Here is a 44,441-nt window from a genome sequence, read left to right as displayed (position 1 = left end):
CAATAAAACTGACAAAGTCCTGATCGGGGGATAAGTCTGAAATCTTTGCTACCGCAAATGGTTTACTTTGTCAGTTTTGGTTGTTATTAAAATTACAAAATTTTCAATGAACAAATCTAAAGGCTCCGCAAGTCTTCTTATCAGCAACGCTTCGCAAATGCCTCTCGACTTTGCGACATATAAATTTAATAAAAAAGCAACTAAAATCCAGTGCTATTATAATTTAAAAACGTATTAAAAAAATTCTGCAAAGTCTGGAGACGATTGCGAAGCTTTTAAAAAACATTTTTCATGAACTATTTATATGCCCGGTTGCTTCTTTAAAAAATAGAAAAGCCGTTGGAATTTTTGATTTCAACGGCTTTTTTATTGTTTATATTTTGTCTATGCTTCCTTCTCCATATTAATCATGTGTGCCATATTCTTAATCACATTGTCATGCTTTTTAACAAACGGATTGGTCTCGTCCCAGACATATCCGGCCAAAACTGCACAGATTTTTCTTTTTACATCCGGGTTTTCTGGCTGATGGAAAAATAAAGTTTGCAGATTTCCGGTATACCATTCTTTTACATAGGTGGTAAACACGCCAATTCCACTTTTCATATAACCGGTAAATTCAGTTTCCCAATCCACGTTTTCGCCTTTCAATTCTTTGTGAATTAATTTGGCAGCCAGAATTCCTGATTCGGTTGCAAAAGCAACACCGGAGGAAAAAACAGGATCTAAAAATTCTGAACTGTTACCGGTTAGTGCAAATCCATCGCCGTACATTTTCTTTACCGAACGGGAATAGTTTTCCAATTTTACAGGTTCAAAAAGAAAATCAACATCACCAAAACGTTTGATGTAATAATCAGACAATTGAATGGCATTACGCAATGCATCCGCATTACTTTTATCGGATAGGGAATTGATAAAAGTGGTAGGGCCAACTACACCAAGGCTAGTATTCCCGTTTGAAAAAGGAATCACCCACAACCACACTTCTGTTTCTAAAATATCAAAAGAAATCAAGGTGCCTTCTTCGCCTTCCGGACGATTCACATCTTTCACATGAGTGAAAATAGACGAATGAGGATCTAATTTTGACGGAGTATCCAAGTCCAACAAACGAGGTAAAACCCTTCCGTAACCACTGGAATCAATAATGAATTTTGCCTTGATTTCTTTTAAATTGCCCTCTTTATCTTTGATAACGGTAGTTGAATTTTTTCCTTCAAAAGTAACAGAGATTACTTCGCTTTCAAACTCTAAATCAACCCCTTTTTTAATGACTTCTTGAGCCAATGTGTTATCGAAATCCGCTCTGGGGACTTGCCAAGTCCAATCCCAACCTTCAGTATATTTTTCACTAAAATCGAAAACACAAATTTCTTCTCCGCGTATAAATCGAGCTCCTAATTTCTTTTCAAAATTCATGGCATCGAGTGCGGGAAACAATCCAACTTCAGCAAAATGGTCCATCACTCTGGGAATCAAACTCTCTCCAACAACGAGTCGAGGAAATTTTGTCTTTTCAACAACTTTTACCGAGACACCGTTGTTAAATAAATAAGATGCGGAAACACATCCCGAAGGTCCGGCCCCAATGACCAATACATCTACTGATTCTGTTGTCATTATTTCTTTTTTTTGTATTTTATAATATAGTATCTTTGCCGTTCAAATGTAATTACATTCCCATTAAATTAAAAATAAATTCTTATAAAATTTATAAATTAAAGTAACTATAATGAGCGTTATTGGAGAATATTTAGACTTGGAACAATTTGTGTCCATCGTTTTTAAAAATGATAAAGCGGAGATAAGTGATAAAGTTTTAGAAAGAGTAAAAGAGAGTTATAGTTTTTTAAAAGAGTTTGCCCAAAATAAGGTGATTTACGGCGTAAACACCGGATTTGGACCAATGGCTCAATACCGAATTAAAAAAGAAGATCAAATTCAGTTACAATACAATTTGATTAGAAGTCATTCATCAGGTACTGGTAAACCTTTAAATCCATATTTTGTAAAGTCGGCTATTTTAGCAAGATTAAATACGCTTTCATTAGGTAATTCAGGGGTTCATCCTTCAGTTATTCATTTAATGAAGGAGTTCATCAATCGTGATATTACACCTTTAATTTTTGAACATGGTGGCGTAGGAGCAAGTGGCGATTTGGTTCAATTAGCTCATTTAGCGTTAGTTTTGATCGGTGAAGGTGAAGTGTTTTACAAAGGCGAAAGAAAGGCCACGCAAGAAGTATTTAAAATTGAAAATCTTCAGCCTATACAAGTTGAAATCCGTGAAGGATTAGCTTTAATGAACGGGACTTCTGTGATGACAGGAATTGGTGTTGTAAATGTTTTTAACGCTCAAAAATTAATCGACTGGGTCGTAAAATGTTCTTGTGCTATTAATGAAATTGTTTCAGCATATGATGATCATTTGTCTGCCGAATTAAATGAAACAAAACTGCATTTTGGACAACAGGAAATCGCCCAAAAAATGCGAACAAATTTAAAAGACAGTCAACTCATTCGAAAAAGAGAAGATCATCTGTATTCCGGCGAAAATACGGAAGATGTTTTCAAAGAAAAAGTACAAGAATATTATTCGTTGCGTTGCGTACCACAAATATTGGGACCGGTTTTAGACACAGTGAAATCGGTTGCTTCTGTGTTGGAAAAAGAAATAAATTCAGCCAATGACAACCCGATTGTTGATGTAAAAAACAAACATGTTTATCATGGTGGTAATTTCCATGGCGATTATATTTCACTTGAAATGGACAAGTTAAAACTCGTAATCACAAAATTAACAATGCTGTCTGAAAGACAATTAAATTATCTTTTGAATTCAAAATTGAACGAAATCTTGCCTCCTTTTGTTAATTTAGGTACTTTAGGGTTTAATTTTGGTATGCAAGGTGTTCAATTTACGGCCACATCAACAACAGCTGAAAACCAGATGTTGTCTAATCCAATGTATGTGCACAGTATTCCCAACAATAATGATAATCAAGATATTGTGAGCATGGGAACCAATGCGGCGGTAATTACGGGTAAAGTAATTGAAAATGCTTTTGAAGTAGTAGCCATAGAAGCTATAACGATAGTTCAGGCGATTGATGCATTGGGATATGATGCAAAAGTGTCATCGGTTACCAAAAAGTTATACGATGATGTACGTTCAATCGTTCCAAAATTTAAGGAAGATCAAGTGATGTATCCTTTTGTTCAAAAGGTAAAAGAACATTTGATGTCAATATAAATTAGTACTAACCATAACATTTATAAACATGAAAAAGCTTACACTTTTAATGGTTTTGTTTGTTCAGTTCATTTCTGCACAAGAACTTGCACTTGTAAAACAAGGGGATAAATTTGGCTATATTACTAAAGCCGGAGAATATGCAATTTTGCCAAAATTTAAAGACGCCAAAAATTTTTCAGAAGGCATGGCGGCCGCTTTAGATAATGGTAACTGGGGGTTTATTAATGCAAAAGGAGATTGGGCTATTCCGGCTACATTCACTAAAGTGAAATATTTTAACAGTGGTATTTGTTTGGTTGAAAAAGAAAAAAGATGGTTTTATATCGACAAAACAGGGAAAGAACTTCAAATGCCTCCTTCCGAAAAATTATACGATTTTGAAAATGGAGTAGCTTTCATTCGTCAAGGTGACAAAATTGGTTTGATTAATCCAAAAGGCGAAGTGGTTTTACAACCAAAATACCAAGTTATTAAAGGATTTGAAGGTAATTATGCCCGGGTAAAAAACAACGATAAATGGGGGATTATTGATAAGTCCGGAAAAGAGGTTGTCAATACTGAATATGATGAAATTGGAAATTATTACAAAAATACAACATGGGGTAGAAAAGGCGAAGCGTTTGGAATCATAAAAGAAAATGCTTTTAAACAAGTAGATGGGGCAGATAAAATATGGGATTTTTACGCTGAAGACATTACTTACGCCAGAAAAAATAAAAAAATTGGTTTTATCGATATAAATGGAAATTGGGTTATTGAACCAAAGTTTGATAAAGTAAGGGCTTTTTCAAAGTCATTGGCTCCGGCTTTTGATGGAAAAAAATGGGGTTTTATCAACACAAAAGGTGAGTTTGTTGTTCAACCCATGTACGATGATGTGGAAGTTTTTTCTGCAGATGGATTGGCTCCGGTTAAATCTAAAGATTGGGGTTTTATCGATGTAAACGGGAAATTAGTCATTCCTACAAATTATCAAATCACCGCCGTTGGATTCGGTGTTTTTAGAGACGAAGACAAAGGATTTGTTAATGGTTTAGCCAGAGTAAAAGCAAACAAAAAATGGTGTTTTCTAAAAACCGATGGTACAATCTTAGGAAATCAATATTTTGATAACGCTGAACTTTTTCAAAAATAAAATAAGAATAAAATTTATAACATTAGTATGAAGTGTGCATTAGTAACCGGTGGTTCAAGAGGAATTGGAAGTGCTATTTGTCAAAAATTAGCGGAAGAAAGTAATTACCACATCCTTATTAATTACCAAAGTAATAAAGAAGCTGCCGAAAAAACGCTTCAAGAAGTTGTAAACAAAGGAGCAACAGGTGAAATTATTCAATTTAATGTTTCCAATGCAGAGGAAGTAACAACTGCCTTATCTAATTGGCAGGAAAAAAATCCGGAAGCCATTGTCGAAGTTATCGTTAATAATGCAGGTATCACAAAAGACGGCCTTTTTATGTGGATGACACAGGACGATTGGAGTAATGTAGTCAACACCAGTTTGAATGGGTTTTTTAATGTCACCAATTTTTTCATTCAAAAAATGCTTCGCAATAAATATGGTCGAATAGTCAATATGGCCTCGGTTTCCGGTGTAAAAGGAACTGCAGGTCAAACCAATTATTCAGCGGCTAAAGGTGCTATTGTGGCTGCTACCAAAGCCTTGGCTCAAGAAGTTGCCAAGCGTAATATTACGGTGAATGCTGTAGCTCCCGGATTTATTCGCACAGATATGACCGGTTCGCTTGATGAAAACGAATTAATTAAATTAGTACCTGTAAACCGATTTGGTGAAGCCGAAGAGGTGGCGGATTTAGTAAGTTTTTTAGTTTCAAAAAAGGCTGGATATATTACCGGAGAAGTGATTAATATTAATGGAGGAATATATTCTTAAAATACAGGAATACGCATGGATAAAAGAGTAGTTATTACCGGAATGGGAATTTATTCCTGCATTGGAACTTCGTTAGACGAAGTGAAACAATCACTCTACGAAGGCAAATCAGGAATAATTTATGACCAGGAAAGGAAAGATTTTGGATTTCGTTCTGCCTTAACAGGAAAAGTGCCAAGACCCGATTTAAAAGCGTTACTCAGTCGCAGACAGCGAATCAGTATTGGCGAAGAAACGGAATATGCCTATATGGCTACCATCGAAGCCTTACGAAATGCTAACATTGATGATAGCTTTTTTGACACAAATGAAGTTGGAATTCTCTATGGAAACGATAGTGTTTCTATGGCAATTATAGAAGCTACCGATATTATTCGTGAAAAGAAAGACACTACTTTAATTGGTTCAGGTGCTATTTTTAAATCGATGAATTCTACCGTAACGATGAATTTATCTACAATTTTCAGATTGAGAGGGATTAATTTAACGGTTAGTGCTGCCTGTGCAAGTGGTTCACATTCCATTGGGTTAGGGTATCATCTGATAAAAAGTGGTTTGCAAGACACAATCATTTGTGGTGGAGCTCAAGAAATCAACAAATATGCCATGTCTAGTTTTGACGGATTAGGCGTTTTTTCTTTAGATGAAGCAAATCCAAGCAAAGCTTCACGACCATTTGATGCTAAACGAGACGGTTTAGTTCCAAGTGGAGGTGGTGCAACGTTAATATTGGAAAGTTATGAATCTGCTGTCAAACGAGGAGCACCAATTATTGCCGAAGTAATTGGTTATGGATTTTCATCCAACGGCGGTCATATTTCAACTCCAAACGTAGATGGTCCTTCTACAGCTATGAAACGAGCGATGGCTCAGGCAAATGTTACACCGGATCAAATTGATTACATTAATGCACACGCTACTTCAACCCCAGTTGGTGATGGAAATGAAGCAAAAGCAATTTTTGAAATTTTTGGAGAAAACAACACGCCTGTAAGCTCTACTAAATCAATGACCGGGCACGAATGCTGGATGGCTGGAGCCAGTGAAGTGATTTATTCTATCCTGATGATGCAACATTCTTTTATTGCTCCAAATATCAATTTTGAAAATCCGGATGAAGATTCTGCTAAATTAAATATTGTTAAAAGTACGATAAATACAAAAATTAATATATTTTTGTCGAATTCCTTTGGTTTCGGAGGAACAAATTCAGCACTTGTAGTTAAAAAAGTATAATTTTAAAAAATGAATAAAGCAGATATTATTGAAACTATTAATGGTTTCTTAGTTGAGGAGTTTGAGGTAGATAGAGATACAATTTCTCCCGAAGCTAATTTAAAAGACACACTTGGATTAGATAGTTTGGATTATGTTGATTTGGTTGTAACAATAGAAGCTAATTTTGGTGTAAAACTAGGAGAGGCAGATTTTGTTGGAATTGCCACTTTTCAAAACTTTTATGATTTAATTGAAAATAAGATTAAAGTAAAAGAAAACGCTTAACCACCATGAGCAAGTGGGACGGAAAATCGAGAGGAACACTACTGGGTTATAAGATTTTTGTTTTTTGTATAAAGAAGTTAGGAATTAAAGCATCCTATTTTGTGCTTTACTTCGTAGCTTCTTATTATTTTTTATTTCTAAAGAAAAGCAACCAAGCCATTGGCTATTACTTTAAAAACAGATTAGGTTATTCAAATCTTAAAACTAGAGTAGCTGTTTTTAGAAGTTATTTTACCTTCGGGCAAACCATTATTGATAAAACAGCCATTTCTTTCGGTCTTAGAAATCGATTTACGTATGAATTTGACGGTATCGATATACTTAAGAATCTTTTAGCCAAAAAAAATGGGGGTGTACTTATTAGTGCTCACATTGGAAATTTTGAAATTGCAGAACATTTTTTGGCGGATATCGACTTAGATTGTCAAATTAGCTTAGTAACAACTGATTTAGAGCATACCGTTATCAAAGATTATTTGGAGAGTATAGCCCAAAAATCATCAATAAAATTTATTTTGGTTAAAGAGGATATGTCCCATATCTTTGATATTAATAATGCATTGGCAAACAATGAATTAATTTGTTTTACCGGTGATCGCTATTTTCAAGGAACAAAATGTTTGACCGAACAAATTCTAGGGAAAGAGGCAAATTTTCCGGCAGGACCATTTTTAATTGCTTCCAGATTGAAAGTTCCGGTAGTTTTTGTGTATGTCATGAAAGAAAAAAACCTGCATTATCATCTTTATGCCAGAGAAGCAAACACTAAATACCGCGATGAAAAAGGGCTGTTAAAGGCCTATATAGAAAGTGTAGAATCAATGCTGAAAAAATACCCGTTGCAATGGTTCAATTATTTTGATTTTTGGGACGATATAAAAAACTAACTAAATAATGATAGCTAATCAAATTCTAGTTAGCTGACCAACTAAATAAACTATGGAAGAATTTGACTCAATCATTATAGGTTCAGGGGCAGGAGGGTTAACCACAGCTCTTTGTTTAGCAAGAGCCGGACAAAAAGTTTTGGTGTTAGAACAACACGATGTTCCGGGTGGATGGTGCCATAGTTTTACCTTAAACGGGCAGCGTTTTAGCCCCGGAGTACATTACATCGGATTACTGGCAGAAGGTCAATCTACTAATCAACTCTATAAAAGTTTGGGAATTGCCAATGACCTGATTTTTTTCAGGATGAATAAAAATGGATATGACCATTGTCATGTAGGTGATTATCAATTTGATTATCCGGCCGGAATTGAAAATCTAAAAAACAAACTGGCTGCCGAATTTCCACAAGAAGCAAAAAACATCAGAGAATATCTTTCTTTAATTGAAAAAGTAAATTACGAACTTCAACTAATTCCAAAATTAAAAGGACTTTGGCAAAAAGTCACAGTTCCTTTTCGCACGAAACATTTTGGAAAGTTTGCATTATTTTCATTAAAGCGAGTAATTGGATGGCATGTTAAAGATCCTCTTGTGAAAGCAATATTAAATGCTCAGTGTGGAGATCACGGTCTTCCACCCAATCGAGCAAGTTTCCCGGTTCATTGTTCAGTTATGAATCATTACTTTGAAGGGGGCTATTACCCAATGGGTGGAGGCGGTGGAATAGTTAAAGCGATGACCACCAAAATTAAAAGTTATGGAGGTGTGGTCAGAACTAAGCAAAAGGTGAGTAAAATTTTGCTGTCAGATAAAAAAGCAATTGGAGTGCAAATGCTTGACGGGAAACAACTATTTGCCAAAAACATCATTTCAAATGCAGACCCATCTACCACTTTTCTTAAGCTAATTGGTGGAGAGAATTGCAGTAAAAAACTGCTCAAAAGACTTGATAAAACAAGGTATTCCGTAACTTCTTTAATTTTATTTTTGACAGTTGATTTGGATGTAACACAATTTGGAATTGATTCCGGAAATATTTGGAAATTTAAAGATGATAATATTGACGGTCATTTTGATGAACTTACAAAAGGAAATATTACAGAAGGTAAAGAGTTTCCGGCTCTGTTTATGAGTTGCACCACACTTAAAGATCCGGTAAGTTTTAATGGAAGGTACCACAATTTTGAAATTGTAACCTATGTAGATTTTGATAGTTTCAAACAGTTTAATCAAGAAAAATATCACACACCGGAATACGAATTATTTAAGAATAAAATCATAGATAAATTCTTAAATACGGTTGAGAAATTAATTCCAACAGTCAGAGAGCATATTGTGCAAGCCGAATTGGGAACCCCTAAAACAAACCAATTTTATATCAACAGTACCAGAGGGAATGTATACGGAACCGAAAAAACATTGCGACAAATAGGTCCTTTTGCCTATAAAAATCAAACCGAATTTGAAAATCTTTATCTCTGCGGAGCAAGTACACTTTCACATGGTGTTACAGGTGCAAGCTATTCCGGTTTGGAAGCGGCTGCCAAAATATTAAATTTCAAATCAACCGATTTTTTGATAGAAGATGAATCACAAAAAATAACCATTTTCGATGCAGAGGATTCTTCTACATGGAATGAGTATGTTTTGGCTAAACGCGAAGATAAAATCAGAACTTTTAAAGAAGTAAAAATTTAATTTACTTAATATATTTTTTATATCTTTAAAAACAAACGAAAGGAACAATGAAGCAATGAAAAATGTTATTGTAATCTATTACACGCAATCCGGTCAATTAGAAAAAATTGCTCAAAATATTGCCAAACCACTTTTGAATGACCAAGAAATTTCGGTTACTTTTTACAACATAGAGATGGAAAAGCCTTTTCCTTTTCCCTGGCCAAAAGCTGACTTTTTTGATGCTTTTCCTGAGTCTTTTTTGCAAATTCCGGCACCAATTCATAGCCCTTCACAAGATCTTTTAAATAAAAAGTATGATTTGGTTATTTTGGCCTACCAAGTTTGGTATTTAACGCCGTCTATTCCAATTAATTCATTTTTAAAAAGTGACTTTGGTCAGCAAATTATCAAAGATACACCTGTTGTAACCGTGATTGGTGCAAGGAACATGTGGATAATGGCTCAGGAAAAAATGAAAAAATCATTAATAGAAGCCAATGCCAAATTGGTTGGAAATATTGCGTTAGTCGACAGACACATCAATCATATCAGTGTAATTACAATTGTGCATTGGATGTTTACTGGAAAACAAACCAACTATTTAGGAATTTTTCCTAAGCCTGGAGTTGCCGATGAAGAAATTTCAAATTCATCCAAATTTGGAGAAATTATCTTAAAATATTTAAAATCAAATCACTTTGAATCACTTCAAAATGAGCTTGTGGCTAATGATGCAGTTGAAATTAGACCATTTTTAATTGAAATGGATAAAAAGGCCAATAAAATGTTTACTAAATGGGCAAATTTGATTGTGAAAAAAAACAGCTCAAGACAAACATGGTTAAAATTCTTTAACATATATTTGTTCGTGGCAATATGGATAATTTCACCAATTGTCTATATATTGCACCTTTTTTCGATTCCTTTTAAAACTAACCAAATTAAGAAAGAAAAAACTTACTATAAACAGGTTTGATCTGACAACTGAATACATATGTTTGACGTTTACATAACAAAATCCGGAAAATTTTTGCCAAACAAAGCTGTTTCTAATGACGAAATGGAATCTTTTTTGGGTTTAATCAATAATTCCGCATCAAAAGCAAGAAAAATTATTCTTCGTAAAAACGGAATTGTTTCCAGATATTATGCCTTAGATGAAAATAGTGTTCCAACACACACCAATGCAGAATTAACGAATTTGGCTATAGAAACCTTGTATGATGAATCATTTAGATCAACCGATGTAGAAGTGCTTTCTTGCGGAACATCAACTCCGGATAATCTGCTCCCATCGCATGCTGCGATGGTTCATGGATTGATGAAAAATAAATCGGTAGAATTAAATTCGTCTTCGGGAGTATGTAATGCCGGTATGAATTCATTAAAGTTTGGTTACCTTTCGGTGAAGTCAGGAAATTCAAAAAATGCGGTTTGTACCGGTTCTGAAAGAGTTTCAACTTGGTTACTTGCCGATAAATATGAAGCAGAGATTGTTCATGAACAAAGCATTGAAGAACATCCTATATTAGCTTTCAAAAAAGATTTTCTTCGATGGATGCTTTCTGATGGAGCAGCTGCTTTTTTATTAGAAAATAAACCCAAAGGTAAAACCCCATTAAAAATTGAATGGATGGAAGCATTCTCCTATGCTCACGAATTGGAAGCATGTATGTATGCCGGCGGAGATAAAATGGAAAATGGTGAAATCAAACCCTGGAGTGATTTTCATTCCAATGAATGGTTAGAACAATCGATTTTTGCTATCAAACAAGATGTGAAATTGTTAGACAAATATATTTTGGAAAAAGGAGCAGAGAGTATGAAAGCTGCTCTGGATAAAAACAATATTAGTCCAAATGAAATTAATTATTTTCTACCCCATGTTTCTTCGTATTATTTTGTTGATAAATTAGCAAAGTCACTTGCCGAAAAAGGAATTGAAATTCCAATGGAAAAATGGTTCATGAATTTAAAAAATGTAGGAAATGTAGGCTCAGCATCTATTTTTTTAATGGTTGAGGAAATTATGAACTCAGGAAAATTAAAAAAAGGTGATAAATTATTACTTTCAGTTCCTGAGAGTGGTCGTTTTTCGTATGCTTACGCTTATTTAACTGTTTGCTAAATGGAAAAGGTTACTTTGCCTATTTTAAATAAAAACTTTGTAGAAAATTTAATTCCGCAAAAATTTCCATTTGTAATGGTGGACAAGTTAATTGATTTCAAGGAAAATGAAATTGTAGTTGGTTTAACTGTTCCAGAAAATAATATTTTTGTAAAAGACGCTGTTTTTCAAGAATCAGGTTTAATTGAACACATGGCTCAATCAGTAGCTTTGTATACCGGCTACCAGTTTTATTTGAAACAACAACCTGCTCCGGTGGGATATATCGGTTCTATAAAAAGTATCGAAATCAGTCAATTACCAAAAATAAAAGATGAAATAGTAACATTCGTAACAGTTCTTCATGAATTTATGGGAGTAACTTTAGTGGATATTTCATCAAAAGTAAACGGTGTCGAAATTGCCAAAGGTCAAATGAAAACTGTTTTAGCAAATTAAATTATGCAACCTCTGGAAAATTTAATCGAAATACAAAATTATCTGCCCCATCGTGCACCCATGTTGATGGTTGATTATATTGTTGAGTTTAATGAAAATGAGGTAGTTACAATTTTTGAAATTAAAAATAATAATCTTTTTGTTGACAATTCTGTTTTTACAGAAATTGGATTAATTGAAAATGCGGCACAAACTTGCTCGTCTATTGTTGCGAAATCCTATTTTATTGATGATAATCACAATGAAAAGAAAGATGTTAGTGTCGTGGGATTTATCAGCGGAATCAAAAAATTACAAGTTCATTCTTTACCAATAGTCGGAAATACAATTCAGACCAAAGCGGTTTTAATTTCCAGATTTGATGCCGATGAATACAAAATTTGTAGTATGAAATGCACTACGTATTTTGAAACCCTATTACTTTTTGAAGCCGAGTTGAATCTCTTTATCCAGAAAACGAATTAATGAAAAAGGAAGAAGTACCTCAGGATAAGGGCAATTTGTCCAAAAATAACATCAAAGAGTTGTGTTATGCAATCGATGAAAATGGAAACTATACCACAGCTTTAAGCACAGGCTGGGAACCAAAAACCATCGCTTTGCAAAATTCTATTCAAGATATTAATGAACGTATCGAAAATGCAAGAGTAGATGTTAAAAACGGTAAAATAAGTCCAATTGTATATTTTATGGAGCTACATAAAATGGATTGGGTTGTGTTGTCTTCTTATGTTGGAATGTGGATTTGGAGAGTAAAAAGACACCGAAAACCAGCTGTTTTTAAACGATTAAGCAATAAAGTCTTATCTAAATATGCTGAAGCTTTTGAGATTTCAATCGAGGAGCTAAAAAATTTTAAGGGAGAATAATGGAAACAAATTTTATTCATCATCAATCCGCTCACTGCGAAAATGGTGTTGCTTCCAATCTCTTGAAGCATCGTGGAATTAACATTAGCGAACCAATGGTTTTTGGAATTGGTTCCGGAATATTGTTTTTCTACCTTCCTCTTTTAAAAGTAAATCATGCTCCGGCAATCAGTTACCGACCAATGCCGGGTTTTATTTTCAACAGAGCCGCCAAAAGACTTGGAATAAAAGTAAAACGCGTTAAATTTTCAAACGAAAAAAGTGCTCAAATTGCTTTAGAAGAAAATTTAAAAAACAATATTCCAACCGGCTTGCAAGTGGGGGTTTACCATCTAACCTATTTTCCTGATGAGTATCGTTTTCACTTTAATGCTCACAATTTAGTGGTTTATGGTAAAAAAGATAATCATTTTTTAATTAGTGATCCGGTAATGGAAACTGTAACTACTTTAACAGAAGCGGAACTCGAAAAGGTGCGTTTTGCTAAAGGTGCATTAGCTCCAAAAGGTCAAATGTATTATCCAATTCATATTCCTACAGAAATTGATTGGGAAGGTGCCATCAAAAAAGGTATCAAAAATACGTGCCGAGAAATGCTCGCACCGGTTCCAATCGTAGGCGTAAAAGGTATTAGAACCGTTGCCAAAAATATTCCGAAATGGGCTAACAAAAAAGGAAATAAAATTGCGAACCATTACCTCGCACAAATGGTTCGAATGCAAGAGGAAATTGGCACAGGAGGTGGAGGGTTTCGATTTATTTATGCTGCTTTTTTACAAGAAGCTGCTCCGATACTAAAAAATGATAAATTGTATGAACTTTCCAAAGAAATGACCAAAATTGGCGATTTGTGGAGAGATTTTGCCGTAAATGCTTCTCGAGTTTATAAAAACAGAAGTAATCAAACCGATGTTTACAATAGTCTTTCAAAAGAACTTTTGCATATTGCCGATTTAGAAGAAAATTTCTTTAAGATGCTCAAAAAAGCTATATAAGCTGTCATGAAAAAGTCCATCATTCATATCGACCAACTTTTTAAAAAATATAAAGATGCCGATGATTTTTCGATAAATAATCTAAATTTGATTATTGAAGAAAAGGAAATATTTGGATTGTTGGGGCCAAACGGAGCAGGAAAAACAACGTTACTTTCTGTACTTTGCGGTTTAATAAAACCTACTTCGGGAAAATTTTCTATCAACGATTTATCCTATCAAAATAACGCTACCGAAATTAAAAAATTAATGGGTGTTGTTCCGCAGGAATATGCGTTGTATCCCACCTTAACAGCAAGAGAAAATTTGTTGTATTTTGGTAGTATGTATGGTTTGAAAGGAAAAGAATTGAAATCAAAACTTGAATTATCGCTTGAACATTTAGGTTTATTGAAGTTTGCCGATAAAAAAGTAGAAACTTTCTCCGGAGGAATGAAAAGACGTGTCAACCTGATTGCCGGAATTTTACACAATCCGTTGATTTTATTTTTAGATGAACCAACCGTTGGAGTAGATGTTCAATCGAAAAATGTAATTATTGATTACTTGAAAGAACTTAATTCTAAAGGAACTACCATCATTTATACTTCTCATCATTTAGTGGAAGCTCAAGATTTTTGCACGCAAATTGCCATTATCGATAGAGGTAAAATTTTTGCACAAGGAACACCAAAGCAATTGATTGCTCAAACAGAAAACGCTTCGAATTTAGAAGATGTTTTTATTTCATTAACAGGAAAAGAACTTCGTGATGTTATATAAGTTTTTCATGTCGGTCTACAAAGAAACGCTTCTGCTTAAAAGAGATTTTGGCGGTTTAGTTATACTTTTCGTAATGCCTTTGATACTTATCATTACCATCACTTTAATACAAGACGGTACCTATAAATCGATGTCAGATGTAAAAATTCCGATTTTGTTAGTGGATAACGATAATGATACGATTTCGAAAACCGTTCGTAAAAATTTAAATGAAAGTGGTTCGTTTGAAGTGCTTTCACAGTTGAAAGGTAAAAATATTACGGAAGAAATTGCCCAAGATGCCGTTTTTAAAGGAAAATATCAATTAGCAATCATCATTCCGGAAAAATTAAGTTCCGATTTACAATTAAAAGTAAATCAAAATGTGGATCGAATCGTAAGTTCATTTGGCTTAACTGATTCAACATCTACTAATGTTAAAAATCAAACAATTGAACCCAAAGAAATAAAATTATATTTTGACCCTGCCACACAATTGTCATTCAAAAATGGGGTAAAAAACGCCATTGATAAAATGATTTCGCAAATCGAAACAAGATCGATATATACTACTTTTCAAGAACAATTAGGTGAAGGTGATGAACCTGTTTTTGAACAGGAAAGTTTTATTTCGTTTAAAGAAATTGTGCCAACTATCAATAATAAAGAAATTTTACCCAACTCAGTACAGCATAATGTCCCGGCTTGGACGTTGTTTGCGATTTTTTTCATCGTAGTGCCGCTTTCCATAAACATAGTGAAAGAAAAAAGCCAAGGAACTCTTGTGCGTTTAATTACCAATCCTGTACCTTACGCCGTGGTTATTGCCGGAAAAACAGCAACTTATTTGGTAATTTGTATGATTCAATTTTATTTGATGGTAGCCGTTGGAGTTTTTCTTTTTCCACATATTGGTTTACCCGCTTTAGATGTGAATGGAAAATTATTTTTAATGAGTATCGTAGCCATTTTTGCCGGATTGGCAGCGGTTGGTTTCGGAATTTTGTTGGGGACATTAGCCAAAACCCAAGAACAATCGGCTCCTTTTGGAGCAACTTCGGTGGTGATTTTAGCAGCAATGGGAGGTGTTTGGATTCCGGTTTTTGCCATGCCAAAAGTGATGCAATTCATCGCACATATTTCGCCAATGAACTGGGGATTGAATGCTTTTTATGATGTTTTGCTACGAAATGGTGGAATTTTAGAAATTTTGACTGAAATAAGTTTATTACTTTTGTTTTTTATAATCACAGTAACTATTGCAATCGCATATGACAAAAAGAAAAGAGCAGTTTGATGAAGCTACGCAATTAACCATTTCCAAAGATATCAGAGTAAGATTTAACGAAACCGACCCTTTAGGCATCGTTTGGCATGGCTATTATATTACTTATTTTGAAGATGGTCGTGAAGCTTTTGGTCGTGAGCATGGTATTTCCTATCTCGATGTGCATAAATATGGTTTTACAACGCCAATTGTAAAATCGGTTTGTGAACATAAATTGTCATTGCGATATGGTGACGTAGCCCGAATTGAAACTACTATAATTGACACTCCTGCAGCCAAAATGATTTTTAGATATAAAATTTTCGATGCCAATAATGAAGTGGCTTGTACAGGCGAGACAGTGCAGGTTTTTGTGGATGTAAACGGAAATTTATCCCTTAATAACCCTCCATTTTATGAAGAATGGAAAAGAAAAGTGGGACTTTTGAAATAATTTTTCATGAATAACAAAAGTGTTTATATTACCCAAACCAATTGCATTACTCCGCTCGGATTTGATGTGAATTCGAATTGGGATGCGCTTCAGCAAGGAAAAAGCGGAATAAAATTGCATAAAAATGTTGGAAATTTGGAGCAGTTTTATGCTTCAATCATTTCTACTACTGAGTTGAATGAGGTTTTCGATAAAACGGTTTTTCCTTTTTCTGTTTCGGATAAAAAGTTTACCAAATTAGAAAAAATGTTGCTTTTGGCTTTGTTGCCTTTGGTAGAAAAACATCAAATTTCTAATCGAACAGCATTTGTTTTTTCTACTACCAAAGGAAATATCAGTTCGTTAGAATTAGAGTCAAATCCGGTTAAAGAAGCTCAATTGGCTTTCTTAGCCAAAAAAATAAGCTCATTATTTGGTTTTACAACAGAACCTATAGTGCTTTCAAATGCATGTGTTTCTGGCGTTTTAGCAATTGCTGTGGCCAAACGAATGATTCAAGTTGGTGTGTATGACGATGCATTTATTTTAGCCGGAGATGAAGTTTCGGAATTTGTATTGTCCGGATTTAATTCGTTCCAAGCCATGAGTGAAATGCCTTGTAAACCCTATGATTCAGACAGAAATGGAGTAACTTTAGGCGAAGCAACTGCAGCGGTGTATCTAACTTCCGACAATAATAAAGTTGAATCAAACGCTATAAAAATTTGTGGTGACGGTGCGATTAATGATGCTAATCATATTTCCGGTCCATCCAGAACAGGTGAAGGATTATATAAAAGCATTGAAAGTGCGATAAGGGAAGCGAATATTACAGTCAAAGAAATCGACTATATTTCTGCTCACGGAACAGCAACTTTATACAATGATGAAATGGAAGCGATTGCTTTTAATAGACTACATTTGCAAAATGTTCCTGTTAACAGCCTTAAAGGATTTTACGGTCACACATTAGGAGCTTCCGGTTTGTTGGAAACAGTTATCGCGATTGAAAGTGCTAAACGAAACCATTTGATTATGTCAAAAGGATTTCAGCATGACGGAACATCGCAATCAATCGCCGTGATAAAAGAAAATAAACCGGCTGAAATCAATTATTTTTTAAAAACGGCTTCCGGTTTTGGCGGATGCAATACAGCAGTAATTTTTAAAAAATTAAATTAATTTGAAAAGTCAATTTACTATAACAAATTCGTGCAAAATTGAGTCAAATATTATTTTTTTCAATGAAGAAAAAATATTTGAAACAGAGGGAGATTCATTTGCAGAATTTGCTAAGTCTGTTTATAAAAAATTCGGAATAAATTATCCAAAATTTTTTAAAATGGACAATTTGAGTAAATTAGCATTTTTAGCATCTGAAGTTTTGCTGAGTGAACAAATAATTGCAGAAGCCGAAAACAATGTTGCTTTGGTTTTTGCCAACCGTTCATCTAGTTTAGATACTGACGTAAAGTTTCAACAGTCTATTGATGACAAAGAAAATTATTATCCGAGTCCGGCTGTTTTTGTTTATACATTACCAAATATTTGTGTAGGAGAAATAAGCATTAAACATCAATTGAAATCGGAGAATGCTTTTTTTGTGTTTGAAGAAAATAATGAAGTATTTTTGACGCAGTATGCAACATCGCTTTTACAAAACAAAAAAGCCACAAAAGTGCTTTGCGGATGGGTGGAATATTTTGACGAAAGCTATTTAGCAAAACTATTTATAGTAGAATAATAAGTAAAGAATTAATAATTATATGGAAGCATTAAAGCAAGAATTAAAGGAAAAAATTATAGCAGCATTAAATTTAGAACACATTTCTGTTGAGGAATTTGATGATAATGAAACATTGTTTGGAGACGGAATTGGTTTAGATTCTATTGATGCCTTGGAGTTAATCGTTTTGTTAGACAAAGATTATGGTATCAAATTAACTGACCCGAAAGAAGGAAAAACCATTTTTCAATCAGTGGAAACAATGGCCAATTACATCTCAGCAAATCGTACAAAATAAGAATTGTTAATGAATAAAAGAGTTGCAATAACCGGAATGGGAATCATTTCTTCGATAGGAAATTCTGTTGAAGAAAACTTCCAGTCGTTAATAAACGGTAAAACCGGAATTTCTACTATTGAAAATTTAGAAACAATTCATAAAGAGGTAATTATGGTGGGTGAAATTAAATTAACCAACCAACAATTAGCTAAACAACTCAATTTATCGGAAGATAATAATTTTTCCAGAACAACATTATTAGGAGCGATTGCTGTTCGTGAAGCACTTGAAAATGCCAATGTTAAAGACATCAACGATTGTAGAAGTGGATTTATCTCTGCCACAAGCGTAGGTGGAATGGATTTAAATGAAAAGTATTTTTACGAGTATTATAATGATGAATCGCTTCACAAATACATCAACAGTCATGATGCAGGCGATTCTTCTCATCAAATTGCTGATTATATTGGATTAAAAGGAATGGTAACCACCGTAAGCACTGCTTGTTCGTCAGCTGCCAATGCCATTATGTTGGGATGCAGATTGATTCAATCCGGACAATTAGACCGCGTGATTGTAGGTGGCACTGATGCGTTGGCAAAATTCACCATCAACGGATTTAAAACGTTAATGATTTTATCCGATACCTATAACACACCATTTGATAACGATCGAAAAGGTTTAAATCTCGGTGAAGCAGCTGCTTTTTTAGTGTTGGAATCAGATGAAATTGTACAAAAAAATAATAAAAAAGTATTGGCTTATGTCAGCGGTTTTGGCAATGCTAATGATGCTTTTCATCAAACAGCTTCCTCAGAAAATGGTGAAGGAGCTTTTTTAGCCATGCAAAAAGCATTCAAGTTGGCAGATTTAAAACCGGAAGATATAAATTACATCAACGCTCATGGAACGGCTACACCCAACAACGATTTGTCTGAAGGTAGAGCAATATTGAGAATATTTAATAATAAGGTGCCCGATTTTAGTTCCACAAAAGCATTTACAGGGCACACGTTAGCCGCCGCAGCAGCCATTGAGGCAGTGTATAGCGTTTTGGCTCTACAACACAACTTGGTTTTCCCCAATATGAATTTTAAAAAACCAATGGAAGAATTTAATTTGATTCCGCAAACTATATTGAAAGAAAAGAATATTAATCATGTGTTGTCGAATTCGTTTGGTTTTGGAGGAAATTGTTCAACGGTAATATTTTCTAAAAGCGAATGAAAAAGAGTTTTATCAATGGGGTAGGATGCATTTCGGTTCAAAAAACCGTAGATGCAGCTTTTTTAGCTGAAGTTGAACTTACTACCAAGGAAAGTGTTGTATTCGCAAAGCAACCTTCTTATGTAGAGGTAATTTCTCCATCATTCATCAGAAGAATGGCCAAAGGAGTTAAGATGGGAATTTTTACTTCCACACAAGCTTTAAAAGAGGCTAATCTTGCTATGCCCGATGCAATTATTACCGGTACAGGCCTGGGTTGTTTAGAAGATTCCGAAAAATTTCTCAAAGCTATTTTAGATAATAATGAACAGTTTTTAACGCCAACTTCATTTATTCAATCTACACACAACACGGTTGCAGGTCAAATCGCTCTTGGGTTACAATGTAAAGGATATAATTTTACGTATGTAAACGGAGCCGTTTCCTTAGAAACAGCTTTATTGGATGCCAAGCTTCAAATTGAAACTGAGGAAGCCCATTCTGTCTTGGTTGGCGGAATTGACGAAACGGCTCAACATAATATCGATGTACAACGCATGGCCGGTAACATCAAGAAACAAGAAGACTTGCCATGTTCAATTTTAGAACCTACTACAAAAGGAATGATTTTGGGCGAAGGAGCTAGTTTTTTTGTATTGGAAGAGCAACAAAAAGAAAGTTCTTATGCAACTTTAGATGCTATTTCAATACAAAATTCTTTGGAGTTAAACGAAGTGGAGCAGTATGTAAAAACTTTTTTAAACAATAATAAAATCAGTTTAAACGATATTGATTTAGTTGTGCTAGGTAATAATGGTGATGTGGAATTTGATGTTTATTTTAATCAAGTTAGTCATTTTTTTAACCAAACACCACAAGCTTATTTTAAACATTTAAGTGGTGAATTTTATACGGCTAGTGGATTTGGACTATGGATGGCGTTGAATATTTTGAAAGAACAAACTGTTCCTGCCTGTGTAAAAATGAATTCCATCGAAAGAGAAATGTATCAAACTGTTTTACTTTACAATCAATACCGAGGAAAAGACCATAGTTTAACCTTACTTAAAAAATGCTAAAACATAAAAAAATAGTCCTTTTTTGTGTTGCTGTTGTATTGGTTTTGTTCACTTTTACCTTTTTTACAGCAGTTCATTGGATTTTTTTTTTACTTCTTTTTTTAATTTGGTTGGGATTAACCACGTGGGGTTCGTTTGACATTCGATTGAATTATTTTACAAAAGCGTATTGTTCAAAGCCAAATTCTATTTCAAAGGAAATTGCGTTGACGTTTGATGATGGTCCACACGAAATGACCGAAAAAGTACTGGATTTGCTTAAACTATTTAATGTTAAAGCTACTTTTTTTTGTATCGGAAAACAAATCGAAAACAATCCTCAACTTTTTAAGAGAATAATTTCAGAGGGTCATCTGGTAGGAAATCACAGTTTTTCTCATTCCGAAAATTTCGGTTTTTTTTCTTCTCAAAATGTATTGAATGAAATTACAACAACAAATAAATTAGTTCAGCAATGGTCTGGATTAAATATGAAACTTTTCCGTCCGCCTTTTGGCGTTACAAATCCAATGATTGCTAAAGCAATTTCTGAAACAAAACATCATGTTATTGGCTGGAATATTCGTTCGTTAGATACCGTTTATGAAGATGAAAATACTATTTTTGAACGTGTAAAAAATAAAATCAAACCCGGCGGAATCATACTTATGCATGATACTTCTCAAAAATCAGTCAATGTATTGGAACGGTTATTGCTATTTTTGAAAACGGAAAATTATTCTATTGTTTCTGTGGATAAACTTTTAAATCTTTCGGCGTATGAAAATTAAAATGTTGCTTTTTGTTTTGTGTATGAATTTCACTGTTTTTGCTCAAGAACAGAAAATGTCAGCAACTGAAATTTCTTCATTCAAAACCGCTGTTGATAAAGAAACAAAAACTATAAAATCATTAAAAACCGATTTTATTCAATATAAACACTTGAGTTTTTTGTCAAAAGACATTGAAACTTCAGGTAAAATGTATTTGAAATCACCTAATTTATTGAATTGGCAATATACTAATCCCTATCAATACAGTATAATATTTAAAAACAATAAAGTTTACATCAACGATCAAGGAAAAAAAAGCAGCATCAATGCCGGAAACAGTAAAATGTTTGAAAAAATTAATAAGTTAATTGTCGGAAGCGTGAGCGGAAATCTATTTGATGATGAAGAATTTTCCATCGAGTATTTCAAAAATAAAGAATTTTATATCACTAAGTTAACTCCGAAAACAACTACTATAAAAAAGTATATCAAATTAGTAGAATTGTATTTCCCTATTGGCGAATCTACAGTTTCTCAAGTTAGATTAATTGAACCTTCTGACGATTTTACCAAAATTGTTTTTAAAAACAAACAACTCAATGCAAAATTTGATGATTCGGTTTTTAATCAGTAGTGGTTTATTCTTGCTATTTCTTTCATGCAAAACGCATGAAATTCCAAACACAATCAAGATTGATAGTGACCGAAAAAACTTTCAAAATCACTATTTCTCCGATTCTCAAAAAGATTATGTTTATAAAGCCAACATAGAAGTTTACGGAAAGCAGTTGGGTGGAATTTTTGTGGCAAAAAAAATAAATGATACACTTCATCGGGCCGTTTTAACTACTGATTTTGGGAATACATTACTCGATTTTGAAGTTTCAGAAAACAGTTTTAATGTGAATTATTGCGTTGATGATTTGAATAAAAAAATCGTTCTGAATACATTAGAAAAAGATTTTAGATTAGTTTTTAGAGAAAAATATAATATAGAAGAAGTTTTTGAAAATCAAACACATACTATTTATAAAACAAAGTACGGAAATCGTTTTAATTATTTATTCGAGCATAAATCGGATAAAATGTTAACAAAACTTACACACACAACTAAAGTAAAAGAAAAAGTTCTGATTCAGTTTGAAGGAAAAAACACTACTTTTGCCGAAAAAATAATTATTGAACATAAAAACATTAAATTAAAAATTGAATTAAATCAAATTAGTAATTAAATTATCAAGCTATGAAAAGAATTGTTTTTGCATTTTTGTTTTTCTTCGGACTAACATTTGTAAACGCTCAAGTAACTTTTAAACCAGGACTCAGAGCAGGTTTAAATCTGTCTAAAATCACTCAATCAGACGCCTCAACGCGATCCGATTTTTACATTGCCGGTTTTGGAGAATTGAAACTTACCAAATACTATACGTTGCAACCGGAAATTAGTTATTCTAAACAAGGTGGAAATGATGTATTAGTGCAAAATTTTAACAATCAAACGGGTAATTATGATGTTTCTAAAGAAGACATTTCGGTTGATTATATCTCTTTTGCTATAGTGAATAAGTTTACTTTTAACAATAAATTCAATATTCACATCGGTCCAACCATAGATTTTCAAGCGGGACAAAACCAATTTACACAATCAGATGTTGATTTAGCCTTTTTACTTGGGTTAGGGATAAGTGTTACCAATAATCTCTCTATTGAAGCAAGAGTAAAAAAAGGAATTATTGATATTTATGAAACGGATTATTTTAGTGATAATTCGTACAATGTTGGTGATTATAACACCAACTTTCTGTTTCAATTAGGTGTTTCATATACTTTTGATTTAAAATAAATCTTACAATAATTAATCATGAAAAAGTTTTTATCAATTTTCGTTTTTATTTTTCTAGGTACTTTCGTTTCGAATGCTCAATTTGAATTTAAACCGGGTGTGCGAGGTGGACTTAATCTTTCAAAAATCACCAATTTAGATGCTGATTCAAAAACCGATTTTTTTGTAGGTGGTCAATTTGAATTAAAGTTTGTAAAATTTTATTCATTACAACCGGAATTAACTTATTCCAGACAGGGTTTTAAAACACCGAATGATAGTTATTCACTCGATTATTTATCGGTTGGAATAACGAATAAATTCACATTTGGAGGAGGTTTTAATGTGTTGGTTGGTCCAACAATCGATGTTAAAGTTGGTGATAACTTTCCAACAGTTTTAAGTGATGAATTAATTGGGTTTGACTTTGCTCTTATGGGAGGAATTGGCTATACTTTTAAAAATGGACTTGCTGTTGATGTTCGATTCAAACAAGGTATTGTAGATGTTTTTGGAGACAATTACAATGAATACAATGATGAAAATGGCAACGGAAATTTTGACGAAGTAAAACTAAATTCATTGTTTCAGTTTGGGGTTTCCTATTCATTCGATTTAAAATAAAAATTGTATATTTAAAATAAAAAATAAACCATGTTACTAAAGGATTTCTATTCGGTTGAAAATATCGAGAAAATTTCAAATGAAAAATATAATGCTACTGTTTTTTTAAATAAAGCACATGATATATTCAAAGGACATTTTCCCGGAAATCCGGTGACCCCCGGCGTTTGTATGATGCAAATTATCAAAGAACTTTCTCAAGAAATTTTGGGAAGTTCTTTGATTTTAAAAAGTTCATCTAACGTTAAATTTATGGCCTTAATCAATCCGGAAATCAATCCAAAATTAAAACTTGAATTAGATTTTAGCGGCGATTTAGATTCAGATATTAAAGTAAAAAACACTACTTTTTTTGACGATACAGTTGCTTTAAAATTATTTAACACCTATAAAAAAGCATAGTTTGAAGTTTTTTTTCGCTATAGTATGCTTAGTCTTTTTCTCTGGTAATCAGGAATTAGTCACTGTGCGAGAAAATTATATTCTAGCCTCTCAATCAAAAGAAAAAGCTGAGGAATTCAATAAGCTAATGGTTAGCTATTCAGGTGAAAACAAGACCTTGTTGGCCTATAAAGGAGCTTCTATCGCTCTAAAAGCAAAATTTGCTTCTGACAGAAAAACAAAAAAAGAGCTTTTTACAAAAGGAATTACTATTCTTGAACAAGCTGTTAAAGCCGATTCGAACAATGCAGAGATTAGATTAATCCGTTTAAGTATTCAGGAAAATACCCCTAAAATACTTAATTATAAAGCCAATATTTCGGAAGATAAAAAACTTATTTTGACTACTTTTGACAAACAAAACAAAGCTTTACAAGAGCATTTAAAGTCGTTCATCATGCAGTCAAAATCATTTACCGCACAAGAAAAGGAGTTAATTGCAAACTAACCCTGATTTTATGAATGAAACCATCATCAACAATAAAATTATGGCGGAGACATGCGTAATTATTCCAACCTACAACAACCAAAAAACACTTCAACGGGTTATCGATGGTGTGTTGAATCAAACGGATAACATTATTATTGTAAACGATGGATCAACAGACGAAACATTTGATAATTTAAAAAAATACCCTCAACTCACACAAATTCATTTTGCTGAAAACAAAGGAAAAGGAGTTGCTTTGCGAGAAGGTTTCAAAAAAGCAAAACAATTGAATTTCAAGTTTGCAATTACGATTGATTCTGATGGTCAGCATTTTCCGGATGATATTCCACTTTTTTTGCAAGCTTTGGAAGAAGAAAATAGAGATGTCTTACTCATTGGAAGTAGAAACATGAACCAAGACGGTGTGCCCAAAAAAAGCAGTTTTGGTAACAAGTTTTCCAATTTTTGGTTTTGGTTTGAAACCGGTATTAAATTGGATGATACCCAATCGGGTTACCGATTGTATCCGTTAAATTCAATTCCGAAGAAATTTTTTACCCGAAAATTTGAGTTTGAAATCGAAGTGATCGTTCGAACGGCATGGAAAGGTGTTCCGGTTAAAAATATACCCATCAACATTCTTTATGACCCTAATGAAAGAGTTTCACATTTTCGTCCGTTTCAAGATTTCAGCCGAATTAGTGTGTTGAATACGCTACTGGTTATTATTACACTTTTTTATATCAAACCAAGAGACTTTTTTCGAAAACTTTTAAAAAAAAAATTTAAAGACTTTGTTCGTGAAGATATTTTAGCCAGTTCAGATTCAAACATGAAAAAAGCTTCCTCCATTGCTTTAGGGGTTTTTATTGGAATTGCTCCTTTTTGGGGGTTTCAAACCATTTTATCCATTTCTTTGGCTGTTTTATTTAAGCTCAATAAGGCATTAGCATTTGTTTTTTCAAACATTAGCTTTCCTCCGATGATTCCTATTATTATTTTCAGTTCGTTAAAAATAGGTTCTTTTTTTGTGGGAAGTACAAAACCGCTTCGATTTGATAATTCTATCACCTTGGATGTTGTAAAATCCAATTTATCACAATATCTTGTGGGAAGTTTTGTTTTGGCAACTGTAGCCGCAATTGTTTTTGGAGTTGGAAGTTATTTATTACTTTCGCTGACCAAAAAATCAAAAAAATAAAAATAATAATGCATTCATTTTTTATTGCAATGTATCGCTTTGTGGAGCGAAAAAAACGATTGGCTATTACAATGGCCATTGCATTGTTGTGTTTTTTTGGATTTTTTGCCACTCAAATTCAGTTTGAAGAAGACATCACCCGAATTATTCCAAAAACTGAAAAGTCGGATGTAACGGCAAAAGTACTTCAACAGATTAATTTTTCAGATAAAATTACGGTCATTATTGAAAAAGATAAAAATGGCACTGAAGACGATTTGATTGAAACCGCTACAACATTTTTAGAAAAAACAACTTCGCTCAATCAATATATTGAAGAAATTCAAGGAAAAATAGATGATGATAACATTCAGCAAACAATTGAATTCGTCTATGATAATTTACCACTTTTTTTAGAAGAATCCGATTATGCGTTAATTGATAAAAAACTCAACAACGATAGCATTTCCGTTCAGGTTGAAAAAAATTATAAAACCCTGATTTCGCCAACCGGAATTGTCGCAAAAGAGTTTATTTTAAATGATCCGCTTGGTATTTCTTTTATGGGTCTAAATAAACTCCAAGAACTCAATAGCGGTGACGACTTTCAATTGAAAGATGGTTTTTTAATCACAAAAGATAATTCAAAATTACTACTTTTCATTAATCCAAAATTAGCCGGAACAGAAACGGAAAAGAGTCAGTTATTTGTTGAAAAATTAGAGGAAATTCAACAACAACTTAATCAGGAATTTAAAGAAAAAACCGATTTAACTTATTTTGGTTCATCTTTTATTGCTGTGGCTAATGCGAAGCAAATAAAACGAGACATAATGACCTCGGTATTTATCTCGTTAAGCCTTTTGGTTTTAGTTTTGATATATTTTTATCGAAACATTTTGGTGCCAATCATTATTTTTATTCCAACACTTTTTGGTGTTGGGGTGGCAATGACTTTTTTATATTTTATAAAAGACAGCATTTCGGCTATTTCACTAAGCGTTGGTGCGGTATTACTTGGGATCACGATTGATTATTCTTTGCATATTCTTACACATTATAAACATAACAGCAACATAGAAACATTGTATAAAGATATTGTTAAACCGTTGCTTATGAGCAGCAGTACCACCGCAATAGCTTTTTTATGTTTACTTTTTGTTCACTCCGAAGCCTTAAAAGATTTAGGGATTTTTGCTGCAATTTGCGTCATAATATCGGCAATTTTTTCTTTGTTGATTATTCCACATTTATACAAACCAAAAAAGGTAACGATAGACAAACCAAAAACAGTTTTGGATAATATCGCTTTTTTTTCATTTCATAAAAATAAATTTTTAATAATTTCCTCTCTAATTATTATTGTGGTAAGCATTTTCACTTTTAAAAATGTAACCTTCAACAATAATTTAGCCGAACTAAATTATGTTCCCGACGAAATTAAATTAGCGGAAAGCAAATTAGAAAAAGCAACCAATTTAACATCAAAATCGATTTATTTAACATCGTACGGCAATTCAATTAATGAAGCTTTGGAACAAGCCGGTACTATCTATAAAGATCTTTCTGAAAGAAAAGAAAAAAATGAGATTTTGACTTTTAGTTCCATTGGGGGATTGGTTTTATCCGAAAAAGAACAAAAACAAAAAATTGAAAAATGGAAGACATTTTGGACAGAGGAAAAGATAGAATTTCTTCAAAATAGTTTAATTAAAAACGGCAAATTAGTTGGATTTAAAGAAGAAACTCACGGGCAATTTTATAACTTGTTGAAGAAGGATTTTTCAACGATTCAATTCCAAGATTACGAACAAGTAAAAGCTTTATTTTTAAAAGAATTTGTCTCTCAAAAAGATGGTTTTTATACTATTTCTTCATTAGTAAAAATAAATTTAAATCAACGAGATAAATTTATTGACACCATTTCAAAAAATGAAAATTTGGTTGTAATTGACCGTCAACACATGAATGAAACCTTTCTAGGCCAATTAAGAGACGATTTTACAAGCTTGATAAATTATTCGTTGATAGCGGTTTTACTTATACTTTTTCTCTTTTTTAAACGAATTGAATTGGTTATTTTAAGTGCCATTCCAATCATAATTACCGGAATAGTAACCGGCGGACTAATGAATTTGTTTGGTCTTCAACTCAATATTTTTAGCACCATTGTTTGTACAATGATTTTTGGTTTAGGAGTTGATTTTAGTATATTCATGACGAGTGCTTTACAAAAAGAATATACCTACGGCAAAAGTGTATTGCCAACGTATAGGGCTTCCATTTTAATGGCGGCTATTACCACAATTTTAGCGATCGGAGCTTTAATTTTTGCCAAACATCCTGCTCTGAAATCCATTTCTGCCGTTTCATTAATCGGAATTTTTTCGGCTTTGATCATCACTTTTGTTTTTTACCCAATTCTATTCAACATTTGTATTGTAAATCGGACTAAAAAGGGAAAATCTCCCATTTCACTTCGTTTATTTTTACATTCTTCTTTGTCGTTCATTTATTATGGATTGGGAGGTTTTATTTTTTCTTTTTTTGGAAGAATAATTTTATTTCTACTGCCGGTTAATGCCAAAACCAGAACCAGCTGGTTTCGGAAAATTATTTCTAAATTCATGAAATCGGTGTTGTACTCAAATCCATTTGTGAAAAAAGAAATCGTCAATCTGCATCATGAAAAATTTGATAAACCGGCAATTGTAATTGCCAACCATACTTCCTTTTTAGACACCTTGGCAACCGGAATGGTGACACATCGTGTGATTTATTTGGTTAATGATTGGGTGTATAAATCTCCTATTTTTGGTGGTGTGGTTCGTTTGGCCGGTTATTATCCGGTTTCTAAAGGTTTAGAGGGTGGTGTTGAACATCTAAGAAAACGAGTTGATCATGGTTATTTATTGATGGTTTTTCCAGAAGGTACTCGTTCAGAAGACAACGATATTAAACGCTTCCACAAAGGAGCTTTCTATCTGGCAGAGCAATTTAATTTGGATATTCTGCCGATTTATATTCACGGAAATTCTGAAACACTTCCCAAAGGTGATCATATTATTTATGATGAAAACATTACAGTAGTTATCGGAAAGCGAATTGAAGCCTCAGATAGTTCTTTCGGAAATTCTTATGCTGAAAGAACCAAATCAATTAATAAACTTTTCAGACAGGAATTTGCAAAAATTAGAATAGAGAGAGAAGACGAAAATTACTTTAAAAACAAACTCTTTTTGAGTTTTTTATATAAAGAATCAGAAGTTATTGAAGCTGTGAAAAGAGATTTTGAAATGAATAAAACAATTTATTTCAACCTAAATGACGACATAGCTCCTTTAGCAAAAATACTTCATTTTGGGAATGATTATGGACAGTTAGATGTATTACTGACGTTGCAACAGGCCAGAAGAAAAATACAAAGTTATTGTGTTGATGAAGAAAAAAGAAGTGTCGCTAAAACCAATTATTTAGTTAAAAAACGTGATATTTGTTATCCTGATGAATTGACTGCGATTGGTAATTTTGATATAGTAGTAATTTCAACAAATATAGAGGAATCAATCATAATGGATTATATTTCTAAAGCAAGTAAAATCATTTTGCTGATTCATTTTGAATTAAAAGAAGTCATTCTTAATCATGGATTCAGTATTGTAAAAGAAGAACCAACTAAAATCGTTTTGATAAAGCCGTGAATCTGAAAAAAAAATATGATGTTGTAATCGTGGGTAGTGGACTTGGTGGTTTGGTCTCAGCCATTATTTTGGCTAAAGAAGGAAAAAGTGTCTGCGTTTTAGAAAAAAACAACCAATTTGGAGGTAATCTGCAAACGTTTGTTAGAGACAAAACCATTTTTGATACCGGAATTCATTATATCGGAGGATTGGCTGAAGGTCAAAATTTACACAGTTATTTTTCATACATCGGGATTATGGATCATCTCCGATTAAAGAAAATGGATGAAGATGCCTATGATGTTATCACGTTTGAAGGGGATCCGAATCAATATCCGCATGCGCAAGGCTATGAAAATTTTGTAAAGCAATTAGTTAAATATTTTCCCGATGAAGAAGAAGTAATCAGAGAATATTGCAATAAATTAATTTATGCCTGCGATTCGTTTCCGCTTTATAACCTTAAAAATGACGGAGGGTATCAAAATGAAGTACTTTCCATAAATGCAAAAGCTTTATTGGATGAATTGACACCAAACGAAAAATTAAAAGCAGTTTTGGCGGGTTCCAATTTTCTTTATGCCGGCGATGATTACAGAACTCCCTTTTATGTGCATGCACTTTCGGTAAATTCCTATATACAAAGCTCTTGGCGATGTTTAAACGGCGGAAGTCAAATTACCAAACAACTTATTAAACAATTAAAAAAGTTTGGAGGAGAAACGTATAAGCACAGTGAAGTGGTCGATTTTACGTATGATAACGGAAAATTAATTTCAGCCATAACCAAAAATGGGAACGAGTATTTTGGAGATATATTCATTTCTAATATAGAACCCAAGACTACTTTAAATTTAATTGGCAAAGACAAATTCAGAAAACCGTATTATGACAGAATACAAAGTTTAGAGGTCATTATTGCACCGTTTAGTATTTATATTGTGTTAAAGCCGGAAAGTCTGCCTTATCGAAATTATAACAATTACCATGTGAAAGATGCTTCTCGAATTTGGAAAGCAGCAGAGTACACACAAGAATCTTGGCCGGAATGTTATATGATTTCAATGAATGTTTCAGAAGAAAATCAAGTTTGGGCAGAAAGTATAACAGCAATTACCTACATGCGTTTTGATGAAGTTCAACAGTGGGAAAACACTAAAAACACAGTTGCTAATAAAGAAGAAAGGGGAGAAGAATACGAAAAATTCAAAAATGATAAAATTGAAATTTTTCTTCAAGAAATTGAAAAGAAAATCCCAAATATTCGCGAATGCATTAAATCGGTGCATGCTTCTACACCATTATCTTACAGGGATTATATTGGCGGACACAACGGAAATTTATATGGCTATGTGAAAGATTCGAACAACCCAATGAAAACCTTTATTTCGCCTAAAACAAAGATCGAAAATTTGTTTTTAACCGGACAAAGTATCAGTATGCATGGGGTTTTAGGTGTAACCATTGGAGCGGTTGTCACTTGTTCGGAAATCGTAGGAAAAGAATATTTAATCAATAAAATTAACAACGAACTCAAAGCAAAGGAATGAAAGTTGTATCCAAAATAATTTTTCATCTTTTTGTAGGAGTCACCTTTTTGTCTTGTGGAATTTCTAAATCACTTCAAGATAAGCCTCAAGTTGCATTTTCAACATTTGAAAAACCAATCATTGAAAAGCGAAATGATTCTCTTTTTGTGTCAGAAAATAACTTTATAATCAAAAACAAACAACAATTGTGGGAACTTCATGTGTCTGGGAATGAATGGCAAAGAGGATTGTTAATTGGTGGTTTATCTGAAGATTTATTCAAAAAACAAGAATTTATTTTCTTTTCCAAAATTCAGGAAATGGTTCCGTCAAAATTTAAGCAAAAGCTTTTACGGGAATTTTTAAAATGGTATAATCGGAAACTTTATCTACATATTCCGGAAGAATTCAAAACAGAAATCTATGGTATTTCCGAGTATGCCTCAGATGATTTTAACTCCATTGCACCCAAATACTTAAGAAGTCTTTATCTTCATGGAGCCCACGATATTGGTCATGCCTTGCAGGATTTAGCATTGGTTGGTTGTTCATCCATCGCAGTTTGGGGGGATAAATCAGAGGATGGCTCGCTCCTAATCGGAAGAAATTTCGATTTTTATGCCGGCGACGATTTTGCCAAAGATAAAATCATTTTATTTGTTAAACCTGATAAAGGAATTCCGTTTATGAATGTGACTTGGGGCGGAATGATTGGCGTGCTTTCCGGTATGAATGCTGAAGGATTAACAGTAACTATCAATGCAGGAAAATCCGATATTCCACTCGTGGCCAAAACACCAATTTCAATTGTTACGAGGGAAATTTTACAATATGCTACCACCATCGAGGAAGCGATTGCGATTGCCAAAAAAAGAGAAGTATTTGTTTCAGAGTCAATTATGGTGGGAAGTGCCAAAGATAAAAATGCGGTTTTAATAGAAATGGCTCCTGATAATTTTGATGTGTATGAAGTTCAAAATTCCACTCAATTGGTTTGCTCTAATCATTTTCAAAGTACAGCGTATCAATCTGACGAGCGAAACATTAATCACATTAAAGAAAGCCATTCACAATACCGTTTTGATAGAATGAAGGAGTTGTTGGAAGAAAAGGATAAAATGAATCCACAAAAAATGGCAGAAATTCTTCGAAATAAAGAGGGGCTTTCTGAACTTAAAATTGGATTTGGAAACGAAAAGGCTCTTAATCAACTTCGGGCTCACCATGCCATTATTTTTAAACCGGAACAATTGATGGTTTGGGTTTCTTCCAACCCCTATCAATTGGGCGAATTTGTGGCTTATGATTTGAAAGAAGTTTTTTCTAAAATGAAGGAGGATTATTCAGTTTCTGTGAAGGAATCTGCTAACATTCCTAAAGACGATTTTTTAAATTCGAAAGAATATATTGATTATGAAAAGTTCAGAATTTTAGATCGTAAATTGGATAAGGTTTTAAAAGAAAAGTTAACTTTGGAAACAGAGTTTGTCAAAGAATACCAAAACTTAAATCCTGATTTTTGGGTAGTTTATGCTCGAATAGGAGAATATTTTTTTCAAAAAGGATGGTTCAAAGCCGCTGAAATTGAATTTAAAAAAGCTCTCGAAAAAGAAATTACAACCGTTCCTGACAGAAAAAAGATAGAAAATTATTTAAAGAAAATTAATAATAAAATAGGATGATTCCAGCGATAGAAAAAGCTTCGGTTGAAGAAATTTATGCATTTCAAAGTGAAAAACTCAAGGAATTATTAGCCTATTTGAATCAAAATTCACCATTTTATAAACGACTGTTTTCTAAGCATTCAATAGATGTGAATTCAATTCAAACGTTGAAAGATTTACGACAAATTCCGGTGACAACTAAAACAGATTTGCAAGAATATAATGACGATTTTTTTTGTGTTACACGGGATAAAATTATTGATTATGTTACTACTTCCGGGACATTAGGAAGTCCGGTAACCATAGGTTTAACCGATAATGATTTAGAAAGATTGGCCTATAATGAAGCCATTTCCTTTCAATGTGCCGGAATTCAGAAAGGTGATGTGGTACAATTGATGACCACCATGGACCGCCGATTTATGGCCGGATTGGCTTATTTTTTAGGGCTGAGAAAACTGGGAGCAGGCGTTATTCGTGTGGGTTCCGGAATTCCGGAATTGCAATGGGATTCTATTTTAAAATATAAACCGGCTTATTTAATTTCCGTACCGTCTTTTTTGTTAAAGTTGATTGAATACGCAGAAAGTCATCAAATCGACTATAAGTCATCAAGTGTAAAAGGAGTGATTTGTATTGGGGAGGCTCTACGCGACCAAGATTTTAATCCTACTTTACTTTCCGATAAAATTACCCAAAAATGGCCGGTTCAGTTGTTTTCATCCTATGCGTCAACAGAAATGAGTACCGCTTTCACGGAGTGTGAAAATTTTCAAGGGGGTCATCACCATCCGGAATTAATTATTGTGGAAGTATTGAACAATGAAAATAAACCCGTAAATCAGGGAGAAGTAGGGGAGTTGGTCATTACTACATTGGGGGTTGAAGCGATGCCACTGTTGCGATTTAAAACAGGAGATATTGTTCAATTACACACTGACGCTTGCCCGTGTGGAAGAAATTCGTTGCGTTTAGGTCCGGTGGTTGGTAGAAAACAGCACATGATTAAATACAAAGGAACCACATTATACCCGCCTGCGATGCACGATTTGTTATCTTCATTTGAAGAAATTGAAAATCATGTGATTGAAATTTTTACCAATGAGTTAGGAACGGATGAAATTTTAATTAAAATTGTTACCAAAAACAATTCGGAACCATTTATTCATGAAGTAAAAAATCATTTTAAAGCGAAACTAAGAGTCACACCAAAACTTGAAGTGGTTAAAAAAGAAGAGTTGTTATCAATAATTTTTACTCCTGAAAGTAGAAAACCGATTACCCTTATTGATAGGAGATAGTAAATTTATTTTGAGTTTGAAAGAAATACAAAAATAGAATCAATCTAACTATGATATTCGTCATTTGATAACTTTTGATATATGCTGAAATTTGTTAAGAATTAAAGCATATTAAGATGAAAAAGCAGGTTCCGGTTTCGACCATAATGACAAAAAACGTTATCAAACTCAATTTAACAGACGATTTAACAAAAGCTGAACTACTTTTTAAAAAGCACCATATCCGTCATATTCCGGTGGTAAACAGTAATAAAATAATAGGAATGTTGAGTTATACTGATTTGTTACGCATTTCTTTTGTAGACGCCGTTGATGAAGAAGATGAAGTTGTAGATGTAACTGTTTACAATATGTTTACCGTTGAACAAGTCATGGCCAAAAAACTCGTCACCGTTTCACCGGAAACCACTATCAAAGAAGTAGCCGAAATTTTATCTTCCAAAGAGTTTCACGCACTTCCCGTTGTAGAAGGAGACTTATTGGTAGGTATTGTTACTACTACTGATATTATCAAATATTTATTGGAACAGTATTGAATTTAATTTTCTAACAACTTTTTTAAATCCGCTATCGTTTGTGTCGGATTTTCGGCACCAAAAACATAACTTCCGGCAACCAAAACATTTGCTCCGGCATCAACTAATTGTTTCGCGTTTTTTGAAGTAACTCCGCCATCAATCTCGATTAACGTATCTAAACCTTGCTCGTCTATCATCTTTCTCAGTTTTTTTACTTTTTGATAGGTAATATCTTCAAATTTTTGACCGCCGAATCCGGGATTGATTGACATGATTAAAACCATATAGCATTCGGGTAAAATATCTTCTAATACAGAAACAGGCGTGGTTAAATTAAGTACAACTCCAGCTTTACATCCGGTTGCTTTAATTTGTCTCAAAGTTCTATGCAAGTGAACGGTTGACTCGTAATGAACCGTTATTATATCTGCTCCAACTTCCGCAAAAGTTTCTATATATCGCTCCGGCTTTTCAATCATTAAATGCACATCTAAAGGTTTTGTAGCATGTTTTTTTATGGCTTGGATAACAGGCATTCCATACGAAATATTGGGAACAAAATGTCCGTCCATAACATCAATATGAAACCAATCGGCTTCACTGGCATTTATCATTTCAATATCGCGTTGTAGGTTAGCAAAATCCGCAGCTAAGACAGAAGGAGCAATTAAGGTTTTTTTCATCGTGTTGTTGTTTGTGCAAAGATAGATTATAGTTTAAAAGTTTAAAAGTTTAAAAGTTTAAAAGTTTAAAAGTTTCGTTAGTTAAGTAAAAAAGCAAAACTCCGGAAACCCGAGCAAAGCGAACAGACCGGTGTTTTGCTCTCCTAAAAAGCAAAACTCCGGAAACTCGAGCAAAGCGAACAGACTGGTGTTTTGCTCCCCAAAAAAGCAAAACTCCGGTAATCAGCCGGAGTTTCAATCATCAATCAAAAAACGAACAGTTTTAACTGTTTGTAATTTTACTATTTTTAGTGTTTGCGTATCAATTTTAAACACGCAAAATACGAATTACTTTTATAAATCAAAGGCAATTGCTATAAAAAAAATTATCCTAAATAAGTTTTTAATATTTTACTTCTGGAGGTATGTTTTAATCTGCGGATAGCTTTTTCTTTAATTTGACGAACACGTTCACGAGTTAAATCAAAGGTTTCTCCGATTTCTTCTAAGGTCATTGGATGTTGATCGCCTAAACCAAAGTACAATCGCACTACGTCTGCCTCTCTTGGAGTTAAGGTTTCTAACGAACGTTCGATTTCTGTACGCAATGATTCGTGAATTAATTCTCTATCCGGATTTGGTGACTCACCTGAACGTAATACATCATATAGGTTTGAATCTTCACCTTCTACTAAAGGAGCATCCATTGACAAATGACGACCGGAGTTTTTCATACTTTCCTTAACGTCATTCACCGTCATGTCTAACTCTTTAGCAATTTCTTCCGCAGAAGGAGCACGCTCATTAGATTGCTCTAACAACGCATACATTTTGTTGATTTTGTTAATTGAACCAATTTTATTTAATGGTAAACGAACGATACGAGATTGTTCTGCTAACGCTTGAAGAATCGATTGACGAATCCACCAAACGGCATAGGAAATGAATTTAAAACCTCTGGTTTCATCAAAACGCTGTGCTGCTTTGATTAATCCTAAGTTTCCTTCATTAATTAAATCCGGAAGTGTAAGTCCTTGGTTTTGATATTGTTTAGCAACAGATACCACGAAACGTAAATTGGCTTTGGTTAACTTTTCCAATGCACGTTGGTCGCCGGCTTTGATGCGTTGAGCTAATTCTACCTCTTCATCGGCTGTAATTAAATCAACCTTTCCAATCTCTTGTAGGTATTTGTCTAGGGAAGCAGTTTCACGATTGGTAACCTGCTTGGTGATTTTAAGCTGTCTCATTTATTTCTACTTGAATAATAGTTTCAAGAGTTATACGAAAAGAGATAATTAAAAGTTACAAAATTTTAAAAAAAATTATTTTAAACGTTCTTGCACTTCTTCATTTCCTGATTCGCGTTGACTGGCCGTTAGTTTTTTATTTCCAAATTTATATGTTACGCCGACTAAAATTTTTCTTTCGTCAAAATAACTATTATTGAGTTGACTTACATTATTAACAAAACTTGTAAAATCTGCCTGATAGCTTCTAAAAATATCTGATGCTAACAAAATGAAGTTTAACCCTTTTTCTTTTATGGAATAGCGAAGACCAACATCGAGTTTGTTATATTGAGTTCCGGAATAATAGAATTCTCTTCTGGCACTGTGAAACTCAAAATTTACTTCTGCTTTAAGCGATTTGCTTTTATTTAAAGTAAAGGTGTTGTAAGTGAAAAAATGATATTGAAAACCATTTCGTGCTTCTGTGGGTACATCTTTAATAAATGTGGTAACATTATTGAAACCATTTAATGTATTTGAACTTTCCCACCAGGAAAATTTATCAAAATAGTAACTAATAGTACCTCCAAATTGGCTTCTGTCTGCATAGTTGTCCCTAAAATAGCGTAAAATTGTCTCGCCCTCATTTGTTTGAATTATTGGTAGTTGAGCAGTACCGTCAATGGTATTGGAGTAATAAATTTTGAAACTCAAATTTTCTTTATAGTTGTAATTTATTTCATAATTATCTGTAAACGATGGTTGTAAAAATGGATTTCCTTCTGCATAGGTAAATGAATTAATATACACTTTAAATGGATTTAAGTGCCAAAAAATTGGTCTGCCAATTCGTTTACTGTAATTGACAGAAAAATTATGATTTTCGTTATGTGTGTAGGATAAATAAACTGTTGGAAAAATTTGGTTATAGCTAAAATCATTGGTTTGATTTTGTGTAACATCCAACGAGGTAGTTGTTCCCTCTACAATAGTATTTTCATAACGAAAGCCAATTTGTGTTTGCCATTTTTTTCCGAGTGATTTTTTAAAATTACCATAAACGGATTGTGTGTTTTCAGCATAATCAAAATCATTGGTTTGATTGATATCTAAGATTGGGGTTCCGTTAGAAAGATTATAAAAAGCAATATTACTCTTGTTTTCTATAAAGCTTAATTTTCCTCCAAATCCGTAAGTTGCCCATTTGGTAGGCAATTCAACATCAATTTTTCCACTGTAGTTTAAAATATCCTGCAGGCTAGTATTATTAGCAATAAAACTTTGGCCAATTTGAACATTCTCTGGTGTAAATTCACTGGTATTAAAAGTTCTGTTTTGATCATCAATATACTTGAAATAATCGAAATCAACGGTTAATTTTTTCCCTAGTGTATCGAGTTGTTGAATGTAATACACATTTAAAGTATGGTTTGAACTATCGTTTTTGTTTGAACCGTTTGTCAAAAATATAGAAGTTACAGCATTGCTGGCATTGTCTCGAACCGTTGTATTATTTCTGTCTTTTGTATCAGGATTATCAAGTAATCCTATATACTTAGTTCCAATGCTTGCTTTTTCGGTGATTTTATAATCTAAAGAAAATGCTAAACGATTGATGTCACGAGTGTCTTTACGATTTGTTCTACCTTCCCAATTTTCTGTTTCAAATCCATTGGAAATATTTTCCCAGTATTTATCATGACCGGTTTGTCGAATATAATCGGTAAATAGACTTAATTTTTTTTTGTTAAAAGTAAAACTAACTCCGCCTAAATAGGAAGGATACGACGTTTGCATATAATAGTTACGAAGATTGACGGCCCAAGAATCTTCGGGAGCTTTTTTTAACTTGATATTGATTAGACCACTGTTTCCTTGTGCATCATATTTTGCAGGAGGCGTTGTTATCACTTCAATATTTTTAATATTTTCAGAACTAATTCCACGTAAATAGTTGATTAATTCATTTCCTGATAAATTCACGATTTTATCATCTATCAAAACACTTACAGTGCTTTTACCAACAATTCCAATTTGATTTCCGGATATAAATACTCCCGGTGTTGCTTTTAATAGCTCAAAACCATCTGTTCCCGTGGAACGAATACTGTTTTCTACATTAAAGACAGTTCTGTCAACTTGATTTTCAATAACTCTTTTTTTGGATGTAACTTCCACTTCACGGAGTTGGGTAGAGTTGTCAAATGATTTAAGTGTGCCCAAATCAATATTTTTGTCAAGATTAAAATCGGTTTGGTAAATAACAGTTCCAACAAAATAAAAACGAAGTGAATATACGCCGGGTTTGTTTTTTAAAGTAAAGTTTCCCTCGAAATTAGTTATGGCTGAATTAACAATATTTCCTTCACTCAATAAAACAATTTCTGACCCTTCTATTCCTTGCTTGTTTTCGTCAATGATTTTTCCGGTTATAGAAAATTCCTGACTGAAAACAGTTGTTAAAAATAGTAAATGAAAAAGGTATATTATACTTTTTATTGAAGAAGTCATAGATGTTTTAGAGGCTTGTTATTGCAAATATATAATAATTGTTAATATATTCACAAATGTAGTAGATGAATTACAAAAAAACACATAAAAAAACCCGATTCATTTGCGAATCGGGTTGGAGTATAATGGGTTTAAAATTAATCCTTTTTAGGAGTAATTTTATTTTCCTCTGATCTTGGAGGTCTCGGTAAAAGAGCTTTTCTGGAAACTTTCTCTTTTCTGGTTTTTGGATCTATTCCTAAGTATTTCACTTGGAAAACATCACCCATTTTTACCACATCCGAAACGTTTTCAGTTCTTTCCCAAGCTAATTCAGAAACGTGTAACAAAACTTCGTTTCCGGGAGCAGCAGTATATTCTACTACAGCACCAAAATCTAACATTTTGATTACTTTTACTTCGTAAGCTTCACCCATTTCCGGTTTGAAAATTATCGAATCAATTTTAGCTAAAACTGCTGCAATTCCATCTGGATCCGTTCCAAGAATTTCAACTACACCTTGCTCATCTACTTCATTAATAACAATAGTTGTTCCGGTCGCTTTTTGTAGTTCTTGAATTACTTTTCCTCCAGGACCAATTAAAGCACCAATATAAGCACCAGGAATGGTACGCATGATAATTTTTGGAGCATGTTTTTTAACGTCTGGTCTTGGAGTAGCAATGGTTTCGGTTAATTTACCTAAAATGTGTAAACGTCCTTCTCTTGCTTGTTCTAACGCTTGCTCCATGATGTCATAACGCAAACCGTCAATTTTGATATCCATTTGACAAGCGGTGATTCCGTCTGCTGTTCCGGTTACTTTAAAGTCCATGTCACCTAAATGATCTTCATCACCTAAAATATCAGAAAGAACTGCAAATTTTTGACCGTCTGTAATCAATCCCATTGCAATACCTGAAACAGGTTTTACCATTTGAACTCCGGCATCCATCAACGCCATAGTTCCGGCACAAACAGTTGCCATAGAAGAAGAACCATTTGATTCTAATACTTCTGAAACAACTCTGATGGTATAAGGACAATCAGCAGGAATCATATTTTTTAAGGCTCTTTGAGCCAAGTTACCATGACCCACTTCTCTTCTTGATGTTCCTCTTAACGGTTTTGCTTCACCGGTTGAAAAAGGTGGGAAGTTATAGTGCAAGTAGAATTTTTCTTCACCTTGTTCTGATGGCGAGTCAATTTGATTCGCTTCTCTTGAAGTCCCTAGCGTAACAGTTGCTAACGCTTGTGTTTCACCACGTGTAAATAAAGAAGAACCGTGAACAGAAGGCAAATAATCGATTTCACACCAAATTGGTCTGATTTCAGTTGTTTTTCTTCCGTCTAAACGAATTCCTTTTTCAAGAATTACATTTCGAACGGCTTCTTTTTGTGTTTTATAGTTGTATTTGCTCACTAACTCAGCTAAATCTGCATTTTCAGCATATTCATTTTCAGTAAACAACGCTTTTACTTCTTCTTTTACAACAGCAAATTTTTCACCTCTCTCGCTTTTTGCTGAAGCCTCCATGGCAATTGCATAATATTTGTCATAGGAAGCTGCTTTGATTTTTGCATAAACGGTTTCGTCTTCTACTTCACCTTCATAAGTTCTGTATTCAGGTGAACCCACCGCTTTACGTAAACGTTCTTGTGCTTGAATTTGAACTTTGATGGCTTCGTGAGCAAATTTGATGGCTTCCACCATTTCTTTTTCTGAAATTTCTTTCATTTCACCTTCCACCATGGCTACAGAATCCATAGAAGCACCAATCATCATATCGATGTCTGATTGATCCAGTTGAGTTCTGCTAGGGTTGATGACAAATTTTCCATCCACTCGAGCTACTCGTACTTCAGAAATTAAATTATAAAAAGGAATATCGGAAACGGCTAAAGCAGCAGAAGCAGCCAAACCGGCAAGAGCATCAGGCATTACATTTTCGTCATGACTCATTAATTGAATCATTACTTGCGTTTCTGCATGATAATCATCCGGGAAAAGTGGACGTAAAACACGGTCAACCAATCGCATAGTTAAAACTTCACTGTCGCTCGGACGGGCTTCTCTTTTGAAAAAACCACCCGGAAATCTTCCTGCAGCGGCAAATTTTTCGCGGTAATCAACGGTTAATGGTAAAAAATCAACTCCTGGATTAGAAGTTCTGGCAGATACGGCTGTTGCTAACAACATACAATCGCCTAAGCGAACCACCACAGAACCGTCTGCTTGTTTCGCTAATTTTCCGGTTTCGATTGAAATGGTACGCCCATCTCCTAAATCGATAACCTCTCTCGTTACATTTGGAATCATAAATAAATCCTTAATTTGGTATTAATATTAGGTTTCGTTGTGTTGTTGTGTGTAGTTGTTGTGTAACCCAATGAAAAACCAAACTTTTTTCTTCAAAATATATAAAACAAAAAGAGGCACTTTCGCACCTCTTTCCTATTGATTATTTTCTAATATTCAATTCTTTGATGATCTCACGATATCTGTTGATATCTTTTTTCTTCAAGTAGTCAAGAAGACTTCTTCTTTTACCTACCAATAACACTAACGAACGCTCGGTGTTATAATCATGACGATTTTTTTTCAAGTGCTCCGTTAAGTGAGAAATTCTGTAAGTGAACAAAGCAATTTGTCCTTCTGCAGAACCTGTGTTTTCAGCTTTTCCTCCGTGTTTAGCGAAGATTTCAGCTTTTGTTTCTTTAGTTAAATACATTCCAATATTATTTAAATGATTATTATGTATGAAGTAGGTGTTTCCTAATTCGGTTGCAAAGGTAATTTTATTTTTTTAATGGACAAGTTTTTCTAAAACAACTTTGCGACTTCTTCGTTTACAAATTCCAGAAATTTTTCATCTTTTTTAGTGAATGGATCCAAAACATGACTGTCTATATCAATCTGGCCAATATTCACACCATTTACAAAAAGCGGAACCACAATTTCAGACTTGACAGTAAAGCTACAAGCAATATAGTTGTCTTGAGCAGCAACATCAGGCACAACAAAATTTTTGTTAGAAACTGCCACTTGTCCACAAATTCCTTTTCCAAACGGAATGACAGTATGGTCAGTTTCTGCCCCCACATATGGTCCTAAATGCAGTGTTTGGGCTTCGTGATTGGCAAAATAAAATCCAACCCAATTGTAGTAATCTACATTATCATGTAGAAGTTGGCAAAGTTGTTGTAACTTTTGATCTCGAGAAATATCAAATCGAATTAATATTTCTACAACTTTTGGTTTTAGGGCATCAAAATTCATAGCATTAATTTTTTACAAAGGTAAAACATCAACACTGCCTAAAAATACATATTTTTGTTAAAAATACTGTTTTGAAAAAGTACCTTAGTCAATATAAACCTTTTCTCTCATTTTTACTGAAATTTTTTTTGAGTTATATTGTTTTGACCTCGCTATATCAGTATTACTTAAATTCATTTGATGCTGCTTCCTTTGAAATAGATTCAATAACCGAAATAGTAAGTATTCAAACGCAACAAACGATTGAACTTTTTAATTATAACTCGTATTTAGAGGCTCATCCTAAACAAAATTCGAACATGCTTTTTGTTGAAAATAAAAATGTAGCCAGAGTGGTGGAAGGGTGCAACGCAATTAGTGTAATTATTCTTTTTATTGCTTTTGTGATAGCTTTTAAAGGAAATTGGAAAAAAACGGTATTATTCATTTTGGTTGGAAGTGTATTCATTTATGTTTTGAATATCATTCGAATTGCATTAATTGCCATTGCTTTATATCATTATCCTGAACATGAACATTTATTACACGGAGTTGTTTTTCCTCTATTTATTTATGGTGTTGTCTTTTTATTATGGGTCATTTGGGTAAATAAATTTTCAATGTATGCAGTACAAAAAAAAGCCTAAAATAGTTGATTTTCTTCTGATTGGATTTTGCGTGCTTACTTTAGCATTTATTCGTTTTTTTGAAGAAACTTTATTTTATGACCCTTTTTTAAAGTATTTTAAAAACGACTACCTCAATTTGCCATTTCCTGATTTTAATGGAATCGGATTGTTTTTTAGTCTTTTGTTTCGTTATGTTTTGAATACTTCTCTGTCTCTAGCGGTAATCTACTTTTTGTTCAAAGATGTGTCGATTACCAAATTTGCATCTGTACTTTATTTACTTTTGTTTTTTATGTTGATTGGGATGTTTTTCGGTATTGTATTATTTTTTGATGAAAACAGTAATTTCATACTTTTCTATATGCGAAGATTTATCATTCAACCATTGTTTTTAGTGCTTTTTATTCCTGCTTTTTATTTTCAAAAAAAACATTCTTAAATCGTTTTTTCGTAACTTTATAGTATAAATTTTAGCGTATGAAAGTCACCAAATTTTCAGGCGAATTAGTTTTATTTGATAAAGAAAAACTTCAACACTCTTTACGAAAATCAGGGGCAGATGAAAAAGCTGTATTTCAAGTAATGCATGAAATCGACAGACAATTATACGAGGGAATTCCCACCAAAAAAATTTACAAACTCGCTTTTCAATTACTTAAAAAATTTTCTAATGCACATGCAGCAAGATATAATTTACGTTCGGCTGTTCAAGCTTTAGGTCCGGCAGGTTTTTATTTTGAAAAGTTCATCGCCAAATTATTTGAATTGGATGGAAATCAAACAATAACCAATTTGATTTTAGAAGGTAAATGTGTTTCCCACGAAGTGGATGTTTTGCTCAAAAAAGAAAATGTAGTTTCAATGATTGAATGCAAATTTCATGGGAACCAAGATGCCAAATCCGATGTGAAAGTTCCGCTTTATATTTTATCTCGATTTAATGATTTAAAAGGGAAAGAGTTTACTGTTTTTAATGCCAATTATCAAATAAGTCAATGCTGGATTGTCACCAATAACAGATTTACGGATGATGCGATAAAATTTGCAACTTGTTCAAATATGAGTTTATTAAGTTGGGATTATCCGAAAGGGAACAACTTACGAAACAAAATAGATGTTGCTCAAATTTATCCTGTGACTTGTTTGACAACATTGACACAACTTGAAAAGGATAAATTATTAATGCAAGAACTTATCACCGTTAAAGATTTGATTAAAAAATCAGAATGGCTTTCAAAAATCGGATTGAGTAAAAATCGAATTAAAAATTGCCTAAATGAAGCAAATCAATTGTGTAATGTAATTCATTAAAGTCATGAAAATTCACTTTTTAGGAGGAACAGGAACAGTGACTGGTTCAAAAACACTGTTAGAGCTCAATCAAACCCGCATAATAATTGATTGTGGATTGTTTCAAGGAATCAAAGCTTTACGGGATTTGAATTGGCAACCGTTGGCAATTGAACCTTCAACGATAGATGTTGTTTTACTTACTCACGGCCATCTCGACCATTGTGGTTGGTTGCCTTTACTAGTCAAACAAGGATTTAACGGAAAAATATTCTGTACCGCTCCAACTAAGCAAATTTCAAAATTGATACTGGCCGATAGTGCCAAAATTCAAGAAGAAGAAGCTGCCAAAGCGAATCAAGAGCATTTTTCTAAGCACAATCCGGCCGAGCCTCTTTATACTGTTGCTGATGCAGAACGTGTAACACCATTATTTAGAGTGGTGGAGCCCAATTTAGCTATCAAATTGACAGAGGAATGTTATTTTACATTTTTTCCTTCTGCCCATATTTTGGGAGCTTGCTCCATTGAGTTGCATGCCGAAGAGA

At 33.4% G+C, this 44,441-nt stretch carries 45 protein-coding genes (1 of these 45 cut by a window edge); 38 read left to right on the top strand and 7 right to left on the bottom strand.

What is annotated here, in order from left to right; all coding sequences use genetic code 11:
* Positions 1–384: 384 nt before the first annotated feature.
* Positions 385–1,623 (bottom strand): NAD(P)/FAD-dependent oxidoreductase, encoded by a 1,239-nt coding sequence (locus EQG68_RS10080; RefSeq protein WP_129464763.1) that lies wholly within the window; start codon positions 1,621–1,623, stop codon positions 385–387.
* 112 nt (positions 1,624–1,735) lie between these two features.
* Between EQG68_RS10080 and EQG68_RS10075 the strand changes: the two genes are divergently transcribed.
* The 34 genes from EQG68_RS10075 to EQG68_RS09910 all read left to right on the top strand — a co-directional run bounded on the left by EQG68_RS10075 (position 1,736) and on the right by EQG68_RS09910 (position 34,348).
* On the top strand, positions 1,736–3,256 hold the full coding sequence (locus EQG68_RS10075; protein ID WP_129464762.1) for an HAL/PAL/TAL family ammonia-lyase: 1,521 nt from the start codon (positions 1,736–1,738) through the stop codon (positions 3,254–3,256).
* A 28-nt stretch (positions 3,257–3,284) separates the two neighbouring features.
* A complete protein-coding gene (locus EQG68_RS10070; protein WP_129464761.1) occupies positions 3,285–4,394 on the top strand; it encodes a WG repeat-containing protein in 1,110 nt (369 codons plus the stop codon).
* A gap of 27 nt (positions 4,395–4,421) precedes the next feature.
* Positions 4,422–5,153, top strand: a complete 732-nt coding sequence (gene fabG, locus EQG68_RS10065; RefSeq protein ID WP_129464760.1) for a 3-oxoacyl-ACP reductase FabG — start codon at positions 4,422–4,424, stop codon at positions 5,151–5,153.
* A gap of 15 nt (positions 5,154–5,168) precedes the next feature.
* Positions 5,169–6,389: a beta-ketoacyl-[acyl-carrier-protein] synthase family protein gene (locus tag EQG68_RS10060; protein WP_129464759.1), complete on the top strand. Its 1,221-nt coding sequence runs from the start codon at positions 5,169–5,171 to the stop codon at positions 6,387–6,389.
* A 9-nt stretch (positions 6,390–6,398) separates the two neighbouring features.
* Positions 6,399–6,656 carry an acyl carrier protein gene (locus EQG68_RS10055; protein ID WP_129464758.1) on the top strand — a complete coding sequence of 86 codons (258 nt, stop codon included), beginning with the start codon at positions 6,399–6,401 and terminating at the stop codon, positions 6,654–6,656.
* 5 nt (positions 6,657–6,661) lie between these two features.
* A complete protein-coding gene (locus tag EQG68_RS10050; protein WP_129464757.1) occupies positions 6,662–7,543 on the top strand; it encodes an LpxL/LpxP family acyltransferase in 882 nt (293 codons plus the stop codon).
* 52 nt (positions 7,544–7,595) lie between these two features.
* Positions 7,596–9,245: a phytoene desaturase family protein gene (locus EQG68_RS10045; RefSeq protein ID WP_129464756.1), complete on the top strand. Its 1,650-nt coding sequence runs from the start codon at positions 7,596–7,598 to the stop codon at positions 9,243–9,245.
* 55 nt (positions 9,246–9,300) lie between these two features.
* Complete coding sequence (locus EQG68_RS10040) at positions 9,301–10,203, top strand: NADPH-dependent FMN reductase family protein (RefSeq protein ID WP_129464755.1); 903 nt, start codon at positions 9,301–9,303, stop codon at positions 10,201–10,203.
* An 18-nt stretch (positions 10,204–10,221) separates the two neighbouring features.
* A complete protein-coding gene (locus EQG68_RS10035) occupies positions 10,222–11,355 on the top strand; it encodes a beta-ketoacyl-ACP synthase III (RefSeq protein WP_129464754.1) in 1,134 nt (377 codons plus the stop codon).
* Positions 11,356–11,793 carry a hypothetical protein gene (locus EQG68_RS10030; RefSeq protein ID WP_129464753.1) on the top strand — a complete coding sequence of 146 codons (438 nt, stop codon included), beginning with the start codon at positions 11,356–11,358 and terminating at the stop codon, positions 11,791–11,793.
* A gap of 3 nt (positions 11,794–11,796) precedes the next feature.
* Complete coding sequence (locus tag EQG68_RS10025) at positions 11,797–12,258, top strand: ABC transporter permease (RefSeq protein WP_129464752.1); 462 nt, start codon at positions 11,797–11,799, stop codon at positions 12,256–12,258.
* Complete coding sequence (locus tag EQG68_RS10020; RefSeq protein ID WP_129464751.1) at positions 12,258–12,662, top strand: hypothetical protein; 405 nt, start codon at positions 12,258–12,260, stop codon at positions 12,660–12,662. The genes EQG68_RS10025 and EQG68_RS10020 overlap by 1 nt, the downstream gene beginning before the upstream one ends.
* Positions 12,662–13,657, top strand: coding sequence for a BtrH N-terminal domain-containing protein (locus tag EQG68_RS10015; protein ID WP_129464750.1), 996 nt, complete (start codon positions 12,662–12,664; stop codon positions 13,655–13,657). The genes EQG68_RS10020 and EQG68_RS10015 overlap by 1 nt, the downstream gene beginning before the upstream one ends.
* Before the next feature lie 6 nt (positions 13,658–13,663).
* Positions 13,664–14,419 (top strand): ABC transporter ATP-binding protein, encoded by a 756-nt coding sequence (locus tag EQG68_RS10010; protein WP_129464749.1) that lies wholly within the window; start codon positions 13,664–13,666, stop codon positions 14,417–14,419.
* 7 nt (positions 14,420–14,426) lie between these two features.
* Positions 14,427–15,695, top strand: a complete 1,269-nt coding sequence (locus EQG68_RS10005) for an ABC transporter permease (RefSeq protein WP_129464748.1) — start codon at positions 14,427–14,429, stop codon at positions 15,693–15,695.
* Positions 15,670–16,119, top strand: a complete 450-nt coding sequence (locus EQG68_RS10000; RefSeq protein ID WP_129464747.1) for an acyl-CoA thioesterase — start codon at positions 15,670–15,672, stop codon at positions 16,117–16,119. The genes EQG68_RS10005 and EQG68_RS10000 overlap by 26 nt, the downstream gene beginning before the upstream one ends.
* Positions 16,120–16,125: 6 nt before the next feature.
* Complete coding sequence (locus tag EQG68_RS09995) at positions 16,126–17,280, top strand: beta-ketoacyl synthase N-terminal-like domain-containing protein (protein WP_129464746.1); 1,155 nt, start codon at positions 16,126–16,128, stop codon at positions 17,278–17,280.
* A gap of 160 nt (positions 17,281–17,440) precedes the next feature.
* Positions 17,441–17,842, top strand: coding sequence for a 3-oxoacyl-ACP synthase (locus EQG68_RS09990; RefSeq protein WP_317125519.1), 402 nt, complete (start codon positions 17,441–17,443; stop codon positions 17,840–17,842).
* 22 nt (positions 17,843–17,864) lie between these two features.
* Positions 17,865–18,122 carry a phosphopantetheine-binding protein gene (locus EQG68_RS09985; RefSeq protein ID WP_129464744.1) on the top strand — a complete coding sequence of 86 codons (258 nt, stop codon included), beginning with the start codon at positions 17,865–17,867 and terminating at the stop codon, positions 18,120–18,122.
* Positions 18,123–18,131: 9 nt separating this feature from the next.
* Positions 18,132–19,331 carry a beta-ketoacyl-[acyl-carrier-protein] synthase family protein gene (locus EQG68_RS09980; RefSeq protein WP_129464743.1) on the top strand — a complete coding sequence of 400 codons (1,200 nt, stop codon included), beginning with the start codon at positions 18,132–18,134 and terminating at the stop codon, positions 19,329–19,331.
* On the top strand, positions 19,328–20,389 hold the full coding sequence (locus tag EQG68_RS09975; RefSeq protein ID WP_129464742.1) for a beta-ketoacyl synthase N-terminal-like domain-containing protein: 1,062 nt from the start codon (positions 19,328–19,330) through the stop codon (positions 20,387–20,389). The genes EQG68_RS09980 and EQG68_RS09975 overlap by 4 nt, the downstream gene beginning before the upstream one ends.
* Complete coding sequence (locus EQG68_RS09970; protein ID WP_129464741.1) at positions 20,383–21,159, top strand: polysaccharide deacetylase family protein; 777 nt, start codon at positions 20,383–20,385, stop codon at positions 21,157–21,159. Before EQG68_RS09975 ends, EQG68_RS09970 begins: the two co-directional genes overlap by 7 nt.
* Positions 21,149–21,775 carry a LolA family protein gene (locus EQG68_RS09965; RefSeq protein ID WP_129464740.1) on the top strand — a complete coding sequence of 209 codons (627 nt, stop codon included), beginning with the start codon at positions 21,149–21,151 and terminating at the stop codon, positions 21,773–21,775. The genes EQG68_RS09970 and EQG68_RS09965 overlap by 11 nt, the downstream gene beginning before the upstream one ends.
* Entirely contained in the window at positions 21,741–22,373 is a 633-nt protein-coding gene (locus EQG68_RS09960) for a hypothetical protein (RefSeq protein WP_129464739.1), read from the top strand. Before EQG68_RS09965 ends, EQG68_RS09960 begins: the two co-directional genes overlap by 35 nt.
* 11 nt (positions 22,374–22,384) lie before the next feature.
* Entirely contained in the window at positions 22,385–22,984 is a 600-nt protein-coding gene (locus EQG68_RS09955) for an outer membrane beta-barrel protein (RefSeq protein WP_129464738.1), read from the top strand.
* Between the two features lie 18 nt (positions 22,985–23,002).
* Positions 23,003–23,587, top strand: coding sequence for an outer membrane beta-barrel protein (locus tag EQG68_RS09950; RefSeq protein WP_129464737.1), 585 nt, complete (start codon positions 23,003–23,005; stop codon positions 23,585–23,587).
* 30 nt (positions 23,588–23,617) lie between these two features.
* A complete protein-coding gene (locus tag EQG68_RS09945; protein WP_129464736.1) occupies positions 23,618–23,989 on the top strand; it encodes a 3-hydroxyacyl-ACP dehydratase in 372 nt (123 codons plus the stop codon).
* A gap of 1 nt (position 23,990) precedes the next feature.
* Positions 23,991–24,476, top strand: a complete 486-nt coding sequence (locus tag EQG68_RS09940) for a hypothetical protein (RefSeq protein ID WP_129464735.1) — start codon at positions 23,991–23,993, stop codon at positions 24,474–24,476.
* Positions 24,477–24,486: 10 nt separating this feature from the next.
* Complete coding sequence (locus EQG68_RS09935; protein WP_129464734.1) at positions 24,487–25,659, top strand: DUF2062 domain-containing protein; 1,173 nt, start codon at positions 24,487–24,489, stop codon at positions 25,657–25,659.
* A gap of 8 nt (positions 25,660–25,667) precedes the next feature.
* The gene (locus tag EQG68_RS09930; RefSeq protein ID WP_129464733.1) at positions 25,668–29,339 is read left to right on the top strand and encodes a 1-acyl-sn-glycerol-3-phosphate acyltransferase; all 3,672 of its coding nucleotides are present in this window, start codon (positions 25,668–25,670) and stop codon (positions 29,337–29,339) included.
* Between the two features lie 2 nt (positions 29,340–29,341).
* Positions 29,342–30,868, top strand: coding sequence for a phytoene desaturase family protein (locus EQG68_RS09925; protein WP_129464766.1), 1,527 nt, complete (start codon positions 29,342–29,344; stop codon positions 30,866–30,868).
* Positions 30,865–32,529, top strand: coding sequence for a C45 family autoproteolytic acyltransferase/hydolase (locus EQG68_RS09920; RefSeq protein ID WP_129464732.1), 1,665 nt, complete (start codon positions 30,865–30,867; stop codon positions 32,527–32,529). The genes EQG68_RS09925 and EQG68_RS09920 overlap by 4 nt, the downstream gene beginning before the upstream one ends.
* The gene (locus EQG68_RS09915; RefSeq protein WP_129464731.1) at positions 32,526–33,812 is read left to right on the top strand and encodes a phenylacetate--CoA ligase family protein; all 1,287 of its coding nucleotides are present in this window, start codon (positions 32,526–32,528) and stop codon (positions 33,810–33,812) included. The genes EQG68_RS09920 and EQG68_RS09915 overlap by 4 nt, the downstream gene beginning before the upstream one ends.
* 116 nt (positions 33,813–33,928) lie before the next feature.
* Entirely contained in the window at positions 33,929–34,348 is a 420-nt protein-coding gene (locus tag EQG68_RS09910; protein WP_129464730.1) for a CBS domain-containing protein, read from the top strand.
* A 2-nt stretch (positions 34,349–34,350) separates the two neighbouring features.
* Here the strand turns inward: EQG68_RS09910 and rpe are convergent, their stop codons facing one another.
* The 6 genes from rpe to EQG68_RS09880 form a co-directional block, all read right to left on the bottom strand.
* The gene (gene rpe, locus EQG68_RS09905; protein ID WP_129464729.1) at positions 34,351–35,013 is read right to left on the bottom strand and encodes a ribulose-phosphate 3-epimerase; all 663 of its coding nucleotides are present in this window, start codon (positions 35,011–35,013) and stop codon (positions 34,351–34,353) included.
* A 365-nt stretch (positions 35,014–35,378) separates the two neighbouring features.
* Entirely contained in the window at positions 35,379–36,242 is an 864-nt protein-coding gene (locus EQG68_RS09900; protein WP_026711939.1) for a sigma-70 family RNA polymerase sigma factor, read from the bottom strand.
* Positions 36,243–36,317: 75 nt separating this feature from the next.
* Positions 36,318–38,735 carry an outer membrane beta-barrel family protein gene (locus tag EQG68_RS09895; protein WP_129464728.1) on the bottom strand — a complete coding sequence of 806 codons (2,418 nt, stop codon included), beginning with the start codon at positions 38,733–38,735 and terminating at the stop codon, positions 36,318–36,320.
* 137 nt (positions 38,736–38,872) lie between these two features.
* Positions 38,873–41,035: a polyribonucleotide nucleotidyltransferase gene (locus EQG68_RS09890; RefSeq protein WP_129464727.1), complete on the bottom strand. Its 2,163-nt coding sequence runs from the start codon at positions 41,033–41,035 to the stop codon at positions 38,873–38,875.
* A 142-nt stretch (positions 41,036–41,177) separates the two neighbouring features.
* Positions 41,178–41,447, bottom strand: a complete 270-nt coding sequence (gene rpsO, locus EQG68_RS09885; RefSeq protein ID WP_129464726.1) for a 30S ribosomal protein S15 — start codon at positions 41,445–41,447, stop codon at positions 41,178–41,180.
* 92 nt (positions 41,448–41,539) lie between these two features.
* Entirely contained in the window at positions 41,540–41,995 is a 456-nt protein-coding gene (locus tag EQG68_RS09880; protein ID WP_129464725.1) for a GAF domain-containing protein, read from the bottom strand.
* 71 nt (positions 41,996–42,066) lie between these two features.
* Between EQG68_RS09880 and xrtF the strand changes: the two genes are divergently transcribed.
* The 4 genes in view from xrtF to EQG68_RS09860 are tightly spaced (at most 38 nt apart) and all read left to right on the top strand, a layout consistent with a single transcriptional unit that may run on beyond the window.
* A complete protein-coding gene (gene xrtF / locus EQG68_RS09875) occupies positions 42,067–42,621 on the top strand; it encodes an exosortase family protein XrtF (RefSeq protein ID WP_129464724.1) in 555 nt (184 codons plus the stop codon).
* The gene (locus EQG68_RS09870; RefSeq protein WP_129464723.1) at positions 42,599–43,042 is read left to right on the top strand and encodes an exosortase F system-associated membrane protein; all 444 of its coding nucleotides are present in this window, start codon (positions 42,599–42,601) and stop codon (positions 43,040–43,042) included. The genes xrtF and EQG68_RS09870 overlap by 23 nt, the downstream gene beginning before the upstream one ends.
* Positions 43,043–43,080: 38 nt before the next feature.
* A complete protein-coding gene (locus EQG68_RS09865) occupies positions 43,081–43,914 on the top strand; it encodes a restriction endonuclease (protein WP_129464722.1) in 834 nt (277 codons plus the stop codon).
* 4 nt (positions 43,915–43,918) lie between these two features.
* Positions 43,919–44,441, top strand: the 5' end (the start) of a protein-coding gene (locus EQG68_RS09860; protein WP_129464721.1) for an MBL fold metallo-hydrolase RNA specificity domain-containing protein. Its footprint extends 833 nt past the window's final position; only the first 523 of its 1,356 coding nucleotides appear in the window; the start codon lies at positions 43,919–43,921; the stop codon falls past the right edge of the window.

This window comes from Flavobacterium piscinae (assembly GCF_004122145.1).
GTDB classification, from domain to species: Bacteria; Bacteroidota; Bacteroidia; order Flavobacteriales; family Flavobacteriaceae; genus Flavobacterium; species Flavobacterium piscinae.
The sequence above is the reverse complement of the archived record's forward strand: the minus strand, read 5'-3'. Positions and strand labels throughout refer to the sequence as shown.

Bases quoted from the DNA above. Each gene is read 5' to 3' on its own strand.
- EQG68_RS10080 (WP_129464763.1), bottom strand. From the start codon at position 1,623: ATGACAACAGAATCAGTAGATGTATTGGTCATTGGGGCCGGACCTTCG.
- EQG68_RS10075 (WP_129464762.1), top strand. From the start codon at position 1,736: ATGAGCGTTATTGGAGAATATTTAGACTTGGAACAATTTGTGTCCATC.
- EQG68_RS10070 (WP_129464761.1), top strand. From the start codon at position 3,285: ATGAAAAAGCTTACACTTTTAATGGTTTTGTTTGTTCAGTTCATTTCT.
- fabG (WP_129464760.1), top strand. From the start codon at position 4,422: ATGAAGTGTGCATTAGTAACCGGTGGTTCAAGAGGAATTGGAAGTGCT.
- EQG68_RS10060 (WP_129464759.1), top strand. From the start codon at position 5,169: ATGGATAAAAGAGTAGTTATTACCGGAATGGGAATTTATTCCTGCATT.
- EQG68_RS10055 (WP_129464758.1), top strand. From the start codon at position 6,399: ATGAATAAAGCAGATATTATTGAAACTATTAATGGTTTCTTAGTTGAG.
- EQG68_RS10050 (WP_129464757.1), top strand. From the start codon at position 6,662: ATGAGCAAGTGGGACGGAAAATCGAGAGGAACACTACTGGGTTATAAG.
- EQG68_RS10045 (WP_129464756.1), top strand. From the start codon at position 7,596: ATGGAAGAATTTGACTCAATCATTATAGGTTCAGGGGCAGGAGGGTTA.
- EQG68_RS10040 (WP_129464755.1), top strand. From the start codon at position 9,301: ATGAAAAATGTTATTGTAATCTATTACACGCAATCCGGTCAATTAGAA.
- EQG68_RS10035 (WP_129464754.1), top strand. From the start codon at position 10,222: ATGTTTGACGTTTACATAACAAAATCCGGAAAATTTTTGCCAAACAAA.
- EQG68_RS10030 (WP_129464753.1), top strand. From the start codon at position 11,356: ATGGAAAAGGTTACTTTGCCTATTTTAAATAAAAACTTTGTAGAAAAT.
- EQG68_RS10025 (WP_129464752.1), top strand. From the start codon at position 11,797: ATGCAACCTCTGGAAAATTTAATCGAAATACAAAATTATCTGCCCCAT.
- EQG68_RS10020 (WP_129464751.1), top strand. From the start codon at position 12,258: ATGAAAAAGGAAGAAGTACCTCAGGATAAGGGCAATTTGTCCAAAAAT.
- EQG68_RS10015 (WP_129464750.1), top strand. From the start codon at position 12,662: ATGGAAACAAATTTTATTCATCATCAATCCGCTCACTGCGAAAATGGT.
- EQG68_RS10010 (WP_129464749.1), top strand. From the start codon at position 13,664: ATGAAAAAGTCCATCATTCATATCGACCAACTTTTTAAAAAATATAAA.
- EQG68_RS10005 (WP_129464748.1), top strand. From the start codon at position 14,427: ATGTCGGTCTACAAAGAAACGCTTCTGCTTAAAAGAGATTTTGGCGGT.
- EQG68_RS10000 (WP_129464747.1), top strand. From the start codon at position 15,670: ATGACAAAAAGAAAAGAGCAGTTTGATGAAGCTACGCAATTAACCATT.
- EQG68_RS09995 (WP_129464746.1), top strand. From the start codon at position 16,126: ATGAATAACAAAAGTGTTTATATTACCCAAACCAATTGCATTACTCCG.
- EQG68_RS09990 (WP_317125519.1), top strand. From the start codon at position 17,441: ATGGACAATTTGAGTAAATTAGCATTTTTAGCATCTGAAGTTTTGCTG.
- EQG68_RS09985 (WP_129464744.1), top strand. From the start codon at position 17,865: ATGGAAGCATTAAAGCAAGAATTAAAGGAAAAAATTATAGCAGCATTA.
- EQG68_RS09980 (WP_129464743.1), top strand. From the start codon at position 18,132: ATGAATAAAAGAGTTGCAATAACCGGAATGGGAATCATTTCTTCGATA.
- EQG68_RS09975 (WP_129464742.1), top strand. From the start codon at position 19,328: ATGAAAAAGAGTTTTATCAATGGGGTAGGATGCATTTCGGTTCAAAAA.
- EQG68_RS09970 (WP_129464741.1), top strand. From the start codon at position 20,383: ATGCTAAAACATAAAAAAATAGTCCTTTTTTGTGTTGCTGTTGTATTG.
- EQG68_RS09965 (WP_129464740.1), top strand. From the start codon at position 21,149: ATGAAAATTAAAATGTTGCTTTTTGTTTTGTGTATGAATTTCACTGTT.
- EQG68_RS09960 (WP_129464739.1), top strand. From the start codon at position 21,741: ATGCAAAATTTGATGATTCGGTTTTTAATCAGTAGTGGTTTATTCTTG.
- EQG68_RS09955 (WP_129464738.1), top strand. From the start codon at position 22,385: ATGAAAAGAATTGTTTTTGCATTTTTGTTTTTCTTCGGACTAACATTT.
- EQG68_RS09950 (WP_129464737.1), top strand. From the start codon at position 23,003: ATGAAAAAGTTTTTATCAATTTTCGTTTTTATTTTTCTAGGTACTTTC.
- EQG68_RS09945 (WP_129464736.1), top strand. From the start codon at position 23,618: ATGTTACTAAAGGATTTCTATTCGGTTGAAAATATCGAGAAAATTTCA.
- EQG68_RS09935 (WP_129464734.1), top strand. From the start codon at position 24,487: ATGAATGAAACCATCATCAACAATAAAATTATGGCGGAGACATGCGTA.
- EQG68_RS09930 (WP_129464733.1), top strand. From the start codon at position 25,668: ATGCATTCATTTTTTATTGCAATGTATCGCTTTGTGGAGCGAAAAAAA.
- EQG68_RS09920 (WP_129464732.1), top strand. From the start codon at position 30,865: ATGAAAGTTGTATCCAAAATAATTTTTCATCTTTTTGTAGGAGTCACC.
- EQG68_RS09915 (WP_129464731.1), top strand. From the start codon at position 32,526: ATGATTCCAGCGATAGAAAAAGCTTCGGTTGAAGAAATTTATGCATTT.
- EQG68_RS09910 (WP_129464730.1), top strand. From the start codon at position 33,929: ATGAAAAAGCAGGTTCCGGTTTCGACCATAATGACAAAAAACGTTATC.
- rpe (WP_129464729.1), bottom strand. From the start codon at position 35,013: ATGAAAAAAACCTTAATTGCTCCTTCTGTCTTAGCTGCGGATTTTGCT.
- EQG68_RS09900 (WP_026711939.1), bottom strand. From the start codon at position 36,242: ATGAGACAGCTTAAAATCACCAAGCAGGTTACCAATCGTGAAACTGCT.
- EQG68_RS09895 (WP_129464728.1), bottom strand. From the start codon at position 38,735: ATGACTTCTTCAATAAAAAGTATAATATACCTTTTTCATTTACTATTT.
- EQG68_RS09890 (WP_129464727.1), bottom strand. From the start codon at position 41,035: ATGATTCCAAATGTAACGAGAGAGGTTATCGATTTAGGAGATGGGCGT.
- rpsO (WP_129464726.1), bottom strand. From the start codon at position 41,447: ATGTATTTAACTAAAGAAACAAAAGCTGAAATCTTCGCTAAACACGGA.
- EQG68_RS09880 (WP_129464725.1), bottom strand. From the start codon at position 41,995: ATGAATTTTGATGCCCTAAAACCAAAAGTTGTAGAAATATTAATTCGA.
- EQG68_RS09870 (WP_129464723.1), top strand. From the start codon at position 42,599: ATGCAGTACAAAAAAAAGCCTAAAATAGTTGATTTTCTTCTGATTGGA.
- EQG68_RS09865 (WP_129464722.1), top strand. From the start codon at position 43,081: ATGAAAGTCACCAAATTTTCAGGCGAATTAGTTTTATTTGATAAAGAA.